Origin of the sequence: Kineococcus sp. GCM10028916 (genome assembly GCF_042674865.1) — a bacterium.
In the GTDB taxonomy this organism is placed as follows: Bacteria; Actinomycetota; Actinomycetes; order Actinomycetales; family Kineococcaceae; genus Kineococcus.
The window spans coordinates 172,245-229,068 of sequence record NZ_JBHTFM010000013.1; the positions used below are offsets into that span (position 1 = coordinate 172,245).

At 72.9% G+C, this 56,824-nt stretch carries 51 protein-coding genes, 2 tRNA genes and 1 riboswitch (2 of these 54 only partly in view); of the genes, 22 read left to right on the forward strand and 31 right to left on the reverse strand.

Features of this window, described 5'->3' with window-relative positions:
• On the reverse strand, positions 1-21 hold the start of the coding sequence (locus tag ACFQ46_RS12245) for a GGDEF domain-containing protein (protein WP_380259752.1). 1,122 nt of this gene lie to the left of the window's left edge; the window shows 21 of its 1,143 coding nt (coding positions 1-21); it begins with the start codon at positions 19-21; its stop codon lies beyond the left edge, outside the window.
• 183 nt (positions 22-204) lie between these two features.
• Between ACFQ46_RS12245 and rpmB the strand changes: the two genes are divergently transcribed.
• Positions 205-390: a 50S ribosomal protein L28 gene (gene rpmB / locus ACFQ46_RS12250; RefSeq protein ID WP_328292112.1), complete on the forward strand. Its 186-nt coding sequence runs from the start codon at positions 205-207 to the stop codon at positions 388-390.
• A gap of 93 nt (positions 391-483) precedes the next feature.
• Here rpmB and ACFQ46_RS12255 read toward each other — a convergent pair whose 3' ends face one another.
• The gene (locus ACFQ46_RS12255) at positions 484-1,428 is read right to left on the reverse strand and encodes a thiamine-phosphate kinase (RefSeq protein ID WP_380259833.1); all 945 of its coding nucleotides are present in this window, start codon (positions 1,426-1,428) and stop codon (positions 484-486) included.
• 27 nt (positions 1,429-1,455) lie between these two features.
• Here ACFQ46_RS12255 and ACFQ46_RS12260 point away from each other — a divergent pair, with 27 nt between their 5' ends.
• Positions 1,456-1,971, forward strand: coding sequence for a DUF3515 family protein (locus tag ACFQ46_RS12260; RefSeq protein ID WP_380259753.1), 516 nt, complete (start codon positions 1,456-1,458; stop codon positions 1,969-1,971).
• Positions 1,972-1,978: 7 nt separating this feature from the next.
• Here ACFQ46_RS12260 and ACFQ46_RS12265 read toward each other — a convergent pair whose 3' ends face one another.
• The 4 genes from ACFQ46_RS12265 to ACFQ46_RS12280 form a co-directional block, all read right to left on the reverse strand.
• Positions 1,979-2,548, reverse strand: coding sequence for a GrpB family protein (locus tag ACFQ46_RS12265; RefSeq protein WP_380259834.1), 570 nt, complete (start codon positions 2,546-2,548; stop codon positions 1,979-1,981).
• 32 nt (positions 2,549-2,580) lie between these two features.
• Positions 2,581-3,753, reverse strand: coding sequence for an oxygenase MpaB family protein (locus tag ACFQ46_RS12270; RefSeq protein ID WP_380259754.1), 1,173 nt, complete (start codon positions 3,751-3,753; stop codon positions 2,581-2,583).
• 85 nt (positions 3,754-3,838) lie between these two features.
• Positions 3,839-4,300 carry a hypothetical protein gene (locus tag ACFQ46_RS12275; protein ID WP_380259755.1) on the reverse strand — a complete coding sequence of 154 codons (462 nt, stop codon included), beginning with the start codon at positions 4,298-4,300 and terminating at the stop codon, positions 3,839-3,841.
• Positions 4,297-5,415 (reverse strand): D-alanine--D-alanine ligase family protein, encoded by a 1,119-nt coding sequence (locus ACFQ46_RS12280; protein ID WP_380259756.1) that lies wholly within the window; start codon positions 5,413-5,415, stop codon positions 4,297-4,299. Before ACFQ46_RS12280 ends, ACFQ46_RS12275 begins: the two co-directional genes overlap by 4 nt.
• A 38-nt stretch (positions 5,416-5,453) precedes the next feature.
• Between ACFQ46_RS12280 and ACFQ46_RS12285 the strand changes: the two genes are divergently transcribed.
• Both ACFQ46_RS12285 and ACFQ46_RS12290 read left to right on the forward strand, forming a co-directional pair.
• Positions 5,454-6,698, forward strand: coding sequence for a trans-sulfuration enzyme family protein (locus ACFQ46_RS12285; protein ID WP_380259757.1), 1,245 nt, complete (start codon positions 5,454-5,456; stop codon positions 6,696-6,698).
• 150 nt (positions 6,699-6,848) lie between these two features.
• Positions 6,849-8,378 carry a helix-turn-helix domain-containing protein gene (locus ACFQ46_RS12290; protein ID WP_380162463.1) on the forward strand — a complete coding sequence of 510 codons (1,530 nt, stop codon included), beginning with the start codon at positions 6,849-6,851 and terminating at the stop codon, positions 8,376-8,378.
• A gap of 62 nt (positions 8,379-8,440) precedes the next feature.
• On the opposite strand, the gene ACFQ46_RS12295 is transcribed toward ACFQ46_RS12290, so the two are convergent.
• From ACFQ46_RS12295 to leuC, 3 genes are all read right to left on the reverse strand, one after another.
• Positions 8,441-8,983, reverse strand: a complete 543-nt coding sequence (locus ACFQ46_RS12295) for an HU family DNA-binding protein (RefSeq protein WP_380259758.1) — start codon at positions 8,981-8,983, stop codon at positions 8,441-8,443.
• A 305-nt stretch (positions 8,984-9,288) separates the two neighbouring features.
• Positions 9,289-9,894, reverse strand: coding sequence for a 3-isopropylmalate dehydratase small subunit (leuD, locus tag ACFQ46_RS12300; protein ID WP_380259759.1), 606 nt, complete (start codon positions 9,892-9,894; stop codon positions 9,289-9,291).
• A gap of 12 nt (positions 9,895-9,906) precedes the next feature.
• On the reverse strand, positions 9,907-11,328 hold the full coding sequence (leuC, locus tag ACFQ46_RS12305) for a 3-isopropylmalate dehydratase large subunit (protein ID WP_380259760.1): 1,422 nt from the start codon (positions 11,326-11,328) through the stop codon (positions 9,907-9,909).
• A gap of 51 nt (positions 11,329-11,379) precedes the next feature.
• On the opposite strand from leuC, the gene ACFQ46_RS12310 reads away from it, so the two are divergent.
• Positions 11,380-12,096: an IclR family transcriptional regulator gene (locus ACFQ46_RS12310; RefSeq protein ID WP_380259761.1), complete on the forward strand. Its 717-nt coding sequence runs from the start codon at positions 11,380-11,382 to the stop codon at positions 12,094-12,096.
• Positions 12,097-12,151: 55 nt separating this feature from the next.
• Here the strand turns inward: ACFQ46_RS12310 and ACFQ46_RS12315 are convergent.
• The 3 genes from ACFQ46_RS12315 to gltX form a co-directional block, all read right to left on the reverse strand.
• Positions 12,152-12,224 (reverse strand) — tRNA-Glu (locus tag ACFQ46_RS12315).
• Between the two features lie 90 nt (positions 12,225-12,314).
• Positions 12,315-12,386: transfer RNA gene (locus tag ACFQ46_RS12320), tRNA-Gln, on the reverse strand.
• 121 nt (positions 12,387-12,507) lie between these two features.
• Positions 12,508-14,013, reverse strand: a complete 1,506-nt coding sequence (gene gltX / locus ACFQ46_RS12325; RefSeq protein WP_380259762.1) for a glutamate--tRNA ligase — start codon at positions 14,011-14,013, stop codon at positions 12,508-12,510.
• A gap of 146 nt (positions 14,014-14,159) precedes the next feature.
• Here gltX and ACFQ46_RS12330 point away from each other — a divergent pair, with 146 nt between their 5' ends.
• Complete coding sequence (locus tag ACFQ46_RS12330; protein ID WP_380259763.1) at positions 14,160-14,810, forward strand: hypothetical protein; 651 nt, start codon at positions 14,160-14,162, stop codon at positions 14,808-14,810.
• Here ACFQ46_RS12330 and ACFQ46_RS12335 read toward each other — a convergent pair.
• The 3 genes from ACFQ46_RS12335 to ACFQ46_RS12345 all read right to left on the reverse strand — a co-directional run bounded on the left by ACFQ46_RS12335 (position 14,794) and on the right by ACFQ46_RS12345 (position 17,894).
• Positions 14,794-15,591, reverse strand: a complete 798-nt coding sequence (locus ACFQ46_RS12335; protein ID WP_380259764.1) for a fumarylacetoacetate hydrolase family protein — start codon at positions 15,589-15,591, stop codon at positions 14,794-14,796. The two genes, ACFQ46_RS12330 and ACFQ46_RS12335, sit on opposite strands and share 17 nt — an antisense overlap.
• Positions 15,592-15,667: 76 nt before the next feature.
• Positions 15,668-16,792, reverse strand: a complete 1,125-nt coding sequence (locus tag ACFQ46_RS12340) for a branched-chain amino acid aminotransferase (RefSeq protein WP_380259765.1) — start codon at positions 16,790-16,792, stop codon at positions 15,668-15,670.
• 49 nt (positions 16,793-16,841) lie between these two features.
• Entirely contained in the window at positions 16,842-17,894 is a 1,053-nt protein-coding gene (locus ACFQ46_RS12345) for a 3-isopropylmalate dehydrogenase (protein WP_380259766.1), read from the reverse strand.
• A gap of 169 nt (positions 17,895-18,063) precedes the next feature.
• On the opposite strand from ACFQ46_RS12345, the gene ACFQ46_RS12350 reads away from it, so the two are divergent.
• Together ACFQ46_RS12350 and ACFQ46_RS12355 are read left to right on the forward strand one after the other, a co-directional pair.
• Positions 18,064-19,251, forward strand: a complete 1,188-nt coding sequence (locus ACFQ46_RS12350) for a sensor histidine kinase (protein WP_380259767.1) — start codon at positions 18,064-18,066, stop codon at positions 19,249-19,251.
• A 1-nt stretch (position 19,252) separates the two neighbouring features.
• A complete protein-coding gene (locus ACFQ46_RS12355) occupies positions 19,253-19,990 on the forward strand; it encodes a response regulator (RefSeq protein ID WP_380259768.1) in 738 nt (245 codons plus the stop codon).
• A gap of 3 nt (positions 19,991-19,993) precedes the next feature.
• Here the strand turns inward: ACFQ46_RS12355 and purT are convergent, their stop codons facing one another.
• A complete protein-coding gene (purT, locus tag ACFQ46_RS12360; protein WP_380259769.1) occupies positions 19,994-21,190 on the reverse strand; it encodes a formate-dependent phosphoribosylglycinamide formyltransferase in 1,197 nt (398 codons plus the stop codon).
• Between the two features lie 166 nt (positions 21,191-21,356).
• Here purT and ACFQ46_RS12365 point away from each other — a divergent pair, with 166 nt between their 5' ends.
• The 4 genes from ACFQ46_RS12365 to ACFQ46_RS12380 are packed head-to-tail and all read left to right on the forward strand — an operon-like array spanning position 21,357 to position 25,479.
• Entirely contained in the window at positions 21,357-22,097 is a 741-nt protein-coding gene (locus ACFQ46_RS12365) for an ABC transporter ATP-binding protein (protein ID WP_380259770.1), read from the forward strand.
• Between the two features lie 3 nt (positions 22,098-22,100).
• A complete protein-coding gene (locus tag ACFQ46_RS12370; protein WP_380259771.1) occupies positions 22,101-24,617 on the forward strand; it encodes an ABC transporter permease in 2,517 nt (838 codons plus the stop codon).
• 18 nt (positions 24,618-24,635) lie between these two features.
• Positions 24,636-24,941 carry an antibiotic biosynthesis monooxygenase family protein gene (locus tag ACFQ46_RS12375; RefSeq protein ID WP_380259772.1) on the forward strand — a complete coding sequence of 102 codons (306 nt, stop codon included), beginning with the start codon at positions 24,636-24,638 and terminating at the stop codon, positions 24,939-24,941.
• Positions 24,942-24,951: 10 nt separating this feature from the next.
• Complete coding sequence (locus ACFQ46_RS12380; protein ID WP_380259773.1) at positions 24,952-25,479, forward strand: alpha/beta hydrolase; 528 nt, start codon at positions 24,952-24,954, stop codon at positions 25,477-25,479.
• Between the two features lie 30 nt (positions 25,480-25,509).
• Here the strand turns inward: ACFQ46_RS12380 and ACFQ46_RS12385 are convergent, their stop codons facing one another.
• Positions 25,510-26,820 carry an LLM class flavin-dependent oxidoreductase gene (locus ACFQ46_RS12385; protein ID WP_380259774.1) on the reverse strand — a complete coding sequence of 437 codons (1,311 nt, stop codon included), beginning with the start codon at positions 26,818-26,820 and terminating at the stop codon, positions 25,510-25,512.
• Between the two features lies 1 nt (position 26,821).
• Positions 26,822-28,135 carry an O-acetylhomoserine aminocarboxypropyltransferase/cysteine synthase family protein gene (locus ACFQ46_RS12390; RefSeq protein WP_380259775.1) on the reverse strand — a complete coding sequence of 438 codons (1,314 nt, stop codon included), beginning with the start codon at positions 28,133-28,135 and terminating at the stop codon, positions 26,822-26,824.
• Positions 28,136-28,262: 127 nt separating this feature from the next.
• Positions 28,263-28,349, reverse strand: a riboswitch (SAM riboswitch).
• Positions 28,350-28,422: 73 nt separating this feature from the next.
• Here ACFQ46_RS12390 and ACFQ46_RS12395 point away from each other — a divergent pair.
• Together ACFQ46_RS12395 and ACFQ46_RS12400 are read left to right on the forward strand one after the other, a co-directional pair.
• Positions 28,423-29,742 (forward strand): NtaA/DmoA family FMN-dependent monooxygenase, encoded by a 1,320-nt coding sequence (locus ACFQ46_RS12395; RefSeq protein WP_380259776.1) that lies wholly within the window; start codon positions 28,423-28,425, stop codon positions 29,740-29,742.
• Between the two features lie 10 nt (positions 29,743-29,752).
• Positions 29,753-30,532, forward strand: coding sequence for a class I SAM-dependent methyltransferase (locus ACFQ46_RS12400; protein WP_380259777.1), 780 nt, complete (start codon positions 29,753-29,755; stop codon positions 30,530-30,532).
• An 88-nt stretch (positions 30,533-30,620) separates the two neighbouring features.
• On the opposite strand, the gene ACFQ46_RS12405 is transcribed toward ACFQ46_RS12400, so the two are convergent.
• Genes ACFQ46_RS12405 through ACFQ46_RS12415 form a run of 3 tightly spaced genes read right to left on the reverse strand, consistent with a single transcriptional unit; the run spans position 30,621 to position 32,759 of the window.
• Positions 30,621-31,448: a phosphotransferase gene (locus ACFQ46_RS12405; protein ID WP_380259778.1), complete on the reverse strand. Its 828-nt coding sequence runs from the start codon at positions 31,446-31,448 to the stop codon at positions 30,621-30,623.
• Between the two features lie 42 nt (positions 31,449-31,490).
• Entirely contained in the window at positions 31,491-32,348 is an 858-nt protein-coding gene (locus tag ACFQ46_RS12410) for an LLM class F420-dependent oxidoreductase (protein WP_380259779.1), read from the reverse strand.
• A gap of 27 nt (positions 32,349-32,375) precedes the next feature.
• Entirely contained in the window at positions 32,376-32,759 is a 384-nt protein-coding gene (locus ACFQ46_RS12415; RefSeq protein WP_380259780.1) for a DUF3253 domain-containing protein, read from the reverse strand.
• 168 nt (positions 32,760-32,927) lie between these two features.
• On the opposite strand from ACFQ46_RS12415, the gene ACFQ46_RS12420 reads away from it, so the two are divergent.
• Positions 32,928-33,530 carry a flavodoxin family protein gene (locus ACFQ46_RS12420; protein ID WP_380259781.1) on the forward strand — a complete coding sequence of 201 codons (603 nt, stop codon included), beginning with the start codon at positions 32,928-32,930 and terminating at the stop codon, positions 33,528-33,530.
• 8 nt (positions 33,531-33,538) lie between these two features.
• On the opposite strand, the gene ACFQ46_RS12425 is transcribed toward ACFQ46_RS12420, so the two are convergent.
• From ACFQ46_RS12425 to ACFQ46_RS12435, 3 genes are all read right to left on the reverse strand, one after another.
• Positions 33,539-34,345, reverse strand: a complete 807-nt coding sequence (locus ACFQ46_RS12425; protein WP_380259782.1) for a sucrase ferredoxin — start codon at positions 34,343-34,345, stop codon at positions 33,539-33,541.
• A gap of 83 nt (positions 34,346-34,428) precedes the next feature.
• Positions 34,429-35,661 carry a cupin domain-containing protein gene (locus tag ACFQ46_RS12430; protein WP_380259783.1) on the reverse strand — a complete coding sequence of 411 codons (1,233 nt, stop codon included), beginning with the start codon at positions 35,659-35,661 and terminating at the stop codon, positions 34,429-34,431.
• Position 35,662: 1 nt separating this feature from the next.
• Positions 35,663-35,896 carry a hypothetical protein gene (locus ACFQ46_RS12435; protein ID WP_328292148.1) on the reverse strand — a complete coding sequence of 78 codons (234 nt, stop codon included), beginning with the start codon at positions 35,894-35,896 and terminating at the stop codon, positions 35,663-35,665.
• A gap of 141 nt (positions 35,897-36,037) precedes the next feature.
• Here ACFQ46_RS12435 and ACFQ46_RS12440 point away from each other — a divergent pair, with 141 nt between their 5' ends.
• Positions 36,038-37,000, forward strand: a complete 963-nt coding sequence (locus tag ACFQ46_RS12440; RefSeq protein ID WP_380259784.1) for an SGNH/GDSL hydrolase family protein — start codon at positions 36,038-36,040, stop codon at positions 36,998-37,000.
• 70 nt (positions 37,001-37,070) lie between these two features.
• Here ACFQ46_RS12440 and ilvC read toward each other — a convergent pair whose 3' ends face one another.
• From ilvC to ilvD, 4 genes are all read right to left on the reverse strand, one after another.
• Positions 37,071-38,099, reverse strand: coding sequence for a ketol-acid reductoisomerase (ilvC, locus tag ACFQ46_RS12445; protein WP_380161502.1), 1,029 nt, complete (start codon positions 38,097-38,099; stop codon positions 37,071-37,073).
• A 50-nt stretch (positions 38,100-38,149) separates the two neighbouring features.
• Positions 38,150-38,662: an acetolactate synthase small subunit gene (gene ilvN / locus ACFQ46_RS12450; protein WP_328292151.1), complete on the reverse strand. Its 513-nt coding sequence runs from the start codon at positions 38,660-38,662 to the stop codon at positions 38,150-38,152.
• The gene (locus ACFQ46_RS12455; RefSeq protein WP_380259785.1) at positions 38,662-40,497 is read right to left on the reverse strand and encodes an acetolactate synthase large subunit; all 1,836 of its coding nucleotides are present in this window, start codon (positions 40,495-40,497) and stop codon (positions 38,662-38,664) included. The genes ilvN and ACFQ46_RS12455 overlap by 1 nt, the downstream gene beginning before the upstream one ends.
• 385 nt (positions 40,498-40,882) lie before the next feature.
• Entirely contained in the window at positions 40,883-42,574 is a 1,692-nt protein-coding gene (ilvD, locus tag ACFQ46_RS12460; protein ID WP_380259786.1) for a dihydroxy-acid dehydratase, read from the reverse strand.
• Between the two features lie 90 nt (positions 42,575-42,664).
• Between ilvD and ACFQ46_RS12465 the strand changes: the two genes are divergently transcribed.
• Positions 42,665-44,704 (forward strand): aldo/keto reductase, encoded by a 2,040-nt coding sequence (locus ACFQ46_RS12465; protein WP_380259787.1) that lies wholly within the window; start codon positions 42,665-42,667, stop codon positions 44,702-44,704.
• Complete coding sequence (locus ACFQ46_RS12470; RefSeq protein ID WP_380259788.1) at positions 44,701-45,642, forward strand: LacI family DNA-binding transcriptional regulator; 942 nt, start codon at positions 44,701-44,703, stop codon at positions 45,640-45,642. The genes ACFQ46_RS12465 and ACFQ46_RS12470 overlap by 4 nt, the downstream gene beginning before the upstream one ends.
• Before the next feature lie 30 nt (positions 45,643-45,672).
• Here the strand turns inward: ACFQ46_RS12470 and ACFQ46_RS12475 are convergent, their stop codons facing one another.
• Positions 45,673-45,852 (reverse strand): hypothetical protein, encoded by a 180-nt coding sequence (locus ACFQ46_RS12475; protein WP_380161499.1) that lies wholly within the window; start codon positions 45,850-45,852, stop codon positions 45,673-45,675.
• Between the two features lie 183 nt (positions 45,853-46,035).
• Here ACFQ46_RS12475 and ACFQ46_RS12480 point away from each other — a divergent pair, with 183 nt between their 5' ends.
• Together ACFQ46_RS12480 and ACFQ46_RS12485 are read left to right on the forward strand one after the other, a co-directional pair.
• A complete protein-coding gene (locus ACFQ46_RS12480) occupies positions 46,036-46,986 on the forward strand; it encodes an ATP-binding cassette domain-containing protein (RefSeq protein WP_380259789.1) in 951 nt (316 codons plus the stop codon).
• Positions 46,983-47,801: an ABC transporter permease gene (locus ACFQ46_RS12485; RefSeq protein ID WP_380259790.1), complete on the forward strand. Its 819-nt coding sequence runs from the start codon at positions 46,983-46,985 to the stop codon at positions 47,799-47,801. Before ACFQ46_RS12480 ends, ACFQ46_RS12485 begins: the two co-directional genes overlap by 4 nt.
• 22 nt (positions 47,802-47,823) lie before the next feature.
• Here the strand turns inward: ACFQ46_RS12485 and ACFQ46_RS12490 are convergent, their stop codons facing one another.
• Complete coding sequence (locus ACFQ46_RS12490) at positions 47,824-51,000, reverse strand: ATP-binding protein (protein ID WP_380259791.1); 3,177 nt, start codon at positions 50,998-51,000, stop codon at positions 47,824-47,826.
• A 49-nt stretch (positions 51,001-51,049) separates the two neighbouring features.
• Positions 51,050-55,000 carry a molybdopterin-dependent oxidoreductase gene (locus ACFQ46_RS12495; protein WP_380259792.1) on the reverse strand — a complete coding sequence of 1,317 codons (3,951 nt, stop codon included), beginning with the start codon at positions 54,998-55,000 and terminating at the stop codon, positions 51,050-51,052.
• A 198-nt stretch (positions 55,001-55,198) separates the two neighbouring features.
• Between ACFQ46_RS12495 and ACFQ46_RS12500 the strand changes: the two genes are divergently transcribed.
• Both ACFQ46_RS12500 and ACFQ46_RS12505 read left to right on the forward strand, forming a co-directional pair.
• Entirely contained in the window at positions 55,199-56,599 is a 1,401-nt protein-coding gene (locus tag ACFQ46_RS12500) for an MFS transporter (protein WP_380259793.1), read from the forward strand.
• Positions 56,600-56,612: 13 nt separating this feature from the next.
• Positions 56,613-56,824: the 5' portion of a molybdopterin oxidoreductase gene (locus ACFQ46_RS12505; protein ID WP_380259794.1), read on the forward strand. It continues 136 nt past the right edge of the window; only the first 212 of its 348 coding nucleotides appear in the window; its start codon is at positions 56,613-56,615; the stop codon falls past the right edge of the window.

Below are 56,824 nucleotides of genomic sequence, written 5' to 3' on the forward strand. Positions count from 1 at the left end.
CTGCTGCGAGGCTCGGGACACGGTGGTGGATCGACGCGTGGGGTCCTCCTCTGTAGCGGCCGAGCGGGCGACGCGGGGCCGGTCGAAGGGTCCGGTTTCTCGCATCCGCGGGTCTCGGCTATCGTGTTCGTCGGTGTCCGGAAGTCCGGACATCGTGCGCCCCGTCGGGACGCACCACATTTCGTTCGACTTCAGGAGTTCCCCGTGGCTGCCACCTGTGACGTCTGCGCCAAGGGCCCTGGCTTCGGCAAGAGCGTCTCGCACTCGCACCGGCGGACCAACCGCATGTGGCTCCCGAACATCCAGCGGGTTCGGGCCACTGTGAACGGTTCCCCCAAGCGCCTCAACGTGTGCACCTCCTGCCTGAAGGCGGGCAAGGTCACGCGCTGACCACCTTGCACTGATCGACCCTGCGGGGCCGGTTCCCCTCGGGGGACCGGCCCCGCGGTGCGTTCCGGTCGGCTCGGAGGTCGGAGCACCCGGTCAGCGCGCGAAGTGGTCCCAGCCGGTCCCCCGCCCGCCCCAGCGCACCCCGTCGACGAGGACGGGGTGCTCGCCGCGGGCGAGGACGCGCCCGACGGCGACGAACGGTTCCGGCAGCTCGACGCCGGCGGGGAAGCAGCCGAGCAGGGCGTGGTCCTCGCCTCCCGTCAGGACGAACTCCTCCGCCCGGTCACCGGCCGTGCGGACCAGGTCGGCGATCCAGGGCGCGGCCCCGGAGGTCGTGGCCAGGTCCAGCGTGACCCCGCTGGCGGCGGCGATCCGGCCCGCGTCGCGCAGCAACCCGTCGCTGACGTCCATCAGCGCGCTCGCCCCGGCACGCTGCGCCGCGGGGCCGGCGGCGACCGGCGGGACGGGTCGGCGGTGCGCGCTCAGGAGGTCCTCGGGGCCGTCGAGTCGACCGCGCAGCAACAGGTCCAGACCCGCCGCGGACCGGCCGAGCACCCCCGCCACCGCGACGACGTCGCCCTCGCGGGCCCCCGAGCGCAGCACCGGGTCGGCCCCGCCGAGGTCGCCGAGGGCCGTCACCGAGACGAAGACCTCCGACGCGGCGGAGAGGTCCCCGCCGACGACGACGGCGTCGAAGGCGGCGCAGGCGGCGGCCACCCCGCGGGCGAAGTCCTCCACCCAGGCCACCTCGAGGTCGGCGGGCAGGCCGAGGGTGATGAGCAGCCCGGTGCAGACCGCGCCCATCGCGGCGACGTCGGCGACGTTCTGCGCGACGGCCTTCCAGCCGACGTCGGCGCCGGTGGACCAGTCGCGCCGGAAGTCGCGGAACTCCACGAGGACGTCGGTGGTGGCCACGACCCGGGCGTCGGGGGCCGCGACGAGGGCGGCGTCGTCACCGGGGCCGAGCAGCGCCCGCGTCGGGAGCAGCGGGATCACCCGTGCCAGCAGTGCCGTCTCGTCCAGCTCCCCGACCAGCACCGTGACCACTGGGGCACACTACGGGCGATGTCCGAGCCAGGTCCCGTCACCACCCCGCCCCGCCACCGCCCGCGTCCCCTGGTCGTCGCGCTGGTCGTCGCCCTCGTCGTCGCCGCGGCCGTCTGGGCCTACCTCGCGAACTCCCGGGGGGTGCAGGCGGCCCCGGAGGCCTCCGATCCTGCGTGCACGACGTTGCTGGGGGCTCTCCCGCAGACGCTGGGGACCCTCGGGCGGACGCAGCAGGGGGCGCAGGGCGTCACGTCCTGGGGCGGCGACCAGATCGTCCTGCGGTGCGGCGCGCTGGTCCTGGGTCCGACGACGAAGGCGTGCATCCCCGTCGGCCCCGACGCCGGTCCGAGCGTGGACTGGGTGCAGGACGCGGCCAACGACCGCGCCGTCCGCTTCCTGACCTACGGCCGGACCCCTGCCGTCGAGGTGACGATCCGCTTCAGCTCGACCCTGACCAGCGACCAGGCGCCCTCTCAGCTCGTCGACCTGGCCGACGCCGTCTCCGCGATCCCGCAGACCCGCACCTGCCTCTGAACCGGGCTCACCCTCGTCCCCGGGCCGCCCGGGCGCGGGCCTTGATCGCCACGATGACGTCCGTCTTGGCGTCGGCGTAGGCGTTCGTGTCGTCCCACCGCCCGGTCATCAGGGCCCGCTTGGTGCTCTCGTACAGGGCACGGTCTTCGGCGTCGGAGCGCAGGTGGTCGCGGAGCAGGAGGTACTCGTCCACGGCGGGGTCGTCGCGCTGGAGGACGTGCACGTGCACGTCGCGGGCCGGCGTGCGCACGAGGCGGTGCCCGGGTTCGCGCACCCGCAGGACGTACCCGGCGGCGAGCAGGCCGTCGAGGTAGTCCTCCTCGGCGGTGATGTCGTCCACCGCGACGACGATGTCGACGACGGGTTTCGCCGCCAGTCCGGGGACCGACGTGGAACCGATGTGCTCGACCTCGACGTCCACCCCCGCGAGGGCGTCCCGGATCCGCCGCTCGTGCTCGCGGTAGGCCTGCGCCCACCGTTCGTCGTGCTCGTGCAGCTGGAGGTCGAGGGCTTCGACACCACCCACCAGCTCGACCGTCGTGACGTCCGCCCGACGCCGTTCGCTGTTCTCGTCCACCACCCGCTCACGGTACGGGCGACGCGCCGGGCTCAGCCGTGCTGGTAGCCCGTCGCGTCGCGTCGGCTGCGGGCGTGCCAGCGGGCCGCCACGACGTTGACGCCGACGACGACCGACCACAGCGGCGGCACGCGCCGCAAGGCGCGCCGGTGGGCCCGCATGACCGCCACCGCGACAGGGGCGACGGCCAGCGCGGTCCGGTGGCGGCGCACACCGAGGGCGTCGGCCAGTTCCTCGCCCTGCATCCGGCGCGACACGGTGTGCACGAGCTGCCCCGCCGCCCACAGCGGTACGCCGCCGAGGTCGTGCAGGGCCTGGGCGATCGCGCCGAGGCCCACTTCGGTCAGCCGTCGCGAGTCCTCGCTGGGCGCTCCGGTGACGGCCGCCAGCCGTCGCTCCAGCCGCGCCGCGCCGACCCCGTCGGACACGCCGCGCAACAACCCGGGATCGGCTCCGTCACCGACGCCCAGCAGTCGTCCGAGGTGACGCCAGAACCGGTACAGCGTGCGCTGTTCCTCGTCCGTGAGGTCCATGCCGATCGTCGCCGCGGCCTCGATGGTCACCAGGGTGAAGTCCAGCCACGTCCGGGCCAGGTCGACCTGGTGCAGCGGGAGGACGTCGGCCTCGGGGCGCGCCCGGGCCAGCCCGTTGCGGATGCGGGCGTGCAGCAGCCGCACCTCGGCCGTGGCGACGTAGCCGGGCGCGCCGCGGCGCAAGCCGCCGGGGAGCATGCAGAGGTTGATCCAGTGGGCGGTGTCGAGCATCCGCCGGTAGGTGCGCTCGACGAGTTCACCCGTGCTCACGAGCAGCGCCGCGGGTTCCGGGGGTGCGTAGGAGCGGATCAGCGCCCCGGCGCCGAGGTCGTAGATGTGGGCCGGGAACGGGATCGTGAAGTAGGGCCGGCTGCCCCGTTCGAGGAGCCCGTCGTCGACGGCGGCGCACGCGGCCTCCAGTTCGCCCAGCAGCGCCGCGATCGCCGGGTGCGGGTCGCGCAGGGCGCGGAGCCCGGCGCGCAGGCCGAGGTCCACCTGGGCCCGCAGCGACGGGTCCGCCGTGAGGGCGGCGGCCGCGGCCTCGGCCAGCGGGTCACCCACCCGCAGCGCGGCGGCGACCTCCGGGTCCGGGGCGGGGCGGGGGATCGCCGAGGCACCGGCGGCTCCCGCGGGGAGGTTCCGCACCGGAGAACCGGGGCCGGCAGCGTTCACCCCGACATGGTGCCCCGGCTTCGCCGACGTGTCCCGACGGGTCCCCCCGACGTGACCAGGAACTCACCGGGACACCACCCGGACGTCACCCGGGCGGGGCCGTGGGCTCACCTTCACCGGCGGGGGCGAACAGGTTGTCGCTCACGGCCACCCACTCCTCGTCCCCGGCCGCGTCGGCCGGGTCGAGACCCTCCGGGACCAGGAGACCCGTGGCGCTCGTCGCGCCGGAGGTCGTGCTGACCGCGAGACCGGACCGCTGGAACTCCTCGGCGTCCGTGCAGGAGGACCCCAGGACCTGCGTCGCCCGCAGGGACTGCACGAGGCAGATCCGCTCACCGTCCAGACCCACCCAGTACTCGGCCACCTGCGTCCCCCCGAGGTAGCGGGTCGAGTCCGCGGCGATGCCGTCCAGACCGGTGCGCAACTGGTCCGTCGGCGTCTGGTCCTGGGCCAGGGCGGGCACCGAGTCGGCGAAGGACGGACCCCCGCACCCGCTCAGCGCGAGGGCGGCCGTCAACGCCAGGAGGCCCCGCCGTCGGGTCGTCACCGCAACCCGGTGGGCCGCTTCAACGCCAGCTGCAGCAACCGGTGCACGAGCTCGGGGTAGTCGACGCCGGTGGCCGCCCACATCCGCGGGTACATCGAGAACGGGGTGAACCCGGGCATCGTGTTGATCTCGTTGACGACGATCCCGTCCGCGCCCCGGGTCGGGTCGACGAACAGGTCGACGCGGGCCAGCCCCTCGGCCCCCATGGCCTCGAAGACCCGCGCCGCGGTCGAGCGCACGGCCGCCACGACGTCGTCGGGCAGGTCGGCGGGGCACGTCAGCCGGACGTTGCCGGAGTCGAGGTACTTCGCCTCGAAGTCGTAGAAGTCGTGACCACCGACGATCTCGATCTCGCCGGGCAGGCTGGTGAGGGGTTCACCACCGTCGAGGTCCTCGAGAACTCCGCACTCGATCTCGCGGCCGACCAGCGCGGCCTCGACGACGACCTTCGGGTCGTGGGAGATCGCTTCTGCCACAGCGGCTTCCAGGCCGTCGGGCGAGGTGACGCGGGTGATCCCGATGCTCGACCCCGCGCGCGCGGGTTTCACGAAGACGGGGTAGCCCAGCGCCTCGACCTCCGCGACGACGGCGGCGCGGTCGGTGTTCCAACGGCGCGCGCGGAAGGAGGTCCACGGCCCGACGGGCAACCCCTGCCCCGCGAGCAGCAGCTTCATGACCTGCTTGTCCATCCCCGCCGCGGAGGCGAGGACCCCCGACCCCACGTAGCGGGTGTCGGAGAGTTCCAGCAACCCCTGCAGGGTGCCGTCCTCACCGAAGGGGCCGTGCAGCAGGGGCAGCACGACGTCGACGGCACCGAACTCGGTGACGTCACCGTTCTCGAAGCGCTGCAACGCGTTGGAGTCGACGTCGGAGGACAGCGAGACGGGGGCGCCGGCGGCCGGCACCTCGGGCAGCTTCCCGTCCTCCAGGCTGAACTGGGAGGGGTCCTCGACCAGGACCCACCGTCCGCCGGTGGTGATCCCGATCGGGACGACGTCGTAGACGTCGCGGTCGAGGGCCGCGAGCACGCCCGCCGCGGTGACGCAGCTGATGGCGTGCTCGGAGGACCGACCGCCGAAGACGACGGCGACGCGGGGTTTGTGCTGGCTGCTCATCGGCGCCGACCCTACCCGCGGTGTGGTTGTCTTCGGGCGTGCCCGACAACGTGTCCTCCACCACCCCCCTCTCCCCCGCCACCACGACACCGCTGTCGCCCGCGACCACGGCACCGCTGTCGCCCGCGACGCTGGCCGTCGTGGCGGGTCGTCCGCCGCGCGGGCTCGACAGCGAGCTCAACACCCCGGTGTCGTTGTCCGCGACGTTCGTCGGGGGCGGCTCGCTGGGTCAGGCCTCGCTCGGCTACGGCCGGTTCGCGAACCCCACCTGGGTCGCCCTGGAGACGGCGATCGGTGAGCTGGAGGGTGGCCGCGCACTGGTCTTCGCCTCCGGCATGGCGGCGGTGTCGGCCGCGGTCCACCTGGTCCCCGCCGACGGGACGGTCCTCGTGCCCCACGGCGCCTACAACGGCACCCACTCCCTCACCGGCCTGCTGGCCGCGCAGGGACGGATCACGGTGCGCCCCGTGGACATCACCGACCTCGACGAGGTCCGCACGGCCCTGGCGGCCACCGCGGGCCCGACGCTGCTGTGGCTGGAGTCCCCGACGAACCCGCTGCTCGAGGTCGCGGACATCGCCGCGCTCGCCGCGCTGGGCCACGAGCACAGCGCGGTCGTCGCCGTCGACAACACCTTCGCCACCCCGCTGCTGCAGCAGCCGCTCGAGCTCGGCGCCGACGTCGTCGTGCACTCGGTGACGAAGTTCCTCTCCGGGCACTCCGACGTGGTCCTGGGCGCGGTCGTCGCCCGCGACGAGGCGACGCTGGCGGCGCTCTCGTCCCACCGCACCTTCCACGGGGCCATCGCGGGCCCGCTGGAGACCTTCCTGGCCCTGCGCGGCATCCGGACCCTCCCGCTGCGCCTGGAGCGCTCCCAGGCCTCCGCGGCCGACCTCGCGCGCCGCCTGCTCGCCCACCCGGCCGTGACGCGGGTCCGCCACCCCTCCCTGCCGCAGGACCCCGGTCACGCGCTCGCCGCCAGCCAGATGTCCGGGTTCGGCGCCCTGGTGGCGATCGAGGTCGTCGGAGGTGCCGCGGGGGCGGACGCCGTCGTCGACGCCGTCGCGCTGTGGGTCCCGGCGACGAGCCTGGGCGGGGTCGAGTCCCTGATCGAGCGTCGCCGCCGGCACGGCAACGAGCCGGCCGTCGTGCCCGAGGACCTGCTGCGCCTCTCCGTCGGCGTCGAGGACGTCGAGGACCTGTGGCGCGACCTCTCGCAGGCCCTCGACCGCGCGCTGGCCCACGGCCAGGCCCACGCCCGGACCGGCGAGGGAACCGTCTGACGGACACGCGCGTCGCAGGAAGGGGATCGTCCCGGGCGTGTGTCACGCTGACGAAGGGGTCAGCGCCGTGACACGCCCGGGAATCAGGGGTTGGACAGGTTTATCTCATCGATGAGATACGGTTCCGGCATGGCAGTCTCCACCGAGCAGATGACGTCGAGCAGCGACCACCTGTCGCAGATCGGCGCCCTCATCCGCGACGCCCGCAAGCACCGAGGCCTCACGCAGGTCCAGCTCGCGGAACGCCTGGGCACGTCCCAGAGCGCCGTCCACCGCATGGAACAGGGGCAGCAGAACGTCTCGATCGACATGCTCCAACGCGTCGGTCACGCCCTCCAGGACGACATCGTCTCCATCGGGCGTCCCGGGCCGACGCACCTGCGCGTGCACGGCGGCGTAAAGCTGTCGGGCAGCATCGCGGTGAAGTCCAGCAAGAACGCCGGCGTCGCCCTGCTGTGCGCGGCGCTGCTGAACAAGGGCCGCACCACGTTGCGCGGGGTCGCCCGGATCCTCGAGATCCACCGCATCCTCGACGTGCTCGCCAGCATCGGCGTGAAGTACGAGTGGATCAACGAGGCCGACCTCGTCCTGGACGTGCCGGACACCCTCGACCTCGAGGCGATGGACGGCGAGACCGCCCGTCGCACCCGCAGCATCATCATGATGCTCGGGCCGTTGCTGCACCGCTACGACGAGTTCGCCCTCCCCTACGCCGGTGGGTGCGACCTCGGGACCCGCACGGTCGAGCCGCACATGGTCGCGTTGCGCCCCTTCGGGTTGTCCATCACGGCGACGACCGGTTTCTACCACGCGACGGCCGACCACAGCGTCTCCCCGCAGCGCCCGATCGTGCTGACCGAACGCGGCGACACCGTGACCGAGAACGCCCTCATGGCGGCGGCCCGCGTCGAGGGGATCACCACGATCCGCAACGCGAGCCCGAACTACATGGTCCAGGACCTCTGCTTCTTCCTGGAGCAGCTCGGGGTCCGCATCGACGGGATCGGCACCACGACCCTCGTCGTGCACGGCGTCAAGGACATCTCCGTCGACGTCGACTACGCCCCCTCCGAGGACCCGGTCGAGGCGATGAGCCTGCTGACCGCGGCGATCATCACGCACTCCGAACTCACGGTCACCCGGGCACCGATCGAGTTCCTCGAGATCGAGCTCGCGATCCTGTCCGAGATGGGCCTGAAGTACGACCTGACGCCGGAGTACACCGCGGCCAACGGGCGCACCCGCCTGGTCGACATCACGGTCTTCCCCTCGGAGCTCAAGGCGCCGATCGACAAGATCCACCCGATGCCGTTCCCGGGCCTGAACATCGACAACCTGCCGTTCTTCGCCGTCATCGCGGCGAGCGCGGAGGGTTCGACGACGGTCCACGACTGGGTCTACGACAACCGGGCGATCTACCTCACCGAGCTCAACCGCCTCGGCGCGCGGGTGAAGCTGCTCGACCCGCACCGGGTCCTCGTCGAGGGCCCGACCCGCTGGTCCGGCGCCGAGGTGCTCTGCCCGCCGGCCCTGCGTCCCGCCGTGGTCGTCCTGCTGGCCATGCTGGCGGCGAAGGGGACCTCGGTGCTGCGCAACGTGGACATCATCGCCCGCGGCTACGAGCAGCTCGCAGAACGTCTGACGCCGTTGGGCGCGCAGATCGAGACCTTCCGCGACTGATCCCGCCACCACGCAGGAGGCCCCCGGACCCAGTGGGTCCGGGGGCCTCCTGCTGTCGCGGGTCAGGCCTTCTTGGCGACCCGACGGGTGGTGGTGGCGGTCTTGGCCGGAGCCGCCTTCTTGGCGGCGGCGGTGGTCGCGGTGCGGGTCGCCGGAGCGGCCTTCTTCGCAGCCGTGGTGGTGGTCCGGGCCGGGGCGGCCTTGACCGGAGCCGCCTTGCGGGCCACCGGAGCGGCCTTCTTGGTCGTGGTGGTGGTGGAGGTCGCGGCGGGCGCGACACCGCCCGCGGCCGCGCGCTCCTTCGCCGCGGCCTGGAAGGCGCGCAGCGCCTTGGTGTCGGAGACGACCTCCTTGAAGGCCGTGCCCGGGCGGAAGCGGGGCACCGAGGTCTTCTTGATCTTGACGGCCTCACCGGTGCGCGGGTTGCGACCGGTGCGGGCGTTGCGGGCCTGCTTCTCGAAGGTGCCGAAACCGCTGATCGCGACCTTGTCACCCTTGGCGACGGTCAGCGTGATGAGCTCGACGACCGCCTCGACGGCCGTGACGGCCTGCTTGCGACCGCCGAGGGTCACCTCGAGCGCGTCCACCATCTCTGCCTTGTTCACGGGGGCTCCTCCAGGGGGGTACGGGTCGTCCGTGGTTGGCCGAGCAGGAGCCCGACGAGGAAACGGTACGACCGACGATCACCTGAGTCCACCACAGGCCCGGCGGCGAGTCGTTGCGCCGCAGCACACCTCGCCTCCCCGACGACCGCCCCGACTGTGCCGCAGGGCTTCCCACGGAGCCGGCGACGGGTCCGCCCGTGCCGCAAGGGATTTCGTCGGAAGGGTTGCCGCGCAACGGGTCAGGACGCAGAACGACCCCGGTCCCGCTGCGCCGCAGCGGGAGTCCGGGGTCGTCCGCGAGGGGATCAGACGGTCGGTGCGAGGGGGGTGGTGGTCGGCTTGAACGACGGCCGACGGCCTTCGAAGTCGGTGATGGCGTCGGCGTGGCGAAGGGTCAGGCTGATGTCGTCCAGGCCCTCCATGAGCCGCCAGCGCACGTACTCGTCGACCTCGAAGGGGGCGGTGAAGTCGTCGACCTGCACGATGCGCTCGACGAGGTCAACGGTCACCTCGGTCCCCGGGTGCGCCTCCAGCGCCTTCCAGATCAGGTCGATGTCGCTCTGCGCGACGACGGCCGCGAGCAACCCCTGCTTGCCGGAGTTCCCGCGGAAGATGTCGCCGAAGCGGGGCGCGAGGACGGCCTTGAACCCGTAGTCGCGCAACGCCCAGACGGCGTGCTCACGACTGGACCCGGTGCCGAAGTCCTTGCCGGCCACGAGGACGGACCCGGCCCGGTAGGGCTCCTGGTTCAGCACGAAGCCCGGGTCGCCCCGCCAGGCGGCGAAGAGCGCGTCCTCGAAACCGGTCTTGGTGACCCGTTTGAGGTAGACGGCGGGGATGATCTGGTCGGTGTCGACGTCGGTGCGGCGCATCGGCACCCCGACACCGCGGTGGACGGAGAACTTCTCCATGGTGGTCCCCTCTCAGAGCGCGGGTTCGAGGTCGGCGGGGGAACTGAGCGTCCCCCGCACGGCCGTGGCGGCGGCGACCAGGGGGCTGACCAGGTGGGTCCGCCCCCCCTTGCCCTGGCGGCCCTCGAAGTTGCGGTTGGACGTGGAGGCGCAGCGTTCGCCGGGGGCGAGCTGGTCGGGGTTCATGCCCAGGCACATCGAGCAGCCCGCGAAGCGCCAGTCGGCGCCGAACTCCTTGAAGACGGTGTCGATCCCCTCGGCCTCGGCCTGCAGGCGGACCTTCGCCGAGCCCGGGACGACCATCACGCGCACGGAGTCGGCCTTCGTGCGGCCCCGGACCACCTCCGCCGCGGCCCGCAGGTCCTCGATGCGGCTGTTGGTGCAGGAACCGATGAAGACGGTGTCGACGGCGATGTCGCGCATGGCGGTCCCGCCCTCGAGGCCCATGTACTCCAGCGCCCGTTCGACGCCCTGACGGACGCCGTCGTCGCCGATCTGCTCGGGGACGGGGACGGAGCCCGACAGCGGGACGCCCTGCCCGGGGTTGGTCCCCCAGGTCACGAACGGTTCCAGCAGGTTCCCGTCGAGGACCACCTCGGCGTCGAACTCCGCGTCGTCGTCGGTGCGCAACGTCCGCCAGTACTCCACGGCCGCGTCCCAGTCCGCGCCCTGCGGAGCGTGCGGACGCCCCTCCAGGTACTCGAAGGTGGTGTCGTCGGGGGCGACCATGCCGGCGCGGGCACCGGCCTCGATCGACATGTTGCAGATGGTCATGCGGCCCTCCATGGAGAGGCTGCGGATGGCCTCACCGCGGTACTCCAGGACGTAGCCCTGTCCCCCGCCGGTCCCGATCTCCGCGATAACGGCCAGGATGACGTCCTTGGCGGTGGTGCCGGGCTTCAGCGTCCCGTTCACCGTGATCGCCATCGTGCGGAACGGCTTGAGCGGCAGCGTCTGCGTCGCGAGGACGTGCTCGACCTCGCTGGTGCCGATCCCCATGCCCAGCGAGCCGAAGGCGCCGTGGGTGGAGGTGTGGGAGTCACCGCAGACGACGGTCATGCCCGGCTGGGTCAGGCCCAGCTGCGGGCCGACGACGTGCACGATCCCCTGCTCGGCGTCACCGAGGGGGTGCAGCCGGACGCCGAACTCCTCGCAGTTGGAGCGCAGGGTCTGCAGCTGCTTGGCCGAGACCTTGTCCTCGAGCAGCGACAGCGGACGGTCGATGTCGGCGGTGGGGGTGTTGTGGTCCTCGGTCGCGATGGTGAGGTCGAGACGGCGCACCGGACGTCCGGCCATCCGCAGCCCGTCGAAGGCCTGCGGACTGGTCACCTCGTGGACGAGGTGGAGGTCGATGTAGAGCAGGTCGGGTTCCCCGTCCTGCCCCTTGCGGACGACGTGGTCGTCCCAGACCTTCTCCGCCAGCGTGCGTGCCATGCTCCGCTCCCCTCACTTGCGTCTCACGTTTTGAGACGCCAGTATCGCTTCGTGGACAAGAGTAGCGGAGTCGGCGTGCTCGACAAGGCGGTGCTCGTGCTGGGCGCGCTCGAGGCCGGCCCGGCGAGCCTGGCGCAGCTGGTGTCGGTGACCGGTCTCTCCCGCCCCACGGCGCACCGCCTCGCCGTCGCCCTCGAGCACCACCGCCTCGTGGCGCGCGACCTGCAGGGCCGGTTCGTGCTGGGAGCCCGGCACGCCGAGCTCGCCGCCGCCGCCGGCGAGGACCGACTGGTGGCCGTCGCGGGACCGCTGCTGAGCGCCCTGCGCGACGCCACGGGCGAGAGCGCGCAGCTCTACCGCCGCCACGGCGAGCACCGCATCTGCATCGCCGTCGCCGAACGGCTGCACGGTCTGCGCGACACCGTCCCGGTCGGCGCCTCCATGACGATGACCGCCGGGTCCGCGGCCCAGGTGCTGCTCGCCTGGGACGACCCGGAGCGGCTCTCGGTGGAGCTCATGGGCGCACGCTTCGACGCCAGCGCCCTCTCGGGCGTCCGGCGGCGCGGCTGGGCCCACTCCAGCGGTGAACGGGAGGCCGGGGTCGCCTCGGTCAGCGCGCCCGTGCGGGGGCCCTCCGGGCGCGTCCTGGCGGCCGTCTCGGTGTCCGGCCCCGCGGAGCGCTTCGGTCGCCACCCCGGTCGTCGTCACGCCGACGCGGTGCTCGCCACGGCGGCCGCCTTCGGCGCGGCCCTCGCACCGCAGACCTGACCGGTTGCCGGGCAACGAAGAAGGCCCCCGGTCAGTGACCGGGAGCCTTGATCTGTAGCCCCGACGGGATTCGAACCCGCGCTACCGCCGTGAGAGGGCGGCGTGCTAGGCCGCTACACAACGGGGCCCTAGCTCAGGAGTTCCGTTCCCGGAACCCGCCTCGGAGAGTCTACCTCCCGGAGCGGTGTGCTCCGGACTGTCGACGTCTGCGACAAGCGCTGGGGTACCAGGACTCGAACCTAGAATAGCTGTACCAGAAACAGCCGTGTTGCCAATTACACCATACCCCATGGTGACTGATCCGAGCGGCGAACCGCCCGAACGAGATGAACTCTAACGCGTCCGCACCCTCCACCCCAAATCGGCTCCCCGCCGCGCGACCTGAGGCGCGACGGGGAGCCGACGAGATGGTCAGAGGGTCGCGCGCAGCCGCCGCAGCCGGGCCAGCGACGACTCGCGGCCGAGGATCTCCATCGACTCGAACAACGGCGGGGAGACCCGGCGCCCCGTGACGGCCGTGCGCAACGGGGCGAAGGCGAACTTCGGCTTGATCCCCAGCCCGTCCACCACGGCCGCCCGCAACGCGGTCTCGAGCTCGGCGGTGCTCCACTGCGGCAACGCTTCCAGCGCGCCGAGCGAGGCGTCGAGCACGTCGGCGGCCTCCGGTCGCAGCGCCGTGGTCGCGTCCTCCTCCAGGACGACGTCCGCGTCCGCGACGAAGAGGAACCCGAGCATGCCGGGGGCCTGGCCGAGCAGGGTCATCCGCTCCTGCACGAGCGGGGCGGCCAGGACGAGCCGCTCCAACTGCTCCGCGGACGGTTCGGCCGGCAGGACGCCGCCCGTCTGGAGGTAGGGGACCAACCGCTGCCGGAAGTCGTCGGGAGCCAGCAACCGCAGGTGCGCGGCGTTGATCGCCTCGGCCTTGGTCACGTCGAAGCGGGCGGGCGAGGCGTTGACGTCGGCGACGTCGAAGGCGGCCACCATCTCCTCGACGGAGAACACGTCCCGGTCGTCGGCGATGCCCCAGCCGAGCAGGGCGAGGTAGTTCAGCAACCCCTCGCGGACGAACCCCCGGTCCCGGTGGTGGAAGAGGTTCGACTCCGGGTCGCGCTTGGAGAGCTTCTTGTTCCCCTCCCCCATGACGTAGGGCATGTGCCCGAACAACGGGACGGCCTGCGAGACGCCGATGTCCACGAGCGCCTCGTGCAACGCGATCTGGCGGGGGGTGGAGGAGAGCAGGTCCTCCCCGCGCAGCACGTGGGTGATCCCCATCAGCGCGTCGTCGACGGGGTTCACCAGCGTGTAGAGCGGATCGCCGTTGGCGCGCACCAGGACCGGGTCGGGGAAGGACCCGGCCTTGAACTCGATCCGACCACGCACGACGTCGTCGAAGGAGTAGTCGCGCCCCTCGGGCAGCCGCAGCCGCAGGGTGGGCTCGCGCCCGTCGGCGCGGAACGCAGCGACCTGCTCGGGGGTCAGGTCGCGGTCGAAACCGTCGTAGCCCAGGACCTTCGGACGGCCGGCGGCCTCGTGGCGGGCCTCGATCTCCTCGGCGGTCGAGAACGACTCGTAGAGGTGCCCGGCCGCGCGCAGCCGTGCGACGACGTCGTCGTAGATCGGGCGGCGCAGGCTCTGGCGGTACGGCTCGTGCGGGCCACCGACGTCGATGCCCTCGTCCCAGTCCAACCCCAGCCAGCTCAGCGCGTCGAGGATCTGCGCGTAGCTCTCCTCGCTGTCGCGGGCGGCGTCGGTGTCCTCGATGCGGAACACGAGCTTCCCGCCGGTGTGGCGGGCGTGGGCCCAGTTGAACAGGGCCGTCCGGATGAGGCCGACGTGCGGCGTCCCCGTCGGCGAGGGGCAGAAGCGGACACGGACGGGCGAGGAGCCCGGGGCGGGAGGTGCGGCGATGTCAGTCATGGCGGCCCCAGCCTATTCGCCCGCGAGAGTGGTGGCAGAGCGTCACGGGTGGGCCGTTCGGGTGGCACGGACAAACACGCAGCGTCACGCGTGTCAGCGTCGTGGAGACCGCCCCGCTCCCCCGCCGCCCCCTCCGGAGGATCTTCGTGACCCGCCCCTCGCTCCGCCTCGCCGCCGCCCTCCTGCTGCCGCTCGCCGCCCTCACCGCCTGCGGTTCGGTGCAGGCCGCCGCCGGTCTGCCCGTGGAGACCGCGACCCCCGCGCGGACCGCCACCCCGACGCCCACCCCGACCGCCACCGTCGCTGTCGAACCCGTCGCCAACGACCTCGCCCTCGGTTCCGCCCACCACGAGCTGCAGGCCGGCGGCATGACCGTGGCCGTCGACTACTGGTCGACGCTGGACATGGGCCGGTGGACCCCGCAGGCCGCGAAGCCGATCCAGCTCGCCGCGACCATCACCGGTCCGAACCTGGGCACCGCGAAGAAGCAGCAGAAGGCCTACGTCAGCGCCTTCACCGTGACCTCCTCCGCCGTCGCGGCCGACGGCACGGTGACCTCCCCGGTCAGCGTCCAGGACGTCTCGCGCCAGACCCCGGGCTACCTGGCGATGGCGCCCTACGCCTACTCGACGTCGTTCGTCATCCCGGCCGTGCCCGCGGGCACCCGCAGCGTGGAACTCCTGATCTCCTACGACGTGCTCGAGCAGAGCGCGCCCGGCGCGAGCGACTACTCCAAGCAGACCGCGAACGACACCATCACCGTGGCGATCGCTCCTGCGGTCACTCCGGGGAGCTGAACGAGGTCGAGAGGACCCCCAGGCCCTCGATCTCCACCTCGACGCGCTGCCCGGCGCGCACGGGTCCGACCCCGGCCGGGGTCCCCGTCATGATCACGTCACCGGGCAGCAGCGTCATCGCGGAGGACACGTGGGCGATGATCGCCGGGATGTCGTGGACCATCAGCGACGTCCGGCCGTCCTGGACGACCTCGCTCTGCCCGCCGGTGATGCGACGGGTCTCGATCCGCAGGTCGGAGGGGTCGAGGTCGGTCTCGATCCAGGGCCCCAGCGGGGTGAACCCGTCCGCACCCTTCGCCCGCCACCACTGCTTGTCGGGACCCTGCAGCGAGCGCGCGGTGATGTCGTTGGCGATGGTGTAGCCGAAGATCACCTCCTTGACCCGCTCCTTCGGGACGTCCTTGCAGATCCGGCGGATGACGATCGCCAGTTCGCCCTCGTAGTGCAGTTCCTCCCCGGCCCAGGCCGGGATCACCAGCGGGTCACCGGGACCGGCCACCGAGGTGTTCGGCACGGTGAAGACCAGCGGTTCCTCGGGCACCTCGTTGCCGAGTTCCTCGGCGTGGGCGGCGTAGTTGCGCCCGATCCCGAGCACCTTCGAGCGGGGGATGACCGGCGCCAGCAGCCGGGCGTCGGCCAGCGGGACGCGCTCCCCCGTCGGGCTCATCGGTGTGAAGAGCGGGTCGCCCGCGACGACGAGGATCTCCTCCTCGCCCGGAGCGCCCTCGACGACGCCGTAGCGCGGGTCGGAACCACTGGAGGAGAACCTGGCGATGCGCATGGCCTCACCCTAGTGACGTGGCGCGACCCCGCCGTCCGACGGGGTGGGAGGGGCCGCCGGGCGGCGGCCCCTCCCCTCAGACCAGTCTGCGCAGCCAGCCGTGGGTGTCCTCGGCCCGGCCGTACTGGATGTCGAGCAGCTTCTCGCGGATCGTCATCGTGACCTCGCCGGCGGAACCGGTCCCGTGCGAGAGTTCCCCGTCGGCCGACACGAGCTTGCCGACCGGGGTGACCGCAGCCGCTGTGCCGCAGGCGAACACCTCGGTGATCCGACCCGAGGCGACCCCCTCGCGCCACTCGTCGATGCTCACGCGGCGCTCGCTGACGTCGTGGCCGAGGTCCTTGGCGAGGTCGATGATCGAAGCGCGGGTGATGCCCTCGAGGATGGTGCCGGTGAGTTCAGGGGTCACGATCGAACCGTCGTCGTGGACGAAGTACAGGTTCATCCCGCCGAGTTCCTCGACGTACTTCTGCTCGGCGGAGTCGAGGAAGCACACCTGGTCGCAGCCGTGCTCGCCCGCCTCCTCCTGCGCGGCGAGGCTGGCGGCGTAGTTCCCGCCGCACTTGGCCGAACCCGTGCCCCCCAGGGCGGCGCGGGAGTAGTTCTGCGACAGCCAGATCGAGACCGGCTTCACCCCGCCGGAGAAGTAGGCGCCGGCCGGGGAGGCGATGACGAGGAACTTCACCTCGTGCGCCGCGCGGACCCCGAGGAACGCCTCCGTGGCGACCATGAACGGACGCAGGTACAGGGAGGACTCCCCACCCGTGGGGACCCAGGCCTCGTCGGCCCGGACCAGCTGGGTGATGGCCTCGAGGAACGTCTCCTCGCCGATCTCGGGCAGCGCGAGGCGTCGCGCGGACCGCGCCATGCGCGCGGCGTTGGCCTCGGGACGGAAGGTCCAGACGCTGCCGTCGGCGTGGCGGTAGGCCTTGAGCCCCTCGAAGATCTCCTGCGCGTAGTGCAGCACCGCGGCGGCCGGGTCGAGTTGCAGCGGCCCGTAGGGGACGACGGCCGTGTCGTGCCAGCCCTCGCCCTTCGTCCAGGTGGCGATGGCCATGTGGTCGGTGAAGAACTTCCCGAACCCCGGCGCCCGGAGGATCTCCGCCCGACGCTCCGCCGCGACCGGGGTGGCCGACGGCGTGACGGGGAACGTCAGCCGGGGGGCGGATCCGGTGGGGGTGGCGGTCGGCGTGGCGCTCATGCGCGGTCTCCTCGTGAGCTGACGGTGGTGGATCGACGGTACCCCGCGCTCAGGCGGTCGCGGCGGCGGCCAGCGCGTCGCCGACCTCCGCCGTGGAGCGCGTCCCGACCTCGCCGCTCGCGCGGGCGGCCAGGTCCGCGGTGACGGCCGCGTCGACGCGCGCCGCGGCCTCGTCCCGGCCGAGGTGGGAGAGCAGCAGCGAGACCGACAGCACGGCGGCCGTCGGGTCGGCGAGCTGACGACCCGCGATGTCGGGGGCCGAACCGTGGACGGGTTCGAACATGCTGGGGGCGGTGCGGTCCGGGTTGACGTTGCCGGACGCGGCGAGGCCGATCCCTCCGGTCACGGCCGCGGCGAGGTCGGTGAGGATGTCGCCGAAGAGGTTGTCGGTGACGATCACGTCGAACCGCGACGGGTCGGTCACCATGAAGATCGTGGCCGCGTCGACGTGCAGGTAGTCGACGGCGACGTCGGGGAACTCCGTCCCGACCGCCTCGACGGTGCGACGCCACAGGTGCCCGGCGTGCACGAGGACGTTGTGCTTGTGCACCAGCGTGAGCTTGCGGCGCGGACGCGCCGCGGCGCGGGCGAAGGCGTCGCGCACGACGCGCTCGACGCCGAAGGCGGTGTTGACGCTCACCTCGGTGGCGATCTCCTGCGGCGTGCCGACCCGCAGCGCGCCGCCGTTGCCGACGTAGGGCCCCTCGGTGCCCTCGCGGACGACGACGAAGTCGATGTCGCCCGGGTCACCCAGCGGGCTCGGCACCCCGGGGAACAGCTTGGACGGGCGCAGGTTGACGTAGTGGTCCAGCGCGAAGCGCAGCTTGAGCAGCAGCCCGCGCTCCAGGACGCCGCTGGGCACGCTGGGGTCGCCGACGGCGCCGAGCAGGATCGCGTCGTGGCCGCGGACCTCCTCGAGGACGCTGTCGGGCAGCGTCTCCCCCGTGCGGTGGTAGAGCCGGGCGCCGAGGTCGTACTCGGTGGTCGAGACCTTCTGGCCCGCCTGGTCCAGCACCGCGGAGAGCACCTTGAGGGCCTCGACGGTCACCTCCTGGCCGATGCCGTCGCCGGGGATGACCGCGAGTCGCAAGGTGTCCGTCATGGCGCGCAGGGTATCGGAGCCCGTCGGGGCACCATCCACCATGTGGGCGTCGCGTCCCGAGGGGTGAGACGGTACGGGTCACAGGACCTCCCCCGGGCCGAGGCGGACGGGCCGCCGGATCGCCCCGTGGTCTGACGCCACGCGGCCCCGGGCTGCCTAGGCTCGTCGGGTGCGTCAGCAGGACACCTCCCGGAACGTCTTCGACCGCGTCGTGAACTGGACGCGGGCCAACAGCCTGCTCATCGACGCCCTCATCGCCCTCGTGATGGCGGGGACCTCCTGGCTGGTCAGCATCTCGGTCGGGGTCGCGGGGGGAGTCGTCGGCGCGGTGATCAGCGCCGGGATGTGCCTGCCGCTGGCGGTCCGGCGGCGCTACCCCGAGGTCTCGGGCGTGCTCGTCGCGTTCTTCGGGATCTCGCAGCTGGTCCTGCCCGGCCCGGCCTACGGCAACCTCGCGGTCCTCGCCTCCGTCTACGCGATGGCCGCCTACGCCGCGTCGTGGGCTTCCCGCGGTGGGCTCGCCCTGGGGCTGGCCGGGGCCCTGGTCTGCGCGGTCCGGTTCTTCAGCGGCACCGGGATCGGCGGTGTCGTCCTGCTGAGCGCCTTCATCGGCTTCATGGTGCTGGCCAGCTGGTCGCTGGGGAGCCTGCGCCGTTCCCAGCGCCAGAACGAGGTGGCCCTCGTGGAGCGCGCGCGGTTGCTGGAGAACGAGCGGGACAACGAGTCCCGGCTGGCGGCGACCGCGGAACGCCAGCGCATCGCGCGCGAGATGCACGACGTCGTCGCGCACTCGTTGTCGGTGATCATCGCCCAGGCGGACGGCGGGCGCTACGCCGCCGACGCCGACCCGGGCATCGCGACGACGGTGCTCGAGACCATCTCGGGCACCGGACGTCAGGCCCTCGCCGACATGCGCAACCTCCTCGGCGTCCTGCGTCAGGGCCCCGGCGACGCACTCGCCCCGCAACCGGACGCGCGGATGATCCCGGAACTGGTCGCGCAGGTGCGCACCAGCGGCCTCGAGGTGGAGGCCGAGGTCCTCGGCCCCCCGCGGGAACTGCCGCCGGCGATCGGGCTGGCCGCCTACCGGATCGTCCAGGAGTCGCTGACCAACGTCCTCAAGCACGCCGGTCCGCGGGCCCGGACCCGGGTCGTCGTCCGCTGGGACGACGACGCCCTGCGCCTCGACGTCGAGGACGACGGCCGCGGCGCGGCGTCCATGCTCCAGCCGAGCCCCGGCGGGCAGGGTCTGGTGGGGATGTCGGAGCGGGCCCGCTTGCACGGCGGGTCGGTGACGTCGGGGCCGCGCACCGGTGGGGGTTTCTCCGTGCGGGCGCGCCTTCCCTACAGTTCGTGAGGTGAGCGATCCCACCGAACCGATCCGCGTCGTCCTCGTCGACGACCAGCAGCTGGTGCGCGCCGGGTTCCGGATGGTCATCGACTCCCAACCCGACCTGCACGTCGTGGGCGAGGCCTCCGACGGGGCCGACGCCGTGCGGGTCGTCACCTCCACCCCCTGCGACGTCGTGCTGATGGACGTGCGCATGCCCGGTCTCGACGGGATCGAGGCGACCCGGCGCATCACCTCGGCCATCACCTCGGCCAGCGCCTCGGCGGGTCCCACGGAGGGTCCGAAGGTCGTGGTGCTGACGACCTTCGACCTCGACGAGTACGTCGTCTCGGCGATCGGCGCGGGAGCGAGCGGCTTCCTGCTCAAGGACGCGCCGCCGGAGGAACTCCTGGCCGCGGTGCGCACGGTGCACTCCGGCGACGCGGTCATCGCGGCGAGTTCCACCCGCCGGTTGCTGCAGCACGTGGGTCCGTTGCTGCGGGCCGGTGCGGCGACTCCCTCCGCTGCGCCGCAGGGGATCCCGACGGACCTGACCCCCCGGGAGCGGGAGGTGCTGGAGTGCATGGCCCACGGGTTGACCAACGGCGAGATCGCCCAGCGCTTCGTCGTCTCCGAGGCGACGGTGAAGACGCACGTCGGACGGGTGCTGGCCAAGACGCACTCGCGCGACCGGGTGCAGGCGGTCGTGCTGGCCTACGCCGCCGGGCTCGTCCAGCCCGGCGACGTGCTGCGCGACGCGCGGTAGGTCCTACGCCCGGGGGCGCACCGCGGCGGCGGCGCGGGTCGCGCGGTCGCGCGCCTGCTCGACGTCGGCCCCCCGGGCCAGCGCGACGCCCATCCGGCGACGGGTGAAGCTCTCCGGCTTGCCGAACCAGCGCAGGTCGCTGCCGGGTACGGCGAGCGCCTCGGCGGCTCCGTCGGCGGAGATGGCGACGGCGTCGACGCCGCCGTAGATCACGGCGCTGGCGCCGGTGGAGTGCCGTTCGACGTCGACGGGCAGTCCGAGGAGGGCCCGGGCGTGCAGGTCGAACTCGCTGAGGAACTGGGTGGCCAGGGTGACCATGCCGGTGTCGTGCGGGCGGGGACTGACCTCGCTGAAGAGCACCTCGTCACCGCGGACGAAGAGTTCGACGCCGAACAGCCCGGTGCCGCCGAGGTCGGTGGTGACGGCGGCGGCGATCTCCTGCGCCCGGGCCAGGGCGGTCGGGGACATGGGGTGCGGCTGCCAGCTCTCGACGTAGTCGCCCCGTTCCTGGCGGTGCCCGACGGGGTCGCAGTACCGGGTGACGACCTCGCCGTCGGCGTCGAGGGAGCGGACGGTGAGGAGGGTGATCTCGTAGTCGAACTCGACGAAACCCTCGACGATGACGCGGGGTCGCTCCACGCGGGCACCGGACCGGGCGTACTCCCACGCCTGCTCGACGTCGGCGGCCGAACGCAGCGTGCTCTGTCCCTTGCCGGAACTGGACACGACGGGTTTCACGACGCACGGGAACCCGATCGGCCCGCCGGTGGCGTCGTGGAGTTCCTCGAGGGAGTCGCAGAACGCGTAGGGGCTCGTGGGCAGGCCCAGGGTCTCCGCCGCGAGGCGGCGGATCCCTTCGCGGTCCATGGTCAACCGGGCGGCGCGGGCGGTGGGGACGACCCGGAACCCCTCGGCCTCCAGCTCGACGAGGACGTCGGTGGCGATCGCCTCGATCTCGGGGACGATCACGTCCGGTCGCTCCGCCCTCAGCAGGGCGCGCAGGGCGTCCGGGTCGCTCATCGCGATGGTGCGGGAGTGGTGGGCGACCTGCTGGGCCGGGGCGCCCTCGTAGCGGTCGACGGCGATCGTCTCGACCCCCAGGCGCTGCAGGGCGATGACGACCTCCTTGGCCAGCTCACCGGAGCCGAGCATCAGGACGCGCGTCGCGGACGGGGAGTTCGGGGTGCCGAGGGTGACCACGGCAGGAGCCTAGGGCCCGGCCGCGTCGGTCCCGTGCCCGAAGCGACGGGAGGACCGTCAGACCACGGGATGACCTCAGGATCCACTCAGGGCCAGACGCTGCGCGGGACCGCGGTCCCTAGCGTCGAGGGTGTTCGAGAACCCCCGCGATCCTGGGAGAACCACCGTGTCCGAGTTCCACGACAGTTCCGCGGTCCGTGCCGTGGGTCTGCGCAAGACCTACGGCCGCGGTGACGCCGTCGTGCACGCCCTCGCCGGGGTGGACGTCGAGTTCACCCGGGGCGAGTTCACCGCGATCATGGGCCCCTCGGGTTCCGGCAAGTCCACCTTGATGCACTGCCTCGCCGGCCTCGACGTCGCCTCCGCGGGGCAGGTGTTCCTCGGTGACACCGAACTCACCGCCCTGAAGGACGCCGAGCTCACCCGGCTGCGACGGGACCGGATCGGTTTCGTGTTCCAGAGCTTCAACCTGCTGCCCGTCCTCGACGCCGAGGAGAACATGCTGCTGCCGCTGCGCCTGGCGGGCCGGGAACCGGACGCCGCCTGGCGCGACGACGTCGTCCGCCGGCTCGGGCTGACCGACCGGCTCCGGCACCGCCCGCACGAACTCTCCGGTGGGCAGCAGCAGCGCGTCGCCGTCGCCCGCGCGCTGCTCCCCCGCCCCGACGTCGTCTTCGCCGACGAACCCACCGGGAACCTGGACTCCCGCGCCGGCGCGGAGGTCCTCAGCCTGCTGCGCGGCAGCGTCCGCGAGGTCGGCCAGACCGTCGTGATGGTGACCCACGACCCGGTCGCGGCGAGCTACGCCGACCGCGTCGTCCTCATCGCCGACGGCGGCCTCGCGGGTGGGCTGACCAGTCCCACCCCCGACGACGTCATCGACGCCCTGCGCACCCTGGGGGTCTGAACCGTGCTCCGGGTGACCCTGGCCCAGTTGCGTGCGCACGGCGCACGCGTGCTCGCCTCCTGCCTCGCGATCGTCATCGCGGTGGGTTTCGTGGTGGCGACCCTGTCCCTGAACGCGACGGCGAAGGCCGCTGTCCTGCAGGGGGTCGGCGCGCAGTTCGTCGCCAGCGACGTCGTCGTGACCCCGAGCGACCCCTACGCCGAGGACCAACCGCTCACCGCCCTCGAACCCGTGGTGGCGGCCCTGCCGGGCGTCGCCGCGGTCGCGGCCGACCGGTCCACCTCCGTCGACGTGCGACTGCCCGACCGGACCGGCGCGACGTCGGCGCAGGCGCGCAGCCTCGGCAGCCCCGGGACGCTGCGGTGGCAGCACGTCAGCAGCGGCCGCCTGCCGCAGGACGCGGACGAGATCGCCGTCTCCGACCGCGTCGACGTCGCGCCCGGGACGCGGATCGCCCTCACCCACTACCCCGTGGGCGACGACGCCTCCGGGTCCCCGGAACCCGTCACCCAGCAGGTGACCGTCGTCGGGACCGTCGACCTCGCCGGGGACCCCCGCGCGGGCCTGGTGCCGACGGTCTTCGGCACCGACGCGGCGGTCACCGCGTGGGGCGCGGGGTCCCCGGACCGGCTGCGGGTGGCCGCCGCTCCGGGGACCGACCGCACCGCCCTGCTGGAGAGGATCACCGCGGCCGCGCCGGCCTCGGTGACCGTCACCACCGGTGAGCAGGCCGCGCAGGACGTCGCCGACTCCTTCACCGGGGACGCGCAGAGCCTGACCAGCGTCCTGCTGGCCTTCGGGGCGATCGCCGTCCTCGTCGCCGGGCTCGTCATCGCGAACACGTTCGCGGTGCTGCTGGCCCAGCGGACCCGCGAGCTCGCCCTGCTCCGTTGCGTGGGTGCGGACCGCGGCCAGATCGGTCGCAGCGTCCTGGGCGAGGCGTTCGTCGTCGGGTTGCTCGCCTCGCTCGTCGGCGTGCTGGCCGGGTCCGGTCTCGCCCGGGTCGTGGCGGGGCTGGCGGGTCGCGTCGACTCCCCCGTCCCGTTGACCGACGTCGTCCTGCCCCCCTCCGCGGTCCTCGCGGGTCTCGTCCTCGGCACGGTGGTGACGGTCCTCGCCGCGCTCGCCCCGGCACGGGCCGCGACCCGGGTCGCCCCGCTGGCCGCGCTGCGGCCGCTGTCCACCGCTCCGGTGCGCTCCCGGGCCGGCGTCGTGCGCCTGGTGCTCGGTCTCGTGGTGACCGTCCCCGCCACCGCCGCCATGGTCGTGCTGGCCGCGGGTGGCCAGCTCCTGGGTGCCCTCGTCGCGGGAGCCCTCAGCTTCCTCGGGTTCCTGCTGCTGGCCCAGCACCTCGTCCCGGCGCTCGTCGCCCTGGCGGGCAGGCCGTTCCGACGCCTGGGCGGGGTACCGGCCCGACTCGCCGCCGGGAACTCGATCCGCAACCCCCGGCGCACGGCCGCCACCGCCACCGCCCTGGTCATCGGGGTGACGCTGACGACGGCCATGGTCGTGGGGACCTCCTCGACGCGGGTCAGCGCCCTGCGCGCCATGGACGCCGGCTACCCGACCGACGTGGTCGCCACCGCCTCGCAGCCCTGGGGGTCCGACGTCGTGGCCGCGGTGCGCGGGGTCGACGGCGTCGCCGGTCTCGCGCTGGTCGAGAACCTGGACCTCACGACCGCGGACGGTTCGCTGAACCTCACGGTCGACGCCGTCGACCCGGCCGCGGCGGGCGCCGTCGTGCGCTCGCAGCAGCGCTCACCCCTGCCCCGGGCCGGTCAGATCGTCCTCCCGGCCACCCTCGGTGCAGGTCTCTCCGACGGGGACGCGCTGGCCCTGCAGGTCCTCGACGACGCCGGCGAGCCGAGCGGCGCCGCCGTCCCGTTCACCGTCCGGGTCGCCCCGGACAGCCAGTCCGCGGCGGTCATCACCCAGGCCGACGCGCAGCGGCTGCGGACCGACCTCGAGCCGACGGGCGCCTGGATCCGCCTCGCCGACGGGGACACCGGGGCCCAGGCCGCGGCGACGGACCGGATCTCGGAGGCCCTCGCCCAGGTCCTGCCCTCCAGCGACGTCCAGGGCATCGCCAGCCTGCGCAACTCCCTGGACCAGCTCCTCACGACGATGCTCCTCATCGTGACCGGGTTGCTGGCCGTGGCCGTCGTCATCGCCCTCATCGGGGTCGGCAACACCCTCGCCCTCTCCGTCGTCGAACGGCGGCAGGAGTCGGGCCTGCTGCGGGCCCTGGGGCTGACCCGGGGTCAGCTGCGCGCCGTGCTGGCCTGGGAGGCGCTGCTCGTGGCCGGGGTGGCCGCGGTGCTGGGGGTGGTCCTCGGCACCGGGTACGGCCTGGCCGGGACGGCCTCGGTGCTCAGCGCCGAGATGCCGGTCGTGCTCGCCGTGCCGTGGGGTCAGGTCGGGGGGATCGTCGTCGTCGCCGCGCTCGCCGGGGTGCTCGCCTCGGTGCTGCCGGCGCGACGTGCGGCGAGGACACCCCCGGTCGCCGCCATCGCCGACTGACCCTGAGACGCTGTCGGCATGGCTGTCGTGAAGATCAACGCGATCGAGGTCCCCGAGGATGGCGGGCCCGAACTGGAGCGCCGGTTCGGCGCCCGGATGGGTGCGGTCGAGGGAACCCCCGGGTTCCTCGGTTTCGAACTCCTGCGCCCCGTCTCGGGGGAGACCCGCTACTTCGTCTACACGAAGTGGGAGACGGAGGAGGCGTTCCAGGCCTGGGCCGGCGGTGGCGCGCAGGCCGCCCACGCGGGCGAGCGGGCCAAGCCGGTCGCCACCGGCGCCTCGCTCCTGGAGTTCGAGGTCGTCCTCGGCGCCGACCCGAGCTGATCCCGCACCGATGAGGATCGACTCCGCGGGCCACGCCCCGGGAGCACCCACGCTGGTGCTGCCGGGGCGCGGCTACGACGCCGACCAGCCCGTCCTGCGGGTGGTCCGCGACGAACTGCTCGCCGCCGGGCACCGGGTGCTGACCCTCTCCTGGGACGGTCCCGCCCCCACCACGGCGGACACCCCCGACCTGGTGCGGGCCCTGCTGCACGACCTCCGCCCGAACTTCGTCGTCGCGAAGTCGCTGACCACGCTGGCCCTGCCCGTGGCCGCGGACCTCGCGCTCGCGGGCATCTGGCTGACGCCGTTGCTCGACGAGCCGGCGGTGGGGCTCGCCGCCGCCCGCTCGCACGCGAACACCCTGCTCGTCGGCGGGACGGCCGACCCGTCGTGGAACCGGACCCTGGCCCACGAGAGCGACCGCGAGGTTCTCGAGTTCGTCGGCGCCGACCACTCCCTGGAGTTCCCGGGGGACCCCGCGGCCACCGCGACGGCGCTGGAACGGCTCCGCCACGGCGTCCGCGAGTTCCTGGCCTAGGACCCGGACCGGGCTGGGACTCGACCCGGGCTAGAACTCGAAGAGGTTGCCCCGCAACCCACCGCCGCCGTACCCGCTGCGCAGGATCCCCCGCCGGCGCAGCACCGGGACGAGGTCGTCCAGGAACCGGTGCAACGTCACCGGGTGCAGGTCCCCGGAGAGCAGGAACCCGTCGTTGTCGGCGTCCGCACCGAACTCCTCGACGAGGTCGGCGAACTCCTCCGCCGTCCCGACCAGTCCGCTGCGATCGCCGAGACGCCCCTTGCGGGCCTTGCGGGCCAGCAGTTCCCGCAGCGGGGCGTCCGGGGTGTCCCCGCGCAACGCGGTGAGGGTGCCGAGCGAGACGTGGTCGCCGAACACCGCGGGATCGATCGGCGCGTCCAGCGGGAGTGCCGTGAGGTCGGTCTCGAGGTCGCTGGACCAGGCGAGCGCCACCTCGTGCAGAACGGCGTCGGAGGCGTGCCGGGAGGCGGCGACGACCCGGTCGGCCTCCTCCCGGCTGGTGAGCAGTTCCGGTTTGACGACGAACAGCACGCGGACGTCCGCGGGTTTGCGACCGGCGAGCGCGGCGGCCGCCAGCACCTTCGCCCGGTAGGCCCGCACCTCCTCGACCTGCAGCGGCGCCAGCGCCAGCTGCACGTCGGAACGCGACCCGGCGAACCCCAGGCCGCGCGCGGAACCCCCGGGCGAGACGACCACCGGGTCCCCGCCGTCGAAGGGCAGCGCGTTGAGCGGTCCGTCGAGGCGGAAGTGCTCACCCCGGTGCTGGAACGCGTCGATCTTGGCCCCGTCGGCGAAGTGCCCGGTCTCGGCGTCCGCGACGAGGGCGTCCGGGTCCCAGCTGTGCCACAACCGGCGGACGACGTCGATCCACTCCTCGGCGCGGTCGTAGGCGACGTCGTGCGCGACGGGTTCGAGCCCGACGTGACGAGCGCTGCCGACGTCGGTGACCAGGTTGATCCCGAACCGGTCGCCGGAGAGGTGCTGCAGCGTCGCGGCCTGCCGGGCGGCGAGGTAGGGCGGGGTGATCCCCGCGTTGATCGTGGGGACGACGCCGAGGTGCCGGGTCGCCGCGAACAGGTACGGGGCGAGCAGCAGCGGGTCGTGCTTGGGCCCGCCGTAGGCGGCGCGGACCCGCAGGTCGAGGGTGTCGGGGTTGCCGAGCGAGATCGCGTCCTCGATGACCACGAGGTCGAAACCCGCGCGTTCGAGGTCGCGGACCGCGTGGGCGTAGAGGTCGGGACGCGTCCAGTCGTCGTTCCACGCCTGGTAGTCCCGGCCCCAGCCCTGCGGGCCGAAACCCCGGGAGAAGAAGTACCCGAAGTGCTGCAGGCGCGTCACCTCAGACCGCCACGGGGAGCTCGGCGGGAACCGTGGCGGCGAGCGCGAGCTCCAGGTCGGCGAGCAGGTCCTCGCGTTCCTCCAGCCCGATCGAGAGCCGCACCAGTCCCGGCCAGATCCCGGCGGCGAGGCGTTCGGCCTCGGTGCGGTGGGCGTGCGTCGTGCTCCCCGGGTGGATGACCAGCGAGCGGACGTCGCCGACGTGGGTCATCCGGGTGAACAGCTCGACGGCGTCGACGAAGCGTTGCGCCGCAGCCCGTCCACCCTCGAGGGTGAAGGAGAACACCGCGCCGCTGCCCCGCGGCAGCAACCGCTGCGCGACCGCGGAGGTCCCGTGGCCGGGGAGTCCTGCGTGGTCGACGCTCACGACCTCCGGACGCGCCGCCAACCAGCGGGCGAGTTCCAGGGCCGTCGACGTCTGCCGCGCCACCCGCAACGACAGGGTCTCCAGGCCCTGCTGGACCAGGAACGCGTTGAACGGGGAGATCGTCGGCCCGAACCGCGAGGCGACGACGGCCCGGGTGTGCTCGACGTAGGCCCGTCGCGGCCCGTGCGCCTCGACCCAGCTGACCCCGCCGAGGACGTTCGCCGGAGCGCTCAGGTGGTCGAACCCGCTCCAGTCGAACGAACCGCCCGTGACGATCGCGCCGCCCAGGGCCGCCCCGTGCCCGGCGAGGAACTTGCTCGCGGAGTGCACGACGACGTCGGCGCCGTGGTCGAGGGGGCGCAACAGGTAGGGCGTGGCGAAGGTGTTGTCGACGACGAGCGGGATGCCGTGCCGGTGGGCCACGGCCGCGACGGCGGGCACGTCGAGGACGACGTTCTTCGGGTTCGCGATCGACTCGGCGAAGAACACCCGGGTCTCGGGGCGCACCGCCGCCTCCCACGCCGCGGGATCGGTGCTGTCGGCGACGAAGTCGACGGTGATCCCGAGCCGGCCGAAGTTGTCGACGAGCAGGCCGCGGGACCCCTCGTAGAGGTCCCCCGCGGCGACGACGTGGTCGCCGGCGCCGAGGACGCCGAGCAGGGCCACCGTGATCGCGGCCTGGCCGGTGCCGACGACGATCGCGTCGCTGCCGTGCTCGAGGACGGCGAGGCGCTGCTCGAGCGCCGTCGTCGTGGGGTTGGCCATCCGGGTGTAGACGTAGCCGTCGTCCTCACCGGCGAAGCGGGCACGCGCCTGCTCGAAGTCGTCGAAGACGAACCCGGCGGTCAGGTGGACGGGGGTGACGCGGGAACCGGTCGCGGGATCGGGCGAGGAACCCGCGTGGACCTGCTGGGTGGCGAAACCGTGCGGGAACGGGACGTGCGACATCGACGGGACCTTCCGGGGAGCGTGAACGGGGGACCTGGCGGGCGTTCAGCCCCGACAGGTCATCCCGGCGCTGCGCAGGAGGTCGATCACGAGACGGCGCGTCAGGCGGTGTTCAGGCACGGAGCTTCTCCCATCGGTCCTGGCGGAAGCACCTACCCGAAGGCGGTTGCTGCGGCGTCGACGAGCCAGGTCTCTCGGCCGCTCTGGATGGCTCCTCCAGTGAACGGTGACCGCGGGCCCCGTGTCAAGCGCTTCACCCGGTCGGGGCGCGAGTAGCGTGCCCGCTCGTGATCCTCACCGCGATGCTCTTCTACCCCGGGGGCGAGCACCTCACGAGCTGGCGGCTCCCGGGCGGGCGCCCGGACGACTACCTCACCCACGGCTACTACGAGGACTTCGCCCGCACCGCGGAGCGCGGCGGGTTCACGGCGTTGTTCTACGCCGACGAGCTCTACGTGTGGGACCGCTTCCCCTCCGGGGTCGAGCACGTCGCCAACGTCCGCCCGGAACCCTTCGGGCTCCTGGGCGCGCTCACCCGCAGCACGGAACGCATCGGGCTGGTCGCCACCGTCTCCACGACGTGGAACCAGCCCTTCCACACCGCCCGCCAGGTCGGTTCGCTGGACTTCCTGAGCTCCGGGCGGGCCGGGTGGAACCTGGTGACCTCGGCCAGCGACGAGGAGGCGCGCAACTTCGGTCTCGACGTGAACCTGGACCACGCCGCGCGCTACCGCCGGGCGGGCGAGTACGTCGAGGTCGTGCAGGGCCTGTGGGACAGCTGGGACGACGACGCGATCCGGCCCGACGTCACCTCGGGCCGCTACGCCGATCCGGCGGGGATGCACGTCCTCGACCACGAGGGTGAGTTCTTCCGCGTCCGGGGTCCACTGAACCTGCCCCGTCCGCCGCAGGGCCACCCGGTGCTGTTCCAGGCGGGTTCCTCCGAGGACGGTCGTCGGCTGGCCGGGAAGCACGCCGAGGCCGTCTTCGTCCCCGGCAGCGCCCCGCTGGAGGGCGCCCGCAGGCTCGCCGACGACTACAAGCGCCGCGCCGCGGACAACGGCCGCGACCCCACCCACCTCAAGGTCCTCCCCGCCCTCTCCCCCGTCCTCGGCGAGACGCCGGAGCGCGCGCTCGAACGGGTGGACGAGATCGAGGCGTTGACCCCGGACCGTCTCAGCCTCGACTGGCTCTCCCACCACCTCGGGGTCGACCTCTCCGGCCACCCCCTCGACGAACGGTTCGAGTTCGACTTCAGCGGCGGGTCGAACCAGGTGCAGACGGTGTTCGAGGGGGTCCGCAAGCTCATGGAGCGGCAGTCGGACCCGGAGCGGTTCACGCTGCGCGACCTGTACCGGACGATGCTCCGCCGCCGGTTCCTGCCCGGGACGCCCGAGCAGGTCGCGGACTGGATGGTGGAACGCTTCGAGAACGGGGCCGCCGACGGTTTCACCCTCGCGTTCTCCTCCGTCCCCGCGGGGCTCGAGGAGTTCGTCGAGCAGGTGGTGCCGCTGCTCGTGCGACGTGGTGCGCTGCCGCCGGAACTGCCCGCGGCGACCCTGCGCGAGAACATGGGGCTGCCCGTCCCGCCGAGTCGCTACGCCTGAGAGACCCGCCATGGCCGACGCCGTCCACGAACACCCGCTCGCCGTCCTGCTCGGGATCGAAGGACTCGCCCTGCAGCGGGCCACCACGGGTCACGGCCGGCACGGCCGGGAGTTCGTCGAACGCCGCCTCGCCGAGGTGCGCCGGCTGCGCGACGACCCCCGGCTGCGCGACGGTCTCGACGTGGCCCGGGTGCCCCCGGGCGAGGGGTACGCCGAGTGGTCGCGGCGCTACGACGTCCCCAACACCGCCTTCGGCGACGCCGACGTGATCCTGCCCTGGCTCGACGACCTCGCTCCGGGGGACGCCCTCGACCTGGCCTGCGGGACGGGCCGCTGGTCCACCGAGCTGGCAGCCCGCGGACACCGGGTCACCGGCGTGGACGGTTCCCCGGAGATGCTGGCGCTGGCCCGGGTCGCGGGCGTCGAGTTCCTCCCGGGCGACCTGCACGCGGTCCCGGTGGGCGACGCCTCGTCCGACGTGGTGGTCTGCGCCCTGGCCCTCTCCCACGTCCCCGACCTCTCCCCGGTCTTCGCGGAGTTCGCCCGCGTCCTGCGCCCCGGTGGGACCCTCGTCGTCTCCGACGTCCACCCCGACCGGATCCGCCGGGGCTCGATCCCGGCCTCCCCCGGCCCCGAGGGGGAGGCGCGGCGCATCGAGGGTTTCGTGCACCCCGTCGGCACCCAGCTGCGCGCCGCGCTCTCCGTCGGGTTGCGGGTGCTCGACTGCGTCGAACCCGTACCGTCCGGGTCCACGACCGGCCGACCCGGCCAGGACGGTCCGGGGACCTGAAACGAGTGGCCGTGGTCGCTCGAGGCGCTCGTCCCCGAGGCGAGCGACGCCGCCTACCTCGGGCAGCCCGCGTTGGTGGTGTGGCGGTTCACCCGGTGATCGCCCGCAGCTGCGCGATCCACTCCCGGCCGAGTTCCCGCCCGTTCGGCAGCGCGTCGTCGCGGTCCCAGCGCCACGTCGTGACGATGGCGAGCACCAGCGCCCGGCAGTCCCGGAGCAGGTCGGGGTCGAGTCCCGGGTAGTGGTCGGCGACGTCGTCGGGCGCGTGGGCGAGGTCGAACTCGACCGGTCCGCGACAGCACGTCTCCAGGTCGACGAACCATGCTCCCGACTCCGTGGCCAGCACGTTCCCCTCGTGCGGCTCCCCGTGGATCACCTGCTCGGGGCCGCGGCCGACGACGTCGCGCAACCGGGTGAGGATTCCCGCCAGGAACGTGCGGTCGACCTCGGGGACCTCCGGGGTGCGGTCCCGGTCGGCGAGCAGTCGAGACGCCCGGTCGACCCGTTCGGTGACGTGCGGCACGGCGGCGAACGGCAGGGCGAGTCCCCGCAGGTCCTCGTGCAGTCGCCGCAGCGCCCGGGCGTACTCCTCGGCCGAGAGGGGGCGTTCCCGGACGGGGTGGAACTCCCAGAAGGTGACGCCGAACCCGTTCCGGACGTGGACGCGCGGTCGCACCCGCGGGTCGAGCGCCACCGCGGGGCTCCCGACGGCCGCCAGTCGCCGGGCGAGGTCGACCTCGAAGGCCAGGATCCCGTCGGACTCCGGGGCGACCCGGGCCAGGACGTCCGCGGGCAGCAACCGCAGCGTGAGCTTGTTCGAGTTCTGGAGGACGACGGCGTCGCCGACCTCCAGGCCCTCGGACCCGGCGACCGCCGACGCCGCACGCACGGCGTCGGCCGTCTCCGCCGGCTGCATCACGTCACCTCGGACCCGTTGGGGGGCAACCGGTCCGCGTGCTCAGAGTTCCGCGAGACGCGGGACGACGGCGTCGCCGAAGGACTTCACCGTGCCCGCCTCGAAGTACGGGAAACCGCCGTGCAGGTGGGTCACACCGAGCGCGGCGTAGCGCTGCGCGCTCTCGAGGAACCCGTCGAGGTCGTTCGGGGTGAACGGGGCCATGACGGTCTTCTCGATGGTGTCGTAGTCGCGGCCGAGGTCGTCGCAGTGCCGTTTCAGGACGTCCAGCTTGTGCGCCACGTCGTCGCCGCCGAAGAGGTTGCACGCGTCCCCGTACTGCGCCACGAGGCGCAACGTCTTCTTCTCCCCACCTCCGCCGATGAGGATCGGCGGGTGCGGACGCTTCAGCGGCCGGGGGTTGCCGAGCGTGCGACCCAGCGTGTAGTGCTTCCCCTCGAACGGTTCCTCGGAGTCCGACCACACCTGCAGGCAGATCCGCAGGGTCTCCTCGAGCCGCTCGAAGCGTTCCGCGGTGGGCGGGAACGGCAGTCCCAGCCCGGTCGCCTCCCCCTCGAACCAGGCGGCACCGATGCCGAGCCACGCGCGGCCACCGGAGAGGACGTCGAGGGTCGCGACGAGTTTCGCGAGGAGGCCCGGTTCCCGGTAGGTCACGGCGGTCACCCAGGCGAGGAGTTCCACCCGTTCGGTGCGGGCGGCCAGGAACCCCAGGGTCGTGTAGGCCTCGAGCATGGCCCGCTCGGCGTCGCCGATGGGCGGGATCTGCCAGAGGTGGTCCATGACGCTGACGCTGCGGTAGCCCGATTCCTCGGCCTCACCGACGATGCGGATGAGGTCCTCGCGCAGGGTGGCCGGGCCGCCGGGGTTGGTGAAGTCGGAGACGTGGAGTCCGATGTGCATGGCGGCGAACCTACGCCGTTCCCGTGCTCAGGTCTTGCGCACCCGGATCGGTCCCTTCGCCGTCGAGGGGTCGACGACCTTCCCGCCCTGGGTGATCTCCGCCTCCCCGGCGACGACGAGCCGGCGGGCGGCGGCGCGCGCGGGTTCCATCAGCTCCTGCCAGCCCTCACCGCCGACGGCGCGGGCCACCTCGCTGGGGCAGATCGTCTTCGACCGCCCACGGGCGTCGAGGAGCGCACGCATGGTGGTCTCGAGCTCGGCGTCGACCGCGGACGCGGAGGACTTCGCCCGACGCCGGCAGCCGTCGGAGCAGTAGCGGACCTCGTCCCAGTCCCGTTCCCACTTCTTGCGCCAGGTGATCGTGCGACCGCAGACGACGCAGTCCTTCGTCGGCAACGTCTTCCCGCTCACCCCGTCACTGTAGGTCGGGCGCGCACGCCGGCCGTCGGAGGGTTTCAGGCCGGGCGCTGCTCTCCACCCCTTCCCCTGGGGACGCGCCACGGCCCGTGGTGCGTTCCGTCGGCGGCAGGTCTAGGTTGGGAGGTGCAAGTTGTACTTTCAACTACCTGGAGGTTACCGGTGAGCGACGTCAAGCTCGCGATCGTCTACTACTCCGCGACCGGCACGGTGCGCGGCATGGCCGAACGCCTCGCCGCGACCGGCGAGTCCCTCGGCGCCGAGGTGCGGCTCCGGCAGGTGGAACGCACCCCCACCGGTGGGGAGAAGGCGGCCACCGACGAACAGGCCGCCGAGGCCGAGGAGGCCAAGGGCGCCGCCGGGGTCACCGCGGACGACATCGTCTGGGCCGACGCGGTCCTCTTCGGCTCCCCGACCCGCTACGGCAACATCGCCGGGCAGCTCAAGGTGTTCATCGACTCCCTCGGCGCCCAGTGGGGTGCGGGTCAGCTCGCCGACAAGGTCTACGCCGGGTTCACCTCGACCTCGACCCTGCACGGCGGTCAGGAGTCCACGCTCCTCGCGCTCTACAACACGATCTACCACTTCGGCGGGATCATCGTGCCGCCCGGGTACACCGACCCCTCGAAGTTCGTCGACGGGAACCCCTACGGCGTCGGCCACGTCGCCGGCCAGGGCGACCGACCGCTGGACGGCGTGACGTTCACGGCGCTGGACCACCTCGTGACCCGCGTCGTCGCCACCGCGAAGAAGCTCACGGCCTGAGACCGGATTCACCGGTCGATGTGCTCCAGCTCCCACGTCCGGGCGTGCCGGTCGTCGGGGGCGGAGCACGTCAACCGTTGCGCCGCAGCTGATCCCACCCGCAGGTGCACCCGCAGCGGACGCCCCTCGTGCTCGAGGTCGACGCGCCAGCGGCCCTCCTCCTCGTCGACGACCGCCCGCGGGCGCAGCGCGTCGAGCACGTCGATCCCGAGTTCCAGCCGGGCGTGGGCCTCCGCGGCCTGGATCACCCCGGGGTCGCAGGAACGACCGCGCAACCGGTGCGGCAGGACGCGACCGGTGCGCAGCGCCGCCACCAGGTCTGGTGCGTCCGCCGGGGACAACCGCCCGTGCGTGACCCCCGTCGGCAGCGACAGCGCGGTCGCGGCGAAGCGGTCCCCACCGAGGTGGGAGCACTCCCACACCGGACCGGGGTCGAGGTCGGCGAGCGCCGCGACGACCGGGCGCCCCCGCAGCGCGCAGCACCAGTCCTTGCGACCGTGGGTGCAGACCAGGAGCAGCGGCTCGTCGTGAAGCTCCCAGCCCTCGGTCGCGGCGGCGGCCTCGGCGACCTCCGCCTGGGGGGTCGTGCGGGTCAGGGTGCGGGCCCGCCCGCGGCGGACGTCGACGAGGAACAGCCGACGGGGGCCGTCCGGGTCGAGGTCGCGCGCGGAGGGGCGCCGGATCAGCAAGAGCTTCAGACCGCGTTCCTGCGCGGTCCCGCGGAGGGCGTCGGTCACCACCGGCCCGAGCCGGGACGCCGGCACGGCCCCGGCGCCCCAGGCCCCGGGTTCCTCGACCAGGAGGTAGCCGCGCACCGCGGTGGCGGTGCCGAGCAGGGCGTCGCCCCGCTCCTCCGCCGCCGCGGCGCACGAGAACCGGCGGGCGATGGCCTCCGTGCTCAGGCCGGACCCCCTGCGGGGAGCAGGACGTTCTCGCGCAGCAGACGGCGCACGACGACCAGGGCGTCGTCGGCGTCGAGGCCGACCGCGGCGAGGTCGCCCGCGGACGTGCGGCCCGCCGTCAGGACGTGGTCCAGGGCGGGACGGAGCCAACCGGGGAAGGTGATCCGCCGGTCCGGGAGGACGAGGTCCACGGTCTCGCCCGGGCCGGTCAACCGGGGACGCACCCCGCGCCGGACCCGCACCGCGCGGTCCGGGGTCAGGGTGCGGGCGGCCTCGTCCTGGGCGAGGACCCCGACCGGTTCCGGTGGCACCGCACCGGCCCGCCGCCGGGCGACGAGGCGTTCGACCGCGTCCTCGTCCAGGGTGTCGAGCCAGCGTTGCGCCGCGGCGCGGAACTCCTTGACGGCCTCCGGGGTCGGCGCTCCGGGCAGCGGCAGCGCGCGACGCAGGGCCACGTCCCCGGTGCCGGCGGAGGTCACCGCGTCGGTGAGGACGTCGGCCCACGTCGTGGCGAGCACCCCGATCGTCAGGTGGATGGACCGGTCCTCGGTCGTGCGCGCCGAGTGCAGCCAGCCGCGGGGCAGGTACAGGGCGTCGCCGGGTTCCAGGACGGTGTCGATGACGGCGGGCCGCCCGCCGACGGGGTCCGGGCCGAGTCGGGTGGAGGGCTGGGACTTCAGCGGGAGTTCCACCGCGGGCGGGTGGATCGTCCAGTGCTTGCGCCCGTCCACCTGGAGCACCACGACGTCGTGGGTGTCGTGGTGGGGGTTGAAACCCTGCGCACCCGGCGGGGTCACGTACACGTTGACCTGGCACTGGTGCCCCAGGTCCTCCGCGAGCTGGGAGCAGAACGACTGCAGCGCAGGCCAGGTGCGGTGCAGGGCCTGGAGGACGATGGTCGCCCCGTCCGCGTGGGCGGCGGCGATGCGCTCGGAGTCCGGCAGGTCCGACAACTGCTGGTTGCCCGCCACCGCGCGACGGGTGTAGCTCGCGCGGGGTAGGGGCGTGCCGTTCTTCACCAGGGAGAAGAACGGGGTCCGCAGCGCCCGGGGGCCGAGGAGCTCGTCCACGTCCGCGGGCGCGAGCAGGTCGTGGACGGAGCCGCGACCGCCCTCGGCGGCACGGTCGGCGGCCCGGACGAGCAGCGGAGCGGCGTTCCAGTGCTCCTCGGCGAGGCGGTCGGCGGCCTCCCCGAAGCACCGTCGCAACGCCGGACCGGCGCTCGTCACGTCAGGATCCCGCGGGGTCACTGCCCGCCGGGTCGCTGCCGCTCGGGTCGACCTGGGTGGAGTCGGAGTCGCCCGAGTCGGAGTCCCCGCCCTCGCCGCCGTCGGGGTCCACCCCGGCCGGGTCGGAACCCGAGGGGTCCACCTGGGTGGCGTCGCTGTCGCCGGAGTCCGCGTCGCCCCCGGGGGTCGAGGCGGAGGTCGTCGTCGTGATGTCGTCGTCGCTGAGGTTGCTCATGGGGCCACCCTGGCACCCACCTCCCGGCGGGGCACCTCCGAGCCTCCTGGGGACGCGACGCGATGTGCCTGCGCGGTGAGCGCCCGACTGCCAGACTCGTCCTGCTCCACCCACTCGACGACGAGCCCGCCGGAGGCGCACGTGCCCAGGTCCAGGATCTCCCCCAGGTTCCCCAGCGCGCTCGCGGCGGCGGTGGTGGGGGCTGCGCTGGTGGTGGGCAGCGCCGGGAGCGCAGCGGCCCAGGGGCCACCACCGCCCAAGCTGAACCCGGCGGGGGCGAAGGTGGCCACCCTCGGTGACTCCTACGCCTCCGGTGAGGGCGCGCCCGCGGCCGGGGCGACGCCGTGGGTCAGCGACGTCTACGGCGACAGCGGCGCCGACGGCTGCCACCGCTCCACCCTGAGCGGTCACACCGTCTTCGGGACGGGACTGCTGCGCGGCGACGACAAGGCCTACGTCAACGCGTCGTGCAGCGGCGCCACCACCGTCAGCCTGGTGCGGGGGTTCAAGGGGGAACGCTCGCAGCTCGACGCCCTCGGGCCCCGCACGAAGACGGTCACCCTGAGCATCGGCGGCAACGACGCCGGGTTCAGCAGCGTGGCCACGGCGTGCAACACCGTGGCGACCGTCCCCGGGGCACCCTCCTGCCAGGCCGCGCTGGCGGGTTCGGCGGCCGCCCTGCGGGCGCTGACGACGGCCCCCGCCGGGGGCATCACCCCGCTGGAGCGGACCTACCGCGCGGTGCTCGCGAAGGCCCCGCACGCCGTCCTCGTCGTCACGGGGTACCCGTTGCTCTTCCCCACCGGCGCCGCGTCCCCGCGCTGCGACGTCATCCAGCCCGCGGCACGCACAGCGATCAACAACGCGACCCTGCAGCTCAACGCGGCGGCGAGCGCAGCGACGGCCGCCGTCGGGGGGCTCTACGTGGACCTGGTGCGCCCCTTCACCGGGCACTCCTCCTGCGAGGCCGATCCCGCGGCGTCGTGGATCAACACGATCGTGCCGCGCGACCCGGTGCTCAGCTTCCACCCGAACGCCACGGGACAGGCGGCCATCGCCGCGCGCCTGCAGGAGATCCGCTGCTTCGTGCATCCCGGACGCTGACCCGGGACACCCCGGACGCACGAGGGCCCCGCACCACCGTGGTGCGGGGCCCTCGTGACGACGGGGTGCGTCAGCGGGCGGCGGAACCCTCGACGTAGTCGGAGTCGTCCGACTTCACCCAGGACATGAGCTTTCGCAGCTCACGGCCGGTGGCCTCGATGGGGTGCTGTTCGGCGGCGGCGCGCAGCTTCTTGAACTCCGGCGCGCCGGCGTCCTGGTCGTCGATGAAGCGCTGGGCGAAGGTGCCGTCCTGGATGTCCTTGAGGACGTCCTGCATGCGGCCCTTGACCGAGGCGTCGATGACGCGCGGGCCGGAGACGTAGTCGCCCCACTCGGCGGTGTCCGAGATCGACCAGCGCTGCTTGGCGATGCCGCCCTCGTACATGAGGTCGACGATCAGCTTCAGCTCGTGCAGGCACTCGAAGTAGGCGACCTCGGGCTGGTAGCCGGCCTCGGTGAGGACCTCGAACCCGGTCTGGACGAGGGCGGACATGCCACCGCAGAGGACGGCCTGCTCACCGAACAGGTCGGTCTCGGTCTCCTCGGTGAACGTGGTCTTGATGCCGCCGGCGCGCAGGCCGCCGATCGCCTTGGCGTAGGCGAGACCGAGGTCCCACGCGGAGCCCGTCGCGTCCTGCTCGACGGCGACGATCACGGGGACGCCGCGGCCGTCGACGTACTCACGACGGACGAGGTGACCCGGGCCCTTGGGGGCGACCATGACGACGTCGACGTCGGCCGGGGGCTTGATGTAGCCGAAGCGGATGTTGAAGCCGTGGCTGAAGAACAGCGCCTTGCCGGCGGTGAGGTTCGGCTCGATCGCCTCGGCGTAGAGACCGCGCTGCAGGTGGTCCGGCACCAGGACCATGATCACGTCGGCGGCCTTGGCGGCCTCGAACGGGGTCAGGACGGTCATGCCCTGCTCCTCCGCCTTGGCGCGGCTCTTCGAGCCCTCCTTGAGGCCGACGACGACGTCGACGCCGGAGTCGCGCAGCGACAGCGCGTGCGCGTGGCCCTGGCTGCCGAAGCCCAGGACCGCCACCTTCTTCCCGGTGATCTTGGACAGGTCGGCGTCGTCGTCGTAGAACATCTCGGCCACGTGGGGTTCTCTCCTCTGGATCTTCTTCGTCGTACAGGGGGTGTTCGGGTTCAGGCGGAGCGGAGCGCCCGGTCGGAGATCGCGCGCCCACCGCGGGCGAGGGCGACCGACCCGGACTGGACCAGCTCGCGGATGCCGAAGGGTTCCAGCACGCGCAGCAGCGCGGCCAGCTTGTCCGGGCTCCCGGTGGCCTCGACGGTCACGGCGTCGGGGGCGACGTCGACGACGTGGGCGCGGAACAGCGCCACGGTGTCGAGCACCTCCCCGCGGGCGGAGGCGTCGGCACGGACCTTCACGAGCAGCAGTTCGCGTTGGACGGAACCGCCGTCCTCGAGCTCCACGATCTTCAGGACGTTGATCAGCTTGTTGAGCTGCTTCGTCACCTGCTCCAACGGCTGCGACTCCACGTCGACGACGATGGTCATCCGGGAGATGTCGCTGCGCTCGGTCGGTCCGACCGTGAGGGAGTGGATGTTGAAGTTCCTGCGCGCGAACAGCGACGTGACGCGCATCAGGACACCGGGTCGGTTCTCGACCAGGACGGACAGGGTGTGCTGGGACATCAGGAGATCACCTTCTCGGGGCCGGACTCGTTGTCGCCCTCTTCCTCGCGGTCCCACTTGGGCGACACCCCGCGGGCGTACTGGATCGCGTCGTTGCTCACGCCGGCCTCGACCATCGGCCAGACCATGGCGTCGCGGTGCACGCGGAAGTCGATGACGACGGGCACGTCGTTGATCGCCATGGCCTTCTCGATGGTCGCGTCGACGTCCTCGGCCTTGTCGCAGCGCAGCCCGACGCACCCGTAGGCCTCGGCGAGCTTGACGAAGTCGGGGACCGGCGCGGCGTGGGTGCCGTGGTGGTCACCGGAGTTCAGGTCGGTGTTGGAGTAGCGCTCGGAGTAGAAGAGCGTCTGCCACTGCCGGACCATGCCCAGGCTGGAGTTGTTGATGATCGCGACCTTCACGGGGATGCCGTTGAGGGTGCACGTCGCCAGTTCCTGGTTGGTCATCTGGAAGCAGCCGTCGCCGTCGATCGCCCACACCACGGTGTCCGGCTTGCCGACCTTGGCGCCCATGGCCGCGGGGACCGCGTAGCCCATGGTGCCCAGCCCGCCGGAGTTCAGCCACGTGCGCGGGTTCTCGTACTGGACGAACTGCGCGGACCACATCTGGTGCTGCCCGACCCCGGAGACGTAGATCGCCTCGGGACCGGCGATGGCCCCGATCCGGGCGATGACGTGCTGCGGGGCGAGGGTGCCGTCGTCGGACTCGGCGTAGCCCAGCGGGTACGTCGTCTTCCAGGACTGGGTGAGTTCGGTCCAGGCCGTGAGGTCGGCGCGCCCGTTCTCGAACTCGGCGGCCACGGCCGTGGTGAGCTCGGCGATGACGAGCCGGGCGTCGCCCACGATCGGGACGTCGACGGCGCGGTTCTTGCCGATCTCGGCCGGGTCGATGTCGGCGTGGATGACCTTGGCGTGCGGGGCGAAGCTCGGCAGGTCGCCGGTGACGCGGTCGTCGAAGCGCGCACCGAGGGTGATGAGCAGGTCGGACTTCTGCAGCGCCGTCACGGCCGCGACCGTCCCGTGCATCCCGGGCATGCCCAGGTTGTTCGGGTACGAGTCGGGCAGCGCACCGCGCGCCATCAGCGTCGTGACCGCGGGGATGCCGGTGAGGTCGGCCAGCGCTGCGAGCTCCGCCGAGGCGTCGGCCTTGATGACGCCACCGCCGACGTAGAGGACGGGGCGCTCGGCCGCGGCGATGAGCCGGGCGGCCTCGCGGATCTGCTTGCCGTGCGGCCGCGTCACCGGGCGGTAGCCGGGCAGGTCGATCGTCTCGGGCCAGGCGAAGGACGTCGTCGCGGTCAGCGCGGACTTGGCGACGTCGACGAGGACCGGGCCGGGCCGGCCGGTGGCGGCGAGGTGGAAGGCCTCGGCGATGACGCGGGGGATGTCGGCCGGATCGGTCACCAGGTAGTTGTGCTTGGTGATCGGGATGGTGATGCCGGCGATGTCGGCTTCCTGGAACGCGTCGGTGCCGATGGCCTTGGCGGCGACCTGCCCGGTGATCGCGACCATCGGGACGGAGTCCATGTTCGCGTCAGCGATCGGGGTGACGAGGTTGGTCGCTCCCGGACCGGAGGTCGCCATGCAGACGCCGACCTTGCCGGTGGCGACCGCGTACCCCTCGGCCGCGTGGCCGGCGCCCTGCTCGTGGCGGACCAGGATGTGCCGGACGTGCGGGGAGTCCATCAGCGGGTCGTAGGCGGGCAGGATCGCGCCCCCGGGCAGACCGAAGACGACCTCGACCCCTACCGCCTCGAGCGAACGGATGAGGCTCTGCGCGCCGGTGAGCTTGGCGACGGGGAGCTTCGGGTCCAGTGGCAGCTGCTCTGGCATCTCTGGTGTCCTCCTCGGGCGGTGCCGTTCACGGTCGTCGTTCAGTCCCGGACGCCCGGCAGATCGGTCCGCCGGACGCAAAAAGACCCCTCAGCCAGGGAAGGCGTGTGAGGGGTCGCGCGCTCGGCCGAACTGGTCAGCCGGCGCGCTGTCCGATGGCTACGAGGAACCGCATGTGCCGAAGGTAGCCCCTGCGTGGGGAGATGTCAGCCACGGGGTCATCGCGTCTCACATCGTGGACACGTGGTCCACGAGTTGGACGTTCCGCTGGCTCGCGGGCGGTGGGATCGTTGCCTCCACGATGTCACTGGACGTCTTCGTGGAGGCAACGATCCCTCAGGGCGTCACCGCGGAGGCAACGATCCCACCCGGCCGCACCCCGAGGTCAGAGGCAGACGGCGCCGAGGGAGGCGGACTGGACCTGCTTGGCGTACTTGGCCAGTACCCCGCGCTTGAACACGGGGGGCAGCGGCTCCCAGCCCTCGCGACGGGCCTCGAGCTCCTCGTCGGAGACCAGGACCTCGAGGGTCTTGCCCGCGACGTCGAGGCGGATCCGGTCGCCGTCGCGCACGAAGGCGATGGGGCCGGCGTCGACGGCCTCGGGGGCCACGTGGCCGACGCAGAGGCCGGTGGTCCCGCCGGAGAAGCGGCCGTCGGTCATCAGCAGGACGTCCTTGCCGAGGCCGGCGCCCTTGATCGCACCGGTGATGGCGAGCATCTCGCGCATCCCGGGGCCACCCTTGGGGCCTTCGTAGCGGATGACGACGACGTCGCCGGCCGAGATGGTGCCGTCCTCGAGCGCGTCCAGCGCCGCGCGCTCGCGTTCGAAGACGCGCGCGGTGCCCTCGAAGACGTCGGAGTCGAACCCGGCGCTCTTCACGACGGCGCCGAGGGGGGCGAGGTTCCCCTTGAGGATGGTGATGCCCCCGGTCTTGTGGATCGGGTTGTCGAGGGCGCGGAGCACGACGCCGTCGACGTCGGGCGGGGCGATGTCGGCGAGGTTCTCGGCCATCGTCTTGCCCGTGACCGTGAGGCACTCCCCGTGCAGCAGACCGGCGTCGAGCAGGGCGCGCATGACGACGGGGATGCCGCCGATGCGGTCGACGTCGACCATGACGTGGCGGCCGAAGGGCTTGAGGTCGGCGAGGTGCGGGACCTTCGCCGCGACCCGGTCGAAGTCGTCCAGGGTCAGCTCGACCTCGGCCTCGTAGGCGATCGCGAGCAGGTGCAGGACGGCGTTGGTGGAACCGCCCAGCGCCATGACGACGGCGATGGCGTTCTCGAACGCCTCCTTCGTGAGGATCTGGCGCGCGGTGATCCCCTTGGACAGCAGGTTCACGACGGCCTGGCCGGACTTGCGGGCGAACCCGTCGCGGCGGCGGTCGGTGGCGGGCGGGGCGGCGCTGCCGGGCAGCGACATCCCGAGCGCCTCGGCCGCGGCGGCCATGGTGTTGGCGGTGTACATCCCGCCGCAGGCACCCTCACCCGGGCAGATCGCGCGTTCGATGGTGTCGACGTCCTCGCGCGACATCAGCCCGCGGGCGCACGCCCCGACGGCCTCGAAGGCGTCGATGAGGGTGACCTCGTGCTCGCTGCCGTCGGAGAGCTTGGCCCGGCCGGGGAGGATCGTCCCGGCGTAGAGGAAGACGCTCGCGAGGTCGAGGCGGGCGGCGGCCATCAGCATGCCGGGCAGCGACTTGTCGCAGCCGGCGAGCAGGACGGAGCCGTCGAGGCGCTCGGCGCTCATCACGGTCTCGACGGAGTCGGCGATGACCTCGCGCGAGACGAGGGAGTAGTGCATCCCCTCGTGCCCCATCGAGATGCCGTCGGAGACGGAGATCGTCCCGAACTCCAACGGGTAGCCCTGGGCGGCGTGCACGCCGTCCTTGACGGCCTTGGCCAGGCGGTCCAGGGGGAGGTTGCAGGGGGTGATCTCGTTCCAGCTGGAGGCCACCCCGATCTGGGGTTTGACCCAGTCGTCGTCACCCATCCCGACGGCGCGCAGCATCCCGCGCGAAGCGGTCGCCTCCAGGCCGTCGGTCACGGTGCGACTGCGGGGTTTGATGTCGACGGTCACGGGGTGAGTCTAGGCACGCGGCTCACGGTCCACCGTTGACCCGCCCCCACCGGGATGGCTACCGTGGGCGGCGTCGTGAACGTTCACGAGATGACCGTTCCCGATGCGACCGTCACCCCCCGGCTCGAAGGAGCGCCTCCCGTGTCGTCCACCTCCCCCACCCGCTGGGCCGTCGTCGGCCCGGGCAACATCGCCCGGCGCTTCGCCGGCCAGCTCCCCGCGGCGGGTCACGAACTCGTCGCCGTCGGCGCCTCCCCCACCGCGGCCGGTGCCGAGCGCGCCCGGGCCTTCGCGGCGGAGTTCAACCCGGACGCCTTCGTCGGCGACTACGACGCCGTGCTGGCCCGCGAGGACGTCGACGCCGTCTACGTCAGCACCGTGCACGTCACCCACGCGCAGCTCGCCCTAGCCGCGGTCCGCGCCGGCAAGCACGTGCTCTGCGAGAAGCCCCTCGCCCCCAACAACGGCCAGGTCATGGCGATCGTCGACGCCGCCCGTGCCAGCGGCGTGCACTTCCTCGAGGCGTACATGTACGCCCACCACCCGCAGACGGCGAAGCTCCTCGACCTCGTGCGTTCCGGGGCCGTCGGCACCGTCCAGCACGTCGACGCGAGCTTCGCCTTCGCGACCGGCGGGAAGACCGGGCGCCTCTACGACGCCGACCTCGCCGGCGGCGGGATCCTCGACGTCGGCGGTTACCCCGTCTCGGCCGCGCACCTCGTCGCGGCGGCCGCACTCGGCCGGCCGGCGGCCGTCACCGGGTTCTCCGCGCAGGGCACCGTGGGCGAGACCGGCGTCGACGAGTGGGCCGTCGCCTCGATCACCTTCGCGGGTGGCGTCACCGCGTCCGTGCGCACGGGTGTCGCGCTCTCCGACCCCGAGACGATCACGGTGTACGGCTCCGGCGGGACGATCCACCTCCCCGACCCGTGGACGATCCGCGGTGAGACCCGCGTCGTCCTGACCCGGCCGGGCCAGGAGCCCGAGACCTTCGAGTTCGATCCGGAACTGCCCGAGAACAAGGCCTACGCCCGCGAGGCGCAGGCCCTCGTCTCCGACGAGACCCCCGTGTTCACCCTCGACGACACCCTCGCGGTCTCGGCCGTGCTGAACCGCTGGCGGGACGCGATCGGGCTGCGCTACCCCTTCGAGACCGACACCGCGAACATCCCGACCGTCTCGGGTCTCCCGCTGCAGCGCCGCGAACCCACGGCCATGAAGTACGGGAAGGTCGAGGGACTGGAACGCCCCGTCTCCCGCCTCGTCATGGGGTGCGACAACCAGCCGGACCTCGCCCACGCGTCGGCCATCTTCGACGCGTTCGTGGAGGCCGGCGGGAACACCTTCGACACCGCGTGGCTCTACGGCATGGGCAAGTACGAGAAGTTGTTCGGCACGTGGCTGACCAACCGCGGCATCCGGTCCGAGGTCAACGTCATCGTCAAGGGCTGCCACACCCCGCACAACGACCCGGAGTCGCTGACCCGGCAGTTGTTCGAGTCCTTCGAGCGGCAGGGCCACGACCACGCCGACGTCTACATGATGCACCGGGACAACCTCGACATCCCCGTCGGTGAGTTCGTCGACGTCCTCGACGAGCACGCCAAGGCCGGTCGCATCAGCGCCTACGGCGGTTCGAACTGGTCGCCCGCCCGCGTCGACGAGGCGAACGCCTACGCCGCGGCGAACGGCAAGCAGCCGTTCACGGTGCTGTCCAACCACTTCGGCCTCGCCGAGGCCTACGACGTGCCGTGGGCCGGGTGCCTGCACGTCACCGACCCCGAGTCGAAGAAGTGGCTGACCGAGCGGAACATCGCCCTGCTGCCGTGGTCGTCGCAGGCCCGCGGGTTCTTCGCCCGCGCGGACGTGAACGACCGGAGCGACGCGGAACTCGTGCGCTGCTACTACAGCGACGCGAACTTCGAGCGCAAGGCCCGGGCCGAGAAGCTCGGCGCCGAACTCGGGGTCCCCGCGACGGCGATCGCGCTGGCCTTCGTCCTGGCGCAGTCGTTCCCGACGTTCGCCCTGTTCGGACCCCGCACGATCGCCGAGGCCCGTTCCTCGATGACCGGCCTCGGGGTCGAACTCGACGCGCAGCAGGTGGCCTGGCTGGACCTCCAGGAGGGGTGAGAACACCGGACACGACGCGGGCCACGACGATCGTCGACGTGGCCCGCGTCGCCGGGGTCTCCCGGCAGACGGTCACCCGTGCGCTGCACGACATGCCGGGGATCAACCCGGCCACCCGGCAACGGGTGCTCGACGCGGCCCGGGAACTGAACTACCACCCGTCCCGGTTCGGACGGGGTCTGGTGAAACCCGCGGCCCGCACCCTGGGCCTCCTCGTCGGCGACCTCACGAACCCCTACTACGGCGAACTCGCCTCCACGGTGCTGCGCCTCGCCGCCGACCGGGGCTGGAACGTCGTGATGGGTGAGCAGGGCAGCATCGCCGACCTCGCGGGCGGGGCGGACGCCGTCATCGGGTTCACCGGTCTGGCCATCGACACCCCCGTCACGGGAGCACCCAACCTGCCCGTGGTGGAGATCGACCCCCCGCGGTTCCACCCCCGCCACGGGCGGGTGGAGTTCGAACGGGCGACGGCCTCCGAGGAGGCCGTCGCGCACCTGCTGGCCCGCGGGACCCGGCACCCCGTGGTGCTGGACCGTCTCGGCCCGCACGGCCGCACGCGTCGCGGCGACGCGTTCGTCGCCGCGTTCCGCGCCGCCGGGGTGGAACCCGTCGTCGCCGATCGTCTGACCCCCTGGACCGACCTGGCCGCCGCCGGTGAACCCGACGCGGTGGTCGCCTTCAACGACCTCGACGGGTTCCGCGTCCTGCAGGAACTCCGTGTCGCAGGTCTCGACGTGCCCCGCGACGTGCGGGTCGTCGGGGTCGACGGGCTCGCCGTCGGGGAGTTCGTCACGCCCCGGTTGTCGACGCTGGTCATCGACCTCGCCGAGGTCGCCCACGCCGCCCTGGACCTCGTCGTGGAACTGTCGACGAACGGACCGGGCGAAGCCGTCCGCGTCGTGCCGCACCGCTTCGTGGCGCGCGACTCCACCTGACCGCCCGTCAGCGCACCCGCGTCGTGGGGGTCAGGCGCGCTGCAGGCCCAGCTTCTGCAGAGAGGCGCGGACGTCCGCGGCGCTCCAGCCGAGACGACCGTCGGACCAGGTGGGCTCGGGCAGGGCGCGACGGCCGACCATGGCGTGCAGGGCGGCGACGTCGACGTCGTACATGTGGCTGATCTGCATGAGCGTGAGCTTGTCCGTCACAGTGCTGGATCTCCCCCGGCGCCTGCGGGTGGCCGGGCGGACCCCGGGTGACTCACGCAGGCAAACGTCCCAAGGGTAGCGGGTCCCGGCGGACGCCCGCCACCACCGGCCCACGCCAGCTCGCACCAGGCCGCGCCAGCCGCGTGCCAGCGCCGCGCCAGCGGAGCGGGCGACGGTACGACCATGAACTACGCCATCGAGGCCGACGGCCTGCGGAAACGATTCGGTGACACCCAGGCCCTCGACGGGGTCAGCCTGCGGGTGTCGGAGGGCAAGGTGCTCGGCGTCCTCGGCCCCAACGGGGCCGGCAAGACCACGGCCGTGCGCATCCTCGCCACCCTGCTGCGTCCCGACGACGGGGTGGCCCGCATCGGCGGGTTCGACGTCGTCCGCGACGCCGCCGCCGTCCGGCGCACCATCGGGCTCACCGGTCAGTACGCCTCGGTCGACGAGGACCTGACCGGTCTGCAGAACCTCAAGCTCATCGGAACCCTCCTCGACCTCTCCCGCCGCGACGCCCGCGCTCGCGCCGACGAACTGCTCGAGTGGTTCGACCTCACCGAGGCGGCCGGACGCCCCGCCGGCACGTACTCCGGCGGGATGCGCCGCCGCCTCGACCTCGCCGCCTCCCTCGTCGGCCGCCCGGCCGTGGTGTTCCTCGACGAACCCACCACCGGCCTCGACCCGGCCAAGCGGGACGCCATGTGGGACGTCGTCCGGACCCTGGTGCGGGACGGTTCGACGGTCCTGCTGACCACGCAGTACCTCGAGGAGGCCGACCAGCTCGCCGACGAGATCTCCGTCATCGACCACGGTCGCGTCATCGCCCACGACACCCCGCTGGGGTTGAAGCGGCAGGCCGGCAGCCGGACCCTGACCGTCACCCCGGCCGATCCCGCCGACGGCCCGGCGGTCGCCCACCTGCTCTCGGGGTTCTCGTCCGAGGAACCCACGTCGCTGCCGGGTGGTGGGTTCTCCGTCCCCGTCCTCGACGAACGGGCCATGCCCGCCACCGTCACCGGCCTTGCCGAGAGGGGCATCGCGGTCAGCGAACTGTCGCTGCACCTGCCGACCCTCGACGAGGTCTTCTCGACCCTCACCCAGAACACCCAGAACAAGGAGGTGGCAGCATGAGCACCGTTCTCGAACGCCCCACCCGCACCGCCGTCCAGACGGTCTCCCCCAGCCCGTTCCGCGGTCTGCGCCACGCCGGCGCGCTCGCCGTCCGGAACCTCATCAAGACCGCCCGGACCCCCGAGGCGCTGATCGACGTGACGATCCAGCCGATCATCTTCCTGCTCATGTTCACCTACATCTTCGGCGGCGCCCTCGGCGGCGGTGACCGGGGTTCCTACCTGCAGTACCTGCTGCCGGGCCTGCTCGCCCAGTCGATCTCGCTGGCCGGGGTCTCGTTGGGGCAGAACCTGAACAGCGACATCCAGAAGGGGGTGTTCGACCGGTTCCGGTCGCTGCCGATCTCCCGCTCGGCCCCGCTCGTGGGGGCCGTGCTGGCCGACGTGGTGCGCTACCTCATCCTCTTCGCGGTCATCATGAGCGCGAGCTACGTCATGGGTTTCCGGGTCCAGACCGGTCTCGTGCCCACGCTCGCCGCCCTCGGCGTCTCGATGCTGTTCGCCCTGTCGTTCGGCTGGATCTCGGTGTTCGTCGGCCTGGTGGTCCGGACCCCGGGTGCCGTGCAGGGTCTGATGTTCCTGCTCGTCATGCCGTTGAGCTTCGGCAGCAACGTGTTCGTGAACACCGACACCATGCCGGGCTGGCTGCAGGACTTCGTGCACGTCAACCCCATCACCCACCTCGTGGGGGTGGTCCGCGGGTTGATGCTCGGTGGCCCGGTCGCCGGGGACCTCGCCTGGACCGGCGGCTGGATCGCCGTGTTCCTCGCGGTGTTCGTGCCGCTGGCCCTGCGGGCCTACAACCGCCGGGCCTGAGGAACCACCGGGGCACCGCGCCTCACTGCCCGAGCACCCCGAACCCCGCGGCGAGTTCCCGCAGGGCCGCGGAACGGTCCAGCGCCCGTCCACCCGCCACCGCCGACGCCACCGACGCCTCGTCGGTGGCGTCGCGCGCTCCCGCGAGGACCTCGAGGACCGACGGGTCGGTGGCGTCGTCGAACCCCCGCAGCGCTGCGGCGATCCCGAGCCACCGGGCCGCCCGGAGGGGGTTCGCGTCGGCGAGCGCCCAGTGGGCGGCCGACGTGGTGACCAGGGCGATGATCGGCATGTCCCGCGTCTGCAGCGCCGCCTCGAGCGCCACCACCAGCCGTGCGCGGGCCTGCACCAGTTCCCCGGCGGCCGTGTGGACGCGGGAGATCGCCGCGGACAGCGCGGCCCGCTCGTGGCCGAAGGCACCACCCAGCGGCCGCTGCGAGAGAACGGCCTCGTGCTCGCCCGCGAGCCGGCGGGCGTCCTCGATCCGTCCCTCCCGGACCGCCGTGACGACCTCGGAGAGGACCAGCCAGGTGCGGGTCGGGTCGGAACTGCCGGCCGTGAGGGCACGGGTGCGGGCGAGTTCGGCGGTCGCCTCGGCGGACCGCCCCTGACGCTGGTGGACCTCGGCCAACCGGGTCCGCACCAGGACCTCGTCGTCGGCTCCGCCGAACGCGGCGGCCAGGTCGAGGGACTCGACGTAGAGCGCCTCCGCGGCGTCGAGGTCACCACCGTGCACCTGCGCCTGGGCGAGCATCCGCAACGTCGCGGACAGGCCCCAGTGGTCGCCGACCGCACGGAACCCCGCCTCGGCCCGCTGCGCCGCCTCGAGCATCGTCGTGGCGTCGCCGAAGTTCTCCGCGGCCGAGGCGCGCAGCAACTCGCACGTCGCCACCAGCCAGGGTTCACCGGCGGCGGACAGTTCCGCGGTGAGGGCCGCGAGGGCCGCGTCCTGCTCGGCGGTGGCGGACAGGTCGCGGAAGGGGTCGCCGTCCCAGCCCCCGAAGCGGTCCACGACGAGCGCGACCAGCCGGGTGAAGACGTTCGCGTCGGTGGTGAGCAGGGCCTCGACCTTGTCGCGCAGCACGGTCAGCACCGCCATGACCTCACCCGGGCTGCTGGCCGCCTCGACGACACCCATCATCCGGTCGGCCGTCTCGACGACCAGCGCCTCGACGGGCGCGGCCGGGGCGGGGACGGAGGCGGCGAGGCGGACCCACTCGCGGGCCTGGTTCTGCCGGCCGAGGGCCCCGGCCCAGAGGACGACCGGCAGGGTGAGCCGGACGGCGTCCTCCCCGCGTCCGGCGGCGACGAGCTGGCGCAGCACCGCGAGCAGGTCGTCGACCTCCGCGTCCAGCCGCTGCGACCACGTCACCTGATCACGGCTGCGCAGACCGCGGCCCGCGCGCGCCACGAGGTCGAGCGCCCAGGCGGTGTGCGCCTCGAGGACGTCCTCGAGGTCCCCCGAGGCGGCGAGGCGTTCGGCGCCGTACTCGCGGATGGTCTCCAGCAGGGCGTAGCGGACGGTCGGGCCCGGACGCAGCTGCAGCAGCGACTTCTCCGTGAGCGAGGCGAGGAGATCGGCGACCGCGTGCTCGTCGCCGAGGTCGCGGGCGACCGCCGCGGCCGCGTCCACGGCGACGGGCCCCGCGAAGACCGAGAGCCGCTGCAGCAGGACGCGTTCGTCCTCCTCGAGGAGGTCCCAGCTCCAGTCCACGACGGCGCGCAGGGTGCGGTGGCGGGCCACGGCGGTGCGCCGACCGCCGGCGAGGACGCGGAAGCGGTCGGAGAGCCGCGCGTCGAGGTCGGTCAACGTCGTGGTGCGCAGGCGGGCCGCGGCCAGTTCCAGCGCCAGCGGCAACCCGTCGAGACGGCGGACCAGGTCGGTGACGACCCCGCGGTTGGCGTCGTCGACGACGAACCCGGGGTCGACGGCGACGGCGCGGTCGGTGAACAACCGGACCGCCGCGTCCGTCGGCAGCGGACCGAGGGGGTGCAGGGCCTCCCCCTCCGCGCCGAGCGCCTCCCGGCTCGTGCACAGCACGCTGAGGCCCGGGCAGTGCCGCAGCAGGTCCTCCACCAGCACGGCGGTGTCGTCCAGGACGTGCTCGCAGTTGTCGAGCACCAGGAGCACGGGCCGGCCCGTCGCCCCGGAGCTCAGGGCCGAGCGGAGGCGGTGCAGCGGTTCGGCCACGTCGCGCGGGATGGCCCGGGTCTCCAGCGCGACGTCGCCGACCCCGACCGCGCTGACGACCGCGCCCTGGACGTCCTCGCCCTCGGCGACGGGGGCGAGCGAGACCTCGTGGACGGCCCAGGTGCGGGCCAGGTGCCGGGCGACCTCGGTGGCCAACCGGGTCTTGCCCGCGCCACCGGGTCCCACCACGGTCACGCACTGCGTGGTCGCGAGCAGGCCGGTCAGGCGTTCCAGGTCACCGTCGCGGCCGACGAACGACGTCAGCGAACGGACCGTCCGCTGCGGCGCAGGGCCGGTGGCGGGTTCGGCCAGCGCGGCCAGGTGCGCCTCCCGCAACGCGGGTGAGGGATCGGCGCCGAGTTCCTCCGCCAGCACCCGTCGGGTCTGCTCGTAGGCGGCGAGCGCCTCGCCGGTGCGTCCGGCGGCCACGAGGACCCGCACCCGCAGTTCGGCGAACCGTTCCCGCAGCGGGTGCGCGGCCACGAGTTCCTCGAGGTCGGCCGGCAGGCCGTCGAGGTCCCCGGCCCGCCACCGCGCCTCGCAGCGGTCGGCGAGGGCGTCGAGGCGGGCGTCCTCCAGGCGGACGGCGTCGGGGGAACCGGCGATCTCGACGGGTTCCCCGCGCCAGCGGGCCAGGGCCGCGTCCAGCACCTGGGCGGCCGCGGCGGGAGACCCCCCGCGCAGCAGGCGTCGCCCGTCGGCGAGGGCGGCTTCGACGAGCGGGACGTCGACCGCGACCCCGCTCAGCGCGTAGCCGGCCGGACCGGTGGCGATGGTCGCCGACTCCCCCAGCGTCCGGCGCAACCGCGACACCAGCGACTGCAGGGCTCCCGGCCCGCTGGGGAGTTCCCCGGTCCACAGGAGGTCCTCGAGCAGACCGGTCGAGACGGGGTGCCCGGCGCGCAGCGCGAGTTCGGCCAGCAGCCTCCGCAGCCGGGTTCCGGGGACGGCGATCTCGGCTCCGTCGTCGGTCCGGACCCGCAGCGGGCCGAGGAGTTCGATCTGCACGGGGACAGCCTCCCACCCGGGCTGCGGCAACCGTGGCCGAGACGACCCTTCAGTAGACGTCGCGGACGTAGCGCCGCTGCGCGGCCATCGTCTTGACGTACAGCGTGGCGTCCTCCGCGTCCATGCCACCGTGCTCGGCGACGACGTCGCGCAGCGTGGCGTCGACGTCCCTGGCCATCCGGGCGGCGTCGCCGCAGACGTAGAGGTGGGCGCCCTCCTCCAGCCAGGCCCACAACTCCGCGCCGTGGCGCCGCATCCGGTCCTGCACGTAGACCTTCTGCGGCTGGTCGCGCGAGAACGCGAGGCTGAGGCGGGTGAGCAACCCGTCCTCGCGCCAGCCCTCGAACTCATCGCGGTAGTACCAGTCGGTGGCCGAGCTCCGCTCGCCGAAGAACAGCCAGTTCGGGCCGCTCGCGCCGTGGGCGCGCCGGTGCTGCAGGAAGGCGCGGAACGGCGCGACCCCCGTCCCCGGCCCGATCATCACCATCGGCACGCCCGGGTCGCCCGGCGGGCGGAACGCCGGAGCGGACTGCACGAAGACGCCCACGTCCTTCCCCTCCGCCCGGTCGGCGAGGAACGTGGAGCAGACCCCGTGGCGGACCGGGTCGCCGAAACGGACGGTCGACATGGTCAGCTGGACCTCGTCGGGGTGGGCCTCGGGGGCCGAGGAGATCGAGTACTGCCGCGGTTGCAGGGGTTTGAGCAGGTTGAGCCACTCCGCGGGTTCGGCGTGGGCCGGGAACTCCCGGAGCACGTCCAGCAGCTGACGACCGTGGGCCCACTCCGCCGTCCGCGACGGACCGTCGGCGAGGATCCGGGACAGGCCCTCCCGCCGGGAGCGCTGGGCGACGAAGCGGAGCAGTCCCGGGGAGGGCCGGGTCACGTCCAGGGCCGCCAGTTCCGCGGGGTCGACACCGGTGGCGTCGGCGACCTCGGCGAGCACGACGGGGTCGTTCTCGGGCCACACCCCCAGGGAGTCACCCGCGTGGTGCTCCAGCCCGTCGTCGCAGGCGAACCCGATCTGGCGGACCTCCTTGGTCGAACCCGCGGCGTTGAGGCGGACGTTGCGCACGAGCCGGCTGCGGTAGGGGTTCCCGCGGGTGGGGCGGACGGGGGCCGCTCGCGGTGCGGGGACGAGGGCCGCGGGGCTCCGCTGCGCCAGCAGGCCCAGGACGCGCGCGCTCCAGTCCGCGGCGCGATCGTCCTCCCCCGGCTCGCAGTCGATCCGGTCCAGCAACCGCTGGGCGCCGAGTTCGGCGAACCGTTCGTCGAGGCGACGGCCGTGGCCGCAGAAGTCGGCGTAGCTGGAGTCCCCGAGGGCCAGCACGGCGAACGTGCGCCCCTCCAGGCTCGGCGCCGCGGGACCGGACAGCGCCTCCCAGAACGACTCCCCGTTGTCCGGGGGCCCGCCGTCGCCGAACGTGCTGGACACCACCAGCGTGGTCGCCGCGGAACTCAGCCGGTCGGGGGTCACCTCGTCCATCCCGAACACCCCGACCCGGACCCCGGCCGATTCCAGGGCCGCCGCCGCCGAACGGGCCTGCTCCTCGGCTCCCCCGGTCTGCGAGGCCCACAGGACGAAGACGTCGGGCGCGGCCTCGGGCTCGGGGGCCGGGGCGGTGGACGTACCCGCGAACGTCCCCGCGAGGAACCCGTCCACCCAGGCCCGGTCGCCCTCCCCGAAGGGGGCCGACGCCGGCAGGGCCGGTACGAAACCGGGTACCTCGCCGAGGGCGTGCAGGAACCCGTCGAGGTACCTGCTCTGGCGTTCGTCGAAGACCGGCGGCTCCCCGCGTCGCACCTGCGGCCCCGCCTCCACCTCGACGCGGGTCAACCGCACGGCGCACACCTTGAACTCCGGCTGGAAGCTGTCGGGGTCGACCGCGTCGTTGGTCACCGCGTTGATCGCCAGATCGGCGCCGAACTCGTCGTTCCAGTGGAACGGGGCGAAGCAGCACCCCGGCAGCACCCGGTCGGTGACCACCGCCGGCAGGACGGCGCGACCCCGGCGCGAGACCACCTCGACGCGGTCGCCCTCGCCGAGGCCGAGGCGAGCCGCGTCCTCGGGGTTCACCTCGAGGAACGGCCCGGGGTTCAGCTTGTTGAGCTTGGCGACCTTCCCCGTCTTGGTGAGGGTGTGCCACTGGTGCTGGACCCGGCCGGTGTTCAGCACGAACGGGTGGTCGTCGTCGGGGAGTTCCGCCGCCGGGAGGAAGGGGCGGGGCCAGAACACCGCCCGCCCGCTCGGGGTGGGGAACGCCAGCCGGGGAACGCTGCCGTCGGGGTGGACGAGCAGGTCCTGGCTGACCCCGTCGTTGAGGTAGCGCACCGGGTGCCGGTCCTCGCCGTCGTCCGGGGGGGCGGGCCACTGCACGGGACCGCGGCGCAGCCGCTCGTGGTCGACCCCGCGCAGGTCGTAGCCGGTGCGGGGGTTGGAGAAGCGGCGGATCTCGTCGAACACGTCGGAGGCGCAGCCGTAGGCGAAGTGCTCCCCGAAACCGAGCGCGCGCGCCACCTCGGCGATGAGCTCCCAGTCCGGGCGGGCGTCCCCCACCGGGTCGGCGGCCTGCTGCAGCAGGGTCATGTTCCGCTCGGAGTTCACGCTCACCTGGTCCGACTCGGCCCAGAGCGCGGCCGGCAGCAGGACGTCGGCGTAGGGCGTCGTCTCGGTGTCGGCGAAGGCGTCCTGGACGACGACGAACTCGCACCGCTGCAGGGCCTCCACGACGGTGGAGCGGTTCGCGACGGAGGCCACCGGGTTGGTGCAGACGATCCAGCACGCCTTGACCTCCCCGTCGGCCATCCGGCGGAACATGTCGACCGTGCCGGTGCTGAAGTCGGTGCGCAGGGTGCCGGGTTCCAGCCCCCACACGCTCTCGGTGAAGTCGCGGTCCGCGGGGTCGAGGACGGAGCGCTGCCCCGGCAGCCCCGGGCCCATGTAGCCCATCTCGCGCCCGCCCATGGCGTTGGGCTGCCCGGTGAGGGAGAAGGGGCCGCTGCCCGGACGGCAGATCGCGCCGGTGGCGAGGTGCAGGTTCACCAGGGCGTTGGTGTTCCACGTGCCGTGGGTGGACTGGTTGAGGCCCATCGTCCAGCAGCTCATCCACTCGCCCGCCCCGGCGATGAGGTCGGCCGCGGCCCGCAGGTCGGCCTCGGCGATGCCGGTCAGCTCGCTCACCCGCGCCGGCGGGTGGTCGGCGACGACGTCGGCCATCCGCTCCCAACCGGTGGTGGAGGAGGCGATGAACTCCTCGTCGACCGCCCCCGCCGCCACCAGCAGGTGCAGGAGGCCGTTGAGCATCGCGAGGTCGGTGCCCGGGCGCACCTGCAGGAAGAGGTCGGCCGCGTCGGCCGTCGTCGTCCGGCGCGGGTCGACCACGATGAGCTTGGCGCCGGCCCGGACGCGCTCCATCATCCGCAGGAAGAGGATCGGGTGGCAGTCGGCGGCGTTGGAGCCGATGACCAGGAAGACGTCGGCGTGGTCGAAGTCCTCGTAGGACCCGGGCGGGCCGTCGGAGCCGAGGGACTGCTTGTAGCCCGTGCCCGCGCTGGCCATGCACAGCCGCGAGTTGGACTCGATCTGCGTCGTGCGCAGGAAACCCTTGGCCAGCTTGTTGGCCAGGTACTGCGCCTCCATCGACATCTGGCCCGAGACGTACACGGCGACGGCGTCCGGGCCGTGCTCCTCGACGATCTCCCCGAGCCGCTGCGCCACCGTCCCGACGGCGTCGCGCACCGGGACCGGGCGGGGCTCGCCGCCGCGGACCTCGCGCACCGCGGCCTGCTGCAACCGCCCGGGGGCGGTCATGAAGTCCGCGCTGGTCGCCCCCTTCGTGCACAGCCGGCCCGCGTTGGCGGGGTGCTGCTTGTCGCCGGTGACCTTGGCGACCCAGCGGCGCCCGGTCTCGGGGTCGGTGGTGATGTCCAGCACCATCCCGCAACCGACCCCGCAGTAGGAGCAGGCGCTGCGCACCGAGGCGGTGGGCTCGAGGGAGGTCACGACGGCGAGTCAACGCCACCGCCGTTGCCCCCCGGTTACCCCCGTGTTGCGGCCGTGGTGCGCTCTCCTCACACCGGCCCCCGTCGCGCGTGAGGACAACGTCACGCAGGGGCAACGGCGCACGCGACCGGCTGTAACGCGGCGTGCCTAGCTTCGTCCCCGAAGCCAGTCCACCACTGCCCCTGAAGGGACTCAGCGATGGCCCTCACCAACGACCGTGCCGACTCCGAGCTCGCCGTCGGCACGATCCCCGCCCCCCGTGCCGGCCGCTGGGTCGACCACTACGACCCCGAGGACACCGTCCAGTGGCAGTCCACCGGACGACGGGCCGCGAAGCGCAACCTGGGGCTCTCGATCTTCGCCGAGTTCCTCGGTTTCTCGGTCTGGCAGCTGTGGACCATCGTCACCCCCTCCCTCAACAAGGCCGGCTTCGCCCTGACCGCCGACCAGATGTTCTGGCTCATCGCCGTCCCCAACCTCGTCGGCGCGACGCTGCGCTTCCCCTACACCTTCGCCGTCCCGAAGTTCGGCGGCCGCAACTGGACCATCGTCTCGGCCCTGCTGCTCGTGGTCCCCTGCGTGGGCCTCGCGATCGTCGTGCAGAACCCGCAGACGCCGTTCTGGCTCATGGTCCTGATCGCCGCGACCGCCGGCGTCGGGGGTGGCAACTTCGCCAGCAGCATGGCCAACATCTCGTTCTTCTACCCCGAGCGCGAGAAGGGCGCAGCGCTGGGGCTGAACGCGGCGGGCGGGAACCTCGGCGTCGCCGTCGTGCAGCTGGTCATCCCGGTCATCGTCGTCATCGGCGGCGGGCTGGCCCTGGAACGCGCCGGGCTGGTCGTCATCCCGCTGGCGATCCTCGCCGCGGTGCTCGCCTGGCGGTACATGGACAACCTCTCCACCGCGAAGGCCGACCTCGCCGGTTACGCCGCCGCGATCCGCAACAAGCACACCTGGATCATCTCCTTCCTCTACATCGGGACGTTCGGCTCGTTCATCGGCTACGCCGGGGTGTTCCCGACGCTCATCTCGACGCAGTTCCCGCAAGCCGTCTTCGACTGGGGGTTCATCGGGCTGCCGGCGGTGCCGCTGACGCTGGCGTTCCTCGGCGCGCTGGTGGGTTCACTGGCCCGCCCCTCGGGCGGGAAGCTGGCCGACAAGCTCTCCGGGGCCAACGTCAGCGTCGCGGCCTACCTCGTGATGGCGCTCGGCGCCCTGGGCGTCATCCTCTCGTTGAAGGCCGGCACGTTCGCGGGGTTCTTCATCTCCTTCCTGCTGCTGTTCGTCGCCACCGGCGTCGGCAACGGTTCGGTGTACCGGATGATCCCGGCGATCTTCCGCGCCGGCATCGACCCCTCCGACACGGCGACGATGGTGCTGGCCAAGAGGAAGGCCGCGGCCTGCATCGGGATCGCCGCCGGGATCGGCGCCTACGGCGGGTTCATCATCCCGCGGGTGTTCGCCACCTCCCTCAAGGAGGCCGGGTCGCTGCAGCCCGCCCTCGTCGGTTTCATCGCCTTCTACCTGGTGTGCGCCGCAGTGACCGTCGCCGTCTACAAGGTCGGTCGCGCCCAGCGCTTCGCCGGCGCCCAGATCTGAGAGGAACACCCCCATGAGTTCCACCCCTCGTTTCCTGCAGGGCGCCTACCCGTTCACCGGCGCCGGCCTGGAGAAGCCCGTCGTCCTGGACGGTCTCCCCTCCTACGCCGTCCCCGACGGGGCGCGCGCCCAGGCCGTCTACTTCCGCGGCGGGAACTCCACCGAGGAGATGGTCGTGGTGGCCCTGCTGCGCGACGGGGTGACGATGCGCCTGTTCCCCATCGC

Coding starts and splice junctions, on each gene's coding strand:
- ACFQ46_RS12290 (WP_380162463.1), top strand. CDS start 6,849: ATGACGTCGAGCAGCGACCACCTGTCGCAGATCGGCGCCCTCATCCGC.
- leuD (WP_380259759.1), bottom strand. CDS start 9,894: ATGGAGAAGTTCTCCGTCCACCGCGGTGTCGGGGTGCCGATGCGCCGC.
- ACFQ46_RS12335 (WP_380259764.1), bottom strand. CDS start 15,591: ATGCGCATCGCCAGGTTCTCCTCCAGTGGTTCCGACCCGCGCTACGGC.
- ACFQ46_RS12465 (WP_380259787.1), top strand. CDS start 42,665: ATGACCGTTCCCGATGCGACCGTCACCCCCCGGCTCGAAGGAGCGCCT.
- gltX (WP_380259762.1), bottom strand. CDS start 14,013: ATGACTGACATCGCCGCACCTCCCGCCCCGGGCTCCTCGCCCGTCCGT.
- ACFQ46_RS12405 (WP_380259778.1), bottom strand. CDS start 31,448: ATGCAGCCGGCGGAGACGGCCGACGCCGTGCGTGCGGCGTCGGCGGTC.
- ACFQ46_RS12455 (WP_380259785.1), bottom strand. CDS start 40,497: ATGCCAGAGCAGCTGCCACTGGACCCGAAGCTCCCCGTCGCCAAGCTC.
- ACFQ46_RS12400 (WP_380259777.1), top strand. CDS start 29,753: ATGGCCGACGCCGTCCACGAACACCCGCTCGCCGTCCTGCTCGGGATC.
- ACFQ46_RS12260 (WP_380259753.1), top strand. CDS start 1,456: ATGTCCGAGCCAGGTCCCGTCACCACCCCGCCCCGCCACCGCCCGCGT.
- ACFQ46_RS12380 (WP_380259773.1), top strand. CDS start 24,952: ATGAGGATCGACTCCGCGGGCCACGCCCCGGGAGCACCCACGCTGGTG.
- ACFQ46_RS12340 (WP_380259765.1), bottom strand. CDS start 16,792: ATGAGCGCCACGCCGACCGCCACCCCCACCGGATCCGCCCCCCGGCTG.
- ACFQ46_RS12390 (WP_380259775.1), bottom strand. CDS start 28,135: ATGTCGCACGTCCCGTTCCCGCACGGTTTCGCCACCCAGCAGGTCCAC.
- ACFQ46_RS12375 (WP_380259772.1), top strand. CDS start 24,636: ATGGCTGTCGTGAAGATCAACGCGATCGAGGTCCCCGAGGATGGCGGG.
- ilvN (WP_328292151.1), bottom strand. CDS start 38,662: ATGTCCCAGCACACCCTGTCCGTCCTGGTCGAGAACCGACCCGGTGTC.
- ACFQ46_RS12410 (WP_380259779.1), bottom strand. CDS start 32,348: ATGCACATCGGACTCCACGTCTCCGACTTCACCAACCCCGGCGGCCCG.
- ACFQ46_RS12345 (WP_380259766.1), bottom strand. CDS start 17,894: ATGACGGACACCTTGCGACTCGCGGTCATCCCCGGCGACGGCATCGGC.
- leuC (WP_380259760.1), bottom strand. CDS start 11,328: ATGGCACGCACGCTGGCGGAGAAGGTCTGGGACGACCACGTCGTCCGC.
- ACFQ46_RS12485 (WP_380259790.1), top strand. CDS start 46,983: ATGAGCACCGTTCTCGAACGCCCCACCCGCACCGCCGTCCAGACGGTC.
- ACFQ46_RS12280 (WP_380259756.1), bottom strand. CDS start 5,415: ATGAGCAGCCAGCACAAACCCCGCGTCGCCGTCGTCTTCGGCGGTCGG.
- ACFQ46_RS12500 (WP_380259793.1), top strand. CDS start 55,199: ATGGCCCTCACCAACGACCGTGCCGACTCCGAGCTCGCCGTCGGCACG.
- ACFQ46_RS12435 (WP_328292148.1), bottom strand. CDS start 35,896: ATGAGCAACCTCAGCGACGACGACATCACGACGACGACCTCCGCCTCG.
- ACFQ46_RS12480 (WP_380259789.1), top strand. CDS start 46,036: ATGAACTACGCCATCGAGGCCGACGGCCTGCGGAAACGATTCGGTGAC.